We start from the raw sequence: 55436 nt of genomic DNA, 5'->3' as shown, positions 1-55436 counted from the left end.
CCCACGGTAACCGCCGCCCCCAGGATCGACGGCTCCGTACGCCCGAAGTCCGAGGCACTGTCCTGGACTTGTGGCAACAGTGAGGCGGGAATCCGGAACAATTCCAGAAGCCGCTCATCCCACTGCTGTTCATGGATGTTGAACAGGGCGGTACGCGACGCATTGGTGGCATCGGTGGCATGCACGCGACCATTGGTAAGCTTCCAGAGAATCCAGGTGTCGATGGTGCCGAATGCCAGCTCCCCGCGCTCGGCCCGTGCCCGGGCGCCATCCACGTTATCCAGGACCCAGCCCAGCTTGGTCGCCGAGAAATAGGGATCCATGAGCAGACCGGTACGCTCCACCAGCGTGGTTTCCCATCCCTCACGCTTGAGGGCCTCGCACTGGGGCGTGGTGCGACGGTCCTGCCAGACAATGGCCCGGTGAATGGGCTCGCCCGTGGTCCTGTCCCAGACGATCGTGGTTTCACGCTGGTTGGTGATGCCAATACCAGCCACTTCGCGAGCGCTGATACCTTCCTGGCGCAGCACCTCCAGACAGGCCTGACGGGTTGTATCCCAGATTTCGTCCGGATCATGCTCCACCCAGCCATCCCCCGGGTAGAACTGGCGGAACTCATGCTGGGCAACCTGACGGGGCCGGCCATCCTCACCAAACAGAATGGCCCGAGAACTGGTGGTACCCTGATCAATGGCGAGTAGGCGGGTCATGACGGCTCCTCCGTTCGCGTACCGGCGTCTCCATGTTGATCCCTCGGCTGGCGGCGGGGCCAGACGAGCGTAAAGCAGGCGCCGCCCAGCTGCTGCGAGCGCCCCACGAACGCCTGCCCGCCATGCCAGTACAGAATGCGCCGGACGATGGACAGTCCCAGGCCATAACCACCAGAGCTGCGGGTACGGCTGTCATCAAGCCGGGCGAAAGCGGTAAAGACTTTGTCCCAGTCTTCCTCCGGTATACCCTGACCATCATCCTGCACATCAATGCGAACGGTCTGGTCATCGAAGTGACATGCCACCAGCACCCTGGCACTGGCATAACGCGTGGCGTTCCCCACTAGATTCTGGATCGCGCGGTGAATGTAGCGTGGCTCCGCATCCGCCTCGGAAAAGGCACGGGCATCGTCCGGTATAGCCACCTCAATCCGCAGTTCGGGACGCATGCCCTGCTGTTCCTCAACCACTTGCTCCACCGTCTCGGCGATATCCAGCCGCTGGACCGTCATCACGGGTCCGCCCTGCTCCAGCCGGGCGTAAGTCAGAATCTCGTCAATGAGTTCGTCCAGTTCCTGAATATCACGGTCAATGGCGCCAAGCTGGGACCGCAACATATCCGGGTCTTCACAGTCCTCAATCATTTGCACCCCGAAGCGGATACGGGCCACGGGCGTACGCAACTCATGGGACACCCCGTGGATCATCTCGCTCTGGACGCTGACCAGCCGCTGGATGTGATCCGCCATGCGATTGAAGGCAGCGGCCAGACGTCCGCCCATCGAGTCGCCCCCATCACTGACCCGCGCATCCAGTTCCCCCCGGGCGATACGGGACACCGCGCCCTCGATACTGCAAAGACGCCGGTGCAGGTCGACCAGCAAGTAATACACCACGCCCCCCAGAACCGCCGCCACCAAGCCGGCAAGCACCAGTGCCAGGGGCCAGGACCAGTAACGAAAAGGGGGAGGGTGGGTCACCGAAACCAGGGTCCCATCAGACAGTGCTGCATAGGTTTCCGCAGCCTCGCGGAGCTGCGGCTGATGGTAGACAACCGCGTCATTGGCAATGCGTTCAAGAGCGGACCCTTGGGGGAGCTGCGCATTCTCGAGCGGCGTCACAGTAACGCCCAACGCCGCCCCGGCCGCCCTGGCATCCCCATTCCAGTAACGGTCAGCCACCAGCACCAGCGTCCGGGCGGTCAGCTCCGCCACATGCCGGTAGGGGTCCTCAGCACGCAGTTGCAGAACCCCCGCCTCTGGCGCCAGGCGATAGAAATAGACGGCATCGCCCCGGCGCTGAGCAAGGACCTGGCCGTACTCAAGACGTTCCTGCGCCACATCGCCCAGGGCCACGGCCTGGCGGGGCAGCAGGCGCAGCTTTGACGATGAGGTGCGGGCGTTCACAGGTGCCACCACCCGAGGATGCTCGGCCAGCCAATCCAGAAGCGGCGCCGGGTAATGCTCAAGAAACGCCTGCTCCCGCACCCCGTTGATGGTCACCACCAGCAAGGACCCCACCAGGGTGACGCCAAGCGCCACCAGGATCAGGGCGGCGTAAACGCGAAAGTAGTAACGCCTCAGCGACATCGATGCCTAGACGTCGCGAACGAAGAGGTAACCCTTGCTCCGCACCGTCTTGATACGACGTGGGTGCACCGGGTCATCCCCGATCTTCGGCCGGATCCGCGACACACGAACATCAATGGAGCGATCCTGGCCGTCATATTCGATGCCTCTCAGGGAGGTGAAGATCTCTTCCCGGCTGAGCACGCGCCCGGCGTTACTGGCAAGCAACCACAGGAGGTCAAACTCGGCGCTGGTGAGATCGATGCTCTCGTCATCAAGCCAAGCCTCACGCATGGAGTGATCAACCACCAGGTTATTGAAGACCAGCCGCTCCGGACCATCCTCCGTTCCGGTCTGTGGGGCTGCCCCGACCTGCGCCGCCGGTTCACTGATACGGCGAAGCAGGGCGCGGATCCGGGCCAACAGAACCCGGGGGCGCACCGGTTTGGACATATAGTCGTCCGCCCCCATTTCCAGCCCCAGCACCTGGTCCAGGTCATCCGTGCGAGCTGTCAGCATCAGAATGGGCCCATTGTAGAACGGGCGAACGCGGCGACAGATGGCCAGGCCATCCTCCCCGGGGAGCATCAGGTCGAGAACGACCAGGTCTGGGACTTCATCCCGTATCCGCTCCACCGCGCGAGCCCCATTGGTTTCAAGCGAAACCACCAGCCCGTTCTTTTCCAGAAAATCCCGGGTCAGCTCCGCCAGCCGCTCATCGTCCTCGACGATCAGAACACGCGAGGCTTCACTGGTCTGTTCCACGGCATCCGTCTCGTTCGTTGTTGTTTCCATTGTTAGTCCTGTCGCAGGATTGAGGCGCAGGGGCCGGGTCGTACGTCAAACATTGTGTAACACAAGTATACACACTGATGGCGAGTTTGCATGTGAGCGCCGTCCTCAGGCCAATGGTTCACCCGCCTCGACCTCCTCCGGGGTTGCATCCCTGGCTTCCAGGATCTCCAGGTCAAAATAGAGCGTGATACCGGCCAATGGGTGATTGGCGTCCACCAGCACCTGTTCATCCTCGAAGCCAACCACTTTGACCACCTGAGCATTGTCGCCCGAATCCGTCTGGAACTTCATGCCCTCCTCAAGCTTTTCAACCCCCTGGAACATGCTCCGTGGCATCCTGCGAACCAGCTCGGGCTGGTGCTCGCCATAGGCCATGGAAGGTGGAATCGTCACCTCCAGACACTCCCCCGGCTCGCGCCCTTCCACGGCCCGTTCGACGCCCTCAATCATGTGCCCGCAGCCACTGACAAAATGCAGCGGCTCCGCACCGGCGGAGCTGTCCACAACCTCGCCGTCCCGGTTCTTGAGTTGATACGCCAGTCGATAAACCCGTTGTTCCGCCATGCTGTTGTGCATCCTCCTGTATTCGGTCATTGCGTGCGGGTCACGCCGATGACCCGCAGTGCGTGTAATACCAGTCTCTGCTCCAGCCGTTCGCGCCATCCCACTGGCTCGCTCAGGCTCATGCGTTCCAGCGCACTGCGCTCCATCGGCGAAGGGGCATGCTGTCGCAGCGCTCGCCAGAGCACCGCCAGCAGCCCACGCCTTGAGCCAGTGGCATTGCGAAGCCACTGCAGAGCCTGGACCAGTCCCTGCTCCACCTCGGTGAACTCTGTACCGAAGGGGAAGGATGGAAAGAGCTGATGATGCGCCCGCAGCGGTGCAATTGCCGCTTCAAGACGCTGTGGGTAATTGTTGCGGTGCGCCTTTGGGATTTTCCAGTCCCTGGGAATCTTGCCGGCTTTTTTCGCCTCGCGCATAAGCTCGTTCTGGAAGCGCGAATCCGCGATACAGATCAACCGCTGGTACACTTGCGAGTCCGGCTTCCCGAGCACGTCCGCCACCCCGTACTCCGTCACCACAATATCGCGCAGGTGGCGAGGAATGGTGCAGTGGCCATAGTTGAAGCGGATATTGGACTCTGGACGACCGCCGCTCATGCGCGTGGCCCTCAGCGTCAGAATGGACCGTCCCTCGGGCAGTTCATGCGCCATGGCCACAAAGTTGTACTGACCGCCCACACCACTGACCACGCGGCCATCCTCAAGGCCATCGGAGACAGCGGCTCCGTTCAGAGTCTGCATCATCACCGAGTTGATGAACCGTCCCCGGCGGCGCTGCGCCGTCTTGAGCGCCTGATCCCCCAAAGGATCGTCATAGAGATGGTTCACAAAGCCCACACTCGTCATGCTGAGACGCGAACGATCCGCCTCACTCAGCTCCCGCAGGCCCTGGTAGAAACGTTCCGGTCCCAGGAAGAAGCTCCCGTGCATCACCACGCCCCCGGCCATCTCCTTATTGAGCGCGTACTGCTCAATCAGGGTCCGCGCCTGCTCGTCCCCGAGATCCGGGCGCACCGCCTCCTCTCCCAGGCTCAGGCGCCCACCCTTGAGCTCGCAGGTCTCACTGAAGAAGCCGAAACGCACCAGCCACTGCACGTCACGCGCCTTCAGGACGGTCTCGATGCAGCCCGCCTCACAGAGCCGATCCAGAGCGGTTATGTCCAGGGGTTCCCGGATGGTGCCCTCATCCAGCAGTTGTTGCAGTGTGCGGTCGGCCACCACCCGGCGCTTGAGGACGCCCGCCTGGTACAGGTGCAGGAAGCCTTCGACCATCATTTCACTGCAGCCGTAGAGCCCTTCCTCGAAGCGCCCGGTACCACCAACCGCCGCCATCTCCGGGAATCGGGAATGGGCGTCAAGACGGCGGGCCAATTCATTGAAGAGGCCATTGTCTCTGTGGCGGAACAGAATGTTGTAGACCACCGCCGACCCCAGAGCGCCGATGCCCACCTGGAGCGTGCCGCCGTCGCGCACCAGATTGGCGGCATAGAAACCGATCAGGTAATCAGCGGTTTCCACCGGCATATCCGGCACCGGGAACAGGCGCATGGAGGGATTGTTGGGCTCCAGTACCAGGTCGAAGGTGTCACGATCCACCGCCGCGTCATGACCGAACCAGGGAAGTTCCGGGTTGAGTTCACCGGCAATCACAACCGTGTCGCCTGAGTCGCGCTGCTGCTGGAGTTTCGGCAGGATCTCAAGGGTCAGGTCCGGGTTACAGCTCAGGCTGACCTGGCGCCCCTCCGCATCTGGTGCCACCATCTGCCCCACGGCGTTGACCCCCATAGCCAGCAGGTCACGCACCGCATGGGTGTAGTTGGTCATCACGACACGCTGCTGCTGGTCAGGGTTTCCCAGACGGCTGCCAGCCCTCAGAAAGAACTCCGTGACCGTTACGTTATCCGGCAGCGTCCCCCGGCTGACCGCGCTTGCGTATTCCAGCTCCGGCACCCCCTCATAGACCCGCTCCACAAAGGGCTCCATCAGCCGTTTCTGCAGGGCGCTGCCTGAACGCGGTTTTTCGAGCGACAGCGCCGTCATGATGTGAAGCTGGATGGCCGGTTCGTCACAGGCACGCCGATAGAGCGCGTTGATCAGGTGGACCGGTTTACCCAGCCCCAGCGGCAACGCAATCCGGATATCGCCATCCAGGCGGCGGATCAATTCCTCGGCACACCGCTCAGCCTGGCGAAAATGGCTGCTTGCGCCTTCTTCGCTCATGGGCAGCTCACGGACAGGGATAGGTATAAAGCTGGTGGAGGCGCTCGATCCGGTCCAGCAGTTCATCGGAGAGCTGAATGCGGGCGCTTTCGATGTTCTCGGAGAGCTGATCCATGGTCGTGGCTCCCACCAGGTTGCTCGTCACAAAGGACCGGGAGTTGACCCAGGCCAGGGCCATCTGCGCTGGCGAAAGGCCATGCTCGCCCGCAAGATTCACATAGGCCTGGGTCGCCTCCTGCGCCTGCTCCGACGTGTAGCGCGTAAAGCGCGAGAATTCGGTGAGACGCGCGCCCGCGGGCTTCCTGCCACCCAGGTACTTACCACTGAGCGCCCCAAAGGCCAGGGGTGAATAGGCCAGGAGCCCACAGTCCTCGCGCAGTGACACCTCCGCAAGGCCCACCTCATAGGAACGGTTCAGCAGACTGTAGGGGTTCTGGATGCTCACCGGCCGGCTCCAGCCCCGGCGCTCCGCCTCCTTCAGGTAGGTCATGGCGCCCCAGGCGGTCTCGTTCGACAGGCCAATGTGGCGCACCTTACCGGCCTCCACGAGTTCATTCAGCGCCTCAAGGGTCTCCTCAATGGGCACCGCATCCGAATCATCCACCGGGCTATAGCCAAGCTTGCCGAAGAAATTCGAGCGGCGCTCAGGCCAGTGCACCTGGTAAAGGTCAATGTAGTCGGTCTGCAACCGCTTGAGGCTGTCATTGACGGCCTGGTGGATCTGCTGGCGGGTCAGGCGCGGACCACCCCGGATGTAGTCCATGTCACTGCGGCCGGTCACCTTGGTGGCGATCACCAGGTCATCCCGCCTGCCCCGGCGCTGCAACCAGTTCCCAAGATAGGTTTCCGTAAGGCCCTGGGTTTCGGCACGCGGCGGCACGGGGTACATTTCAGCGGCATCAATCAGGTTGACGCCCTGATCCATCGCGTAATCCAGCTGCTCGAAGGCCTCCTGCTCGGTATTCTGTTCCCCCCAGGTCATGGTTCCCAGGCCGATCACACTTACCTCAATGCCGGTCCGGCCTAGCTGGCGTTTTTCCATTGCAGTCACCTCCCACTGAATTGTCCCCGCATGCTAAGTCCATCCCCGGGCCACCGCAATGCCAGGGCCGTCATCAAAACATCACACCGATGTCAGGAAACGGTAACCCTGACGAGCAACACTGTCATTGTCCGTTCAGCCCCGGAGGACCCACGATGCGGGCACCCAAAGTTGCCATGGTCACGGAGACCTTCCCCCCCGAAATAAACGGCGTTGCGGGGACCCTGAACAACCTCTGCCGCGAACTCGTTCTGCGCGGTCATCAGCTGACGATCATCCGGCCCCGACAGTACCACGAGGCCAACGCGGGCCATGCCCCGCTGTTCGGGGAGCACACCCTGCGTGTGCGCGGGCTGCCGCTGCCCGGCTACCCGGAACTGCGCTTCGGTCTTGGTGCCCGGGGGCGGCTCCGGCGGCTGTGGCACAAACGCCCTCCGGATGCCGTTTACGTGGCCACCCAGGGCCCTCTGGGCTGGAGCGCCGTCAGCGTCGCCCGGGAACTGGGGATTCCCTGTGTATCCGGTTTCCATACCAACTTCCACCAGTACAGCAGCTACTACGGAGCTGGGTTCCTGGCCCCCCTGATCCGGCGTTATCTGGTAGCCTTTCACAACCGCACCAGCGCCACCCTGGCGCCAACGCGCAGTCTCTGCCATCAGCTCGCGCAATGGGGGATCCGCAACAGCCGCTGCTGGAGCCGGGGCGTCGACAGCCGGCTGTTCAACCCGGGCCGGTACAGCCGGGAGCTGCGGGCGCAATGGGGCGCGGGCAACGGCCCGGTTGTGCTTTACGTTGGACGCCTGGCGGCCGAAAAAAACCTGATGCAGGCCGTCACCACCTTTGAACGCCTGCGCGAGTGCCATCCCACCGCCCGGTTTGTCCTGGTGGGCGATGGCCCCCTGCGCCCCAGCCTCGAGCAGGCCCATCCAGAGTTCCTGTTCCAGGGGGCACGCCAGGGTAAGGAACTGGCCCGTCATTACGCCTCTGCGGATATTTTCCTGTTCCCCAGCGAATCGGAAACCTTCGGGAACGTGGTCACGGAGGCACTGGCCTCGGGGCTGCCCGTCGTGGCATTTGATCAGGCGGCGGCACGGGAACACATCAGGCACGGGATCAATGGCATGAAGGCACCCCCCGGTGACGCCGAGGCTTTTACCGCCGCCGCACTGGAGCTGGCGGACCGGCACGGGCTCCGCCGCCATGCCAGCGAGTGCGCGCGGGCCCACGCCAAGACACTGGACTGGTCCGTGCTTGCAGAACAGTTCGAACGGATGCTGCTGAACCCAACCGAGGAGGACCCGGCCGATGAATCCCCAACGCCTGTCCCGGGTGTTTACCCGCATTGATAACAGCGAGCTGCGATGGTGCCTGCGCCTGAACCGCAGTCTCGCCTTTCCGGCGGTCACGCCATTCTTCCGGATCGTGAGCTGGCTTGGTGACGGCTGGCTCTGGTACGCCCTGATCCTGGCGCTGCCGGCCATTGACGGGCTGCGCGGCTGGGCTCTGGCCACCCTGATGACGCTGACCGGAGCCGGCTGCACGCTGCTTTACAAGCTCCTCAAGACACACCTGGTGCGCGAGCGCCCCTTTATCAGTTTCCCGGCCATCCATTGCGGCTCAAAACCACTGGACCGGGGCAGCTTCCCTTCCGGTCACAGCCTGCACGCGGTCTGTTTCACCCTGCTTCTGTTCCACGGGTTTCCGCTACTGGGCTGGGCGGTGCTGCCATTCACCATCCTGGTTCTGGCCTCACGCGTGATTCTGGGACTCCATTACCCCTCAGATGTCCTCGCCGGCAGCCTCATCGGGGCTGGGTGCGCTTTCATCGCCCTGCAATTCACGCCCGGGCTCATGGCCGCCCTCCCTCTGGGCGCTGGCTGATGGCTGGGGCACGGGCCGCCCCCCGGCATCGAACAACGCCAGCTGGCGGCCCCCCTGTTTGAGCTCCGGCAACCGCACGCCCAGGCCCAGCAGCCTTACCGGCCGGGGAACATCGCCATAGAGCGCATCCAACAGCGGCCGGAAATCAGCCACCCCGGGCTGGCCGGGCTGGCGCCACACAGTCTCACGGGTATGGGTTTCGAAATCCGAAAAACGCAGCTTCACGAACAGCTTTTCGAACTGGCCCGCGTCAGGAGCATCCAGCCCCTTGCGCCGCATCCGGCGCTGCAGGTCCGAGACCAGTCCATCCAGAGCACGCCGGCATTCGGCCAGAGTCGCCAGATCCTGGCGGTAGGTGTTCTCCACGCTGATCGACTTGCGGGGTCGCGTCACCTGCACCGGGCGGTCGTCCTCGCCCCGGGCGAGACCGTACAAACGTGCCCCATAGCGTCCGAAACGTTCCCGCAGCGCCAGCTCCGACCACTCCCTCAGGTCCGCGCAGGTGTTGATGCCAAGTCCATGCAGTTTTTCCGCGGTGCGGGGCCCCACGCCGAAAAGGGAGGTGACTGGCAGCCGTGGCACGAAATCCCCGACATCCTCAGGCGTGATCACACAGAGCCCATCCGGCTTGTGCCAGTCGCTGGCAATCTTGGCCAGGAATTTGTTCGGTGCCACACCTGCAGAAACCGTAATCCCCAGTTCATCCCGCACCCGCGCCCGTATGTGCTCTGCCATGCGTGTGGCGCTGCCCTGAAAGCGATCAATGCCGGTTACATCCAGGTAGGCCTCATCAAGCGACAGGGGCTCCAGGATGGACGATACCTCCCGCAGGATCCGCATGAAATCGCGGGAAACAGCCTGATAACGCGGCATGTCCGTTGGCAGCAACTCCAGATGCGGGCACAGACGCAACGCCTCGGACACTGGCATGGCCGAACGCACACCAAAGGCCCGCGCCTCGTAGCTGCAGGTTGCCACGACACCGCGGCCGGTGGCCCCGCCCACGGCAATGGGACGGCCCGCCAGCGCCGGATTGTCCCGGATTTCCACCGCGGCGTAGAAACAGTCCGCATCGCAGTGGATGATCTTGCGAGTCAAAGCATGCCTCCGGAGTTGCCGTGGATTCAGTGCAGGCTGTATCTTAGGGCGGCATGGAGCCCGTGTCAGGACAGCTTACCCCCAACAAAGGATAGCCCGATGAGCGAACCCGCCGCCACGGCAACCGAGAACCGCGCCTGTTTTGAGCTGCGCGGTGCCAGCCAGACGCTGACCGTGATGGAGCTGTACCATTTCGACCCGGATGCCCTGGAGCAGGCCCTGCGCGACAAGATCCGACAGGCCCCCAACTTCTTCCGCGACCTGCCTCTGGTCATCGGACTGGATCACTACGAGGGGAATGCAGCCGACCTGGATTTCTTCCAGCTCATTGGCATCTGCCGCACCCATTCCATCCAGGTGCTGGGTGTACGCGGCGGCAACGACGACATCCGCCGCCTGGCTCGTAACGCCGCCCTGGCCTGGCTGCCTGGTGGCCAGAGCCGCCCTGCTCAGCCGGCACCCGACCCGGAAGAACCGGCTCCGGAAGCCGAGCCGGAAAGCCCAACGGAAACCGTCAACGCCGGGTCAGGCCGATTGGTTACACAGCCGGTACGCTCCGGCCAGCAGGTCTATGCCCCGGAAGGCGATCTCATTATCATGGCGCCTGTTGGCGCCGGAGCGGAAGTGCTTGCCGCCGGCCACATCCATATCTATGGCCCGCTCCGCGGGCGGGCGCTGGCGGGTGTACACGGCGACACCAGCGCCAGCATTTTCTGCCAGTCGCTGGAAGCGGAACTTGTATCCGTCGCCGGGCATTACAAGATCTCCGAGGACCTCCAGGGTGACGACTGGCGAACACCAGCCCGCATCCGGCTTGAGGGTAACGTACTGACAGCGGACCCACTGACCCGTTAACGGAACGACAGAACAGCAAACAGGACAACAACCTTGGCACGAATCATAGTAGTGACATCCGGCAAGGGCGGGGTGGGCAAGACCACCACCAGCGCCTCCATCAGTACCGGCCTTGCACAGCGCGGCTACAAGACGGCCGTGATTGACTTCGATGTAGGCCTGCGCAACCTGGACCTCATCATGAACTGCGAGCGCCGCGTCGTTTACGACTTCGTCAATGTCATTCAGGGCGAGGCCACCCTTAACCAGGCGCTTATCCGGGACAAACGGGTTGATAACCTCTACATCCTTCCCGCCTCCCAGACCCGGGACAAGGAAGCGCTCACCGCCGAAGGGGTACAGACGGTGCTGGACGGCATGCACGAGGGCTTCGACTATCTGGTCTGCGACTCCCCGGCGGGCATTGAACATGGGGCCCTGATGGCGCTCTACCACGCGGATGAAGCCATCGTGGTGACCAACCCGGAGGTATCCTCGGTCCGGGACTCGGATCGCATTCTCGGGATTCTCCAGAGCAAGTCCCGCCGCGCGGAACAGGGACTGGATCCGGTCAAGGAACATCTGCTGCTCACGCGCTATAACAATGAACGGGTGGAGCGCGGCGAGATGCTGTCCATCGAGGACGTGAATGACATCCTCAGCATCCCGGTACTGGGCGTGATCCCGGAATCCCAGGCCGTTCTCAATGCTTCCAACCAGGGGACGCCGGTCATTCTGGAAGACGACAGCGAGGCCGGTGGTGCCTACGCCGACGCCGTCGCCCGGCTGCTGGGCGAGGAACGCCCACTGCGGTTTCTTGACGGGCAGAAGAAAGGCTTCCTCAAGCGCATGTTCGGAGGCTGAGATGAGCTTCTTTGACTATTTCAAGAGCAAGAAAAAGTCCTCGGCATCCATCGCCAAGGAACGGCTCCAGATCATTGTCGCGCATGAACGTAACACCCGCGAGCAACCCGACTACCTGCCCGAGCTCGAACAGGAGCTGCTGGAAGTGATCCGGCGCTATGTTGCCATCCGCGATGACCAGGTACAGGTTCAGCTCGACCGCAATGACAGCTGTTCGGTACTGGAGCTCAACGTCACGCTTCCCGAGGAGGTCACCGATTCCCAGTAGCGCGAAGGGGTGCTCGGTCGCTCGTGCTGAGGAAGAATCGGCAGAACCCGCCGTGCCCCCCTGTTACCGTCGCGATGTACGCTTTAATGCCGGGATGCGCCCATGCGAAACGCACTGACTACCCTGCTCTCCCTCGTTCTCATTCTGGCCGGTGCCAGCAGCCATGCGGACGTTCCCACCAACGACCAGCACTGGGACAAGGCCATGGAGGCGGATGGTATCCAGATCCATACCCGCAACATTGAAGGCTCCCATATCGACGCCTTCCGGGCGGAAACCGTACTGGACGCCCCGCTGGAAGCGGTGATGGCGGTGATGGCCAACCCCAGATCCTGCATGGAGTGGGTGCACCAATGCGCACACGCGGAAAGACTGGAAACCGGCGGTTTCCGGGATCGCTACGCCTACTCCGTTAACGACATGCCCTGGCCCGTCAGCGATCGGGACTACGTACTCCACATCCAGACCCGTACGGGCGAAAGCCGGGATCACATCATCATCGAAATGGAATCCGTGGAAGGGAGGGTCGAGCCCAAGGACGATTACGTCCGCATGCCCGAATCCTCCACCGTCTATGAATTCTTCCGGGAAGGCGACAGCCGCACCCGGATGATCTGGTACCAGCATGCTGTCCCTGGCGGCTCGCTCCCCGATTGGCTGGTTAACCGCCTGGCCACCGACATCCCCTACGAATCCCTGCGCACGCTTAACGAGGTGGTGAACCAGGATCGCTACCAGGGGCATGAACTGATCTATGACGAACAGGGTCGGATCACTGGTGTCACCCCGGGCGTCAACGCTGGACAGGGAGGCTGAGGATGGCGGTCACGGCACGGGACATCATGACGCCCAGCGTGAAGGCGGTTCCCCAGGACTGGACCATGCAACAGCTGGCGGAATTCCTCACGGAGAACGAGATCACCGGCTCACCGGTGTGTGACGACAACGACCGGATCACCGGCATCGTCACGCTCAAGGACATTGCCGAGTTCCGCTGGAACCGGGTCAGCGGGGAACCGGAACAGGAAATGACCGAGGAGGAGAAGCAGGAGGCCCGCCAGCTCCGACAGATGATGCTCGAAGGGATGACTCGCACTCCCGTGGAAGTTCGTGACATCATGACCCCCAGCGTTATGTCGGTGGAAGCCGACACCGGCGTGCGCACCATTGCCGATATCATGATGGCGGAGCACCTGCACCGCATCTTCGTGACCGACAAGGAGGCAATCACCGGCATCATTACCACCTACGACATGCTCAAGCTGGTGGCGGAACCGGAACTGACCCGACGCTGTCTTGATGCCGACGGCTCCGGCACCCCCACCTGATGCCCAACAACCGGCCCTGAGGTAACCAAGCCCATGCCGCGGGAAAACCAGTCCCAGATCAAGACCTACGTTGTTGACACCAATGTTCTGATCCACGATCCCACCGCTATCCTCAACTTTGAAGAGCACCATGTCGTCATACCCATGACCGTGCTCGAGGAACTGGACCAGCTGAAAAACGGCAAACAGGCGGTGGCCGCCGACTGCCGCCAGGCCATCCGGACCATTGACCGGCTGGTTGGCGATGCGGACCCCCATGACATCGACAACGGCGTACCCATCCACCGTGGCGACAAATCGGAACCGCTTGGCAGCCTCTCCATCGCCATGGGCAGCCAGGACGATACCGAGCACGGGCTCCCCGACCACCTCAACGACAACCGCATCATCAACCTCCTCGGCCAGCTTCAGCGCCAGCATCCCAACAAACCGATCATCCTGGTCAGCAAGGACATCAACATGCGCCTGAAGGCGCGGGGTTGTGGCCTGGAGGCAGAGGACTACCAGACCGACCAGCTGGTGGACGACGTCCGCTACCTGCCAACCGGTTACCATGAATTCGACGGCTCGTTCTGGGACGGTATCGAAAAGGTGGAGACGGTCCAGCGCGAGGGCATCACGGAACATCTGATCCCGCGCACCGAGGATCTTGCGCAATACCAGATCAACCAGTTCATTCTGGACCAGCAAGGATTCATCGGCCGCATAACAGATACCGAGCCGGAACGGCTGGTGGTGGAGGACCTGTTCCGGGATGACCTCATGCATCAGCAGGTCTGGGGTCTGTCGCCGCGCGACATCTACCAGGCTCTGGCACTGGAGCTGCTGATGGATCCGGACGTGCACCTGGTGAACCTCACCGGCTCCGCCGGCTCCGGCAAGACCATCCTGGCCCTGGCCGCCGCTATTGAACTGACCGTGGCAAGCAAGACCTACAAACGCATCATCACCACCCGCAGCACCCAGGGACTGGATGAGGACATTGGCTTTCTGCCGGGGACCGAATCCGAAAAGATGGAACCCTGGCTGGGGGCCATCGTGGACAATCTCGAGGCCCTGCACGAGGATGACGAGAACATGACCAGCAGTGTCGACTACATCCTCAGCAAGGTCCCCATGCAATTCAAGTCACTGAACTACATACGGGGTCGGAGTTTCCAGCACAGCCTCATCATCATCGATGAAAGCCAGAACCTGACACCGCACCAGCTCAAGACGATCATCACGCGGGCAGGCACGGGCAGCAAGGTGGTGTGCCTGGGCAACCTGTCCCAGATCGATACCGCCTACCTGAATCCTCTGAGCTCCGGTCTCACCTACATGACCGAGCGTTTCAAGGGCTTCAAGCACGGCGGCCACATCCACCTGCAGGGCGTCCCCCGCTCACCGCTGGCGGAGTACGCCGAAGAACACCTCTGACGGCAGCTGGGTCAGGAATCGCTGTTGTTGCTTTCCTGGCCCAGGTCATTGTCCCAGGGGTGGTCCGCCATGGGCTCCTCTCCCTGGAGGGGCTTATAGCGGTCCCTGAAAGCATCCATGGTCTTCATGGCCTCATCAAGCTCATCAAACACCGCCACGTGGTAAAGGGCCTCGCCCTCGTTAACCATGGGCAGGTTATTCATACCGATGATGATGCCATTGACACTGCTGGTCACGGAGGACTCCAGTCGCCCGAAGGGATCCGCCACAACAGCCAGGCGCTGCCCTTCGGTCACCCGGTGCCCGATACCGGCGATAGGGCGCATGATGCCGTCGGTCTCCGCGCGCATCCAGGTGGAATTCGAGGCCACCTCGGAACGCTTCGCGGGCCTGTGCCGCCCGCGTCGCCGGTTGGGCAGCATCTCCAGCATGCGCATCACCCTCAGGATGCCCCTGACGCCGGTGTTGATGGCCACCTCGTCAAAGCGCAATGCCTCACCCGCCTCATAGGTGATCACCGGGATGTCGGCCTCATCCGCGCACGCGCGAAGACTGCCCTCCCGGAGTGAGGCATTGATCACAATGGGGGCGGCAAAGGTCTCAGCCATATCCGCCGTCACCGGGTTGCGCAGCTCCGCCCGGATCTGGGGCAGATTGAAGCGATGGCTGGCACCGGTGTGGAGATCAATAACATGGGTAGCCAGATCCAGTACCTGGGTCCGGAACAGATAGGCAATGCGCCCGGCCAGCGAGCCCTTCTCGGACCCGGGGAAACAGCGGTTGAGGTCGCGCCGGTCCGGCATGTAGCGCGACTGATGAAGGAAGCCGAAGACATTGACGATGGGCACCACCAGCAGCGTGCCGCGCAGGCGTTTAAGGCTGGTCGTGCGAAGCAGCCGGCGGGCGATCTCCACACCGTTGATCTCGTCACCGTGTATGGCGCCGCAGACCAACAGCGTGGGCCCGGGGCGCCGCCCATGGATGACTTCGACCGGAATATGCAGCGGCGTCTGGGTGTAGAGGCGCCCAATGGGCACCTCAACCTGGAGTCGTTCTCCTGCCGGAATCCGTTCACCGCCCAGACGGAAAGGCGCGCGCTTTGCCATGCTCAGCCCCTGGCCCCTTTGGTGGCGGTACGCCAGGGCCGGGCCCGCTTCTCGATGAAGTCGATGATCATGCCCGCCACGTTCTTGTTGGTGGCCGACTCAATGCCCTGCAGCCCCGGCGAGGAGTTAACCTCCATGATCAGCGGTCCCCGGCTGGAGCGCAGCAGGTCCACACCCGCCACGTTGAGCCCCATGGCCTTGGCCGCCATGACCGCCGTCTTGCGCTCTGTGGGCGTAATCCGCACCAGTGATGCCTGGCCGCCCCGGTGCAGGTTGGAGCGGAACTCGCCTTCATTAGCCTGGCGCTTCATGGCCGCGATCACCTTGTCGCCAATAACAAAACAACGGATGTCCGCGCCGGCCGCCTCCTTGATGTACTCCTGCACCAGAATGTCCGCCTTCAAGCCCATGAAGGCCTCAATGACACTCTCCGCCGCCTTGCGCGTCTCGGCCAGCACCACACCAATGCCCTGGGTGCCTTCCAGAAGCTTGATCACCACCGGCGTCCCGCCAACCATGCGGATCAGGTCCGGCACGTCGTCCGGTTTACTCGCAAAGCCGGTAATCGGCATGCCCAAGCCCTTACGCCCGAGCAATTGCAGCGAGCGCAGCTTGTCCCGCGAGCGGGTAATGGCCACGGATTCGTTCGCCGGAAACACGCCCATCATCTCAAACTGGCGCAGCACAGCGGCCCCGTAAAAGGTTACCGAAGCGCCAATGCGGGGCACCACGACATCAAAGTCCGGTAATTTCTCACCCCGGTAATGCATCGTGGGACTGGCCGGCGTGATGTTCATATAACAGTGCAGGAAGTCCAGAACCTGCACCTCGTGATCGCGTTTCTTGGCTTCCTCCACCAGGCGGCGGGTGGAATAGAGGCGCTTGTTGCGCGACATGATGGCAATTCTCATTGATTACTCCTCACGCGGTTTGCCGGCCAGAAACGAAGCTGATGGGTCCACACACAGGCGCTCCTTCATAGCGGTACGACCAATCAGCATCCGAAAACGCATTGTATCGCGATTGGTGAGCGTCATCTCGACGGGCCAGCACCAGGGTCCCATGCGCATGGGCGTCAGGATGACATAGCGCATTTCCCTGTGTCCCCCGGAATCCGCCACGATGCGTTCATCCAGCAGGGGGGTGTCGCAATGGATCACCCGATTCAGGTTACGCCGGCTCGGGTGCACGCAGAACCGGACACGGCGCTCGCCGCCGTTCTCATAGGCCTCCAGGTTGAAGGTGTGGAGGCAGGAAGTCCTAGCCCCCGTATCGACCTTGGCCCGCAGGCGCGGTATGCCGAGATCCGGCAACTCAACCCACTCGCGCCAGCCTACCCAGTGTAGGCCCTGAGTCTCTTCCCTTTCCGTCATGGTTTACCCTGATAGTGATGAATGGCGACTTGGATCGGTGCCGAATGGTGCCCGGCATGAAGCCTGGAAAACAGATTGTGGGGTACTATAATCCAAAGTCCCGGGTTCAGCGAACAAACCCTTAGACATGGACAATAATCAGGGATACCCGTGACTGAACTCATATGGTTCCGCAACGACCTCCGCCTTGGGGACAACCCCGCGGTCACTGCCGCCTGCGCCGTTAACACCCCGGTCGAGGCCTGTTTCCTGGCCGCTCCCGGCCAATGGGCCAGTCACGACTGGTCTCCCAACCGCACCGACCTGATGCTGCGCAGCCTGGAGCAGCTCGGGCAGGCGCTTGCGCGGCTCGGGATCCCCCTGCACGTCCGGACCATCAACCGTTTTGACGACACGGACGAGGCTCTCCTGGCCCTTTGCCGTGAACGTGGCATCAATAGGATCCACGCCAATGAGGAATACGCCGTTAACGAGCGCACCCGGGATCACCGGCTGACCCACGCCCTTGACGGGCAGGGCATTGCCCTCAACATTTACCGGGACCAGACCGTGGTCCCGGTGGACCGACTCAAAACCGGCAACAACACGCCCTACACGGTCTTCACCCCTTATTCTCGGCAGTGGTGGCAATGGGTTGAAAGCCATCCACCCCGGCCCACCCCTGCGCCAGCCGCCCAAGGCAAACCGGTGGCTGCACCATTAATTCCTGAACTGCCTGAATGGCGTTCACACCAGGTGGATTGGCTGGACGGAGGCGAAGACGCCGCTCATCAGGCACTGGAGCGATTCATCGACCAGCGTCTGGGCGCCTACGCGGCGCAACGCGACTTCCCCGCCACCCAGGCCACCAGCATGATCTCACCCTATCTGGCACTGGGCGTGCTTTCCCCCCGCCAGTGCCTGGTCGCCGTGCAACAGCGCACGGGCATGGACTCCCCGGCTAGCGCGGCCCGCACCTGGCTCAACGAAATCGCATGGCGGGATTTCTACATCCAGCTGCTTTACCAGTTTCCCCGCCTGTCCCGTCACCAGGCTTTCAAGACGGAAACCGACGCCCTGCCCTGGGCCCCCGCGGACAGCAACCTGGAAGCATGGAAGGCCGGCCAGACCGGTATACCGCTGGTGGACGCGGCCATGCGCCAACTCAATAACACTGGCTGGATGCACAACCGCCTGCGTATGGTGACCGCTATGTTCCTGACCAAGAACCTGTTCGTGGACTGGCGACTGGGGGAGCAGTACTTCATGCAGCAACTGGTGGATGGCTACCTGCCCTCCAACAACGGCGGCTGGCAATGGAGCGCCTCGACCGGGACCGACGCCGCGCCCTATTTCCGCATCTTCAACCCGGTAACCCAGAGTGAGCGTTTTGATCCGCAGGGGCGCTTTATCCGGCACTGGGTCCCCGAAATCGCACACCTGGAAGGCAAGAAGCTCTTCAATCCCAACGGCACGGTAGCGGGTTACCCGGCCCCCATCGTGGACCTGAAGACAAGCCGACAACGGGCGATCGAGCGGTTCAAGGGGCTGGGCAAAGGCTGAGGGGCCTGGGGTCACCCACCGCAAACAGCACAGGCTGGATCCCTGGGCACACGCATCTCGCGCCACTGCATGCGCCAGGCGTCCAACAGCAGAAGGCGACCAGTGAGGGATTCGCCCACCCCTGACAAAAGCTTGATCGCCTCCATGGCCTGGGTGGCGCCGATCATCCCCACCAGGGGGCCGATAACGCCCGCTTCGGAACAGCTCAGCGTGGCCGCGCCCACATCCGCGTACAGGCACTGGTAACAGGGCCCATCCGCCGCACTCGTATCGAAAACCGCCACCTGCCCCTCGGCGCGGATGGCAGCGCCGGAGACAAGGGGGACGGCCGCATCCACACAAGCCTGATTCACGGCAAACCGGGTCTGGAAGTTATCCGTGGCATCCAGGACCAGGTGATGGCGGGCGGCCGCCCCGGCGAGCCACTGCTGGTCCACACGAGCGTGGACAGGTTCAATGGACACCCCCGGGTTCAACGCGTGAGCGCGCTCGGCCAATGCGTGAGCTTTGGAGCTGCCAATATCCGACTCGGTGAACGCAATCTGTCGCTGCAGGTTCGCAAGCTCAACACGGTCGTCGTCCACCACCTCGATATGGCCAACACCCGCAGCCGCCAGGTAGAGGACCACCGGGCAACCCAGCCCGCCGGCCCCCACAACCAGAATACGACTGTCCGCCAGGGCCTGCTGCCCTGCCACATCAAACTCGGGCATCAGGATCTGGCGGCTGTAGCGTTGCAGCTGGTTGTCATCCAGTGGGTTCATGCGCTCAGACCTCCCGACGGCCGCCACTGACCCGGGGATTGCCAGCCAGGTCACGCTGCATGAAGCAGGCCCCAAAACCCGCTCCGGCCAGCAGCTCGGCCACCTCATCCGCCTGGTCGTAGCCGTGCTCCAGAAGCAACCAGCCCCCCGGTTTAAGACACTGCAGCGCCCCTGCCACCAGGGGCCGGATCACAGCCAGCCCATCCGCCCCGGCCGCCAGAGCCCCCTGGGGCTCATAGCGCAAGTCCCCCTGGGCAAGATGCGGATCACCGTCACGGATATAGGGCGGATTGGAAACAATCAGGTCCCAGTCCGCTCCCTCAAAAGGCGCCAGTGTCTCCCCTTTCACAAAAGCAACCTTCAACCCGAGCGCCGAGGCATTGCTCTCCGCCACGGCCAGGGCCTCTGAAGAAGCCTCACTGGCGGTCACGCGCCACCGGGGGCGCTCCTGCGCCAGTGCCAGCGCAACCGCACCACTGCCAGTGCCAACATCCAGCACACTTGCTTCGCTGGGTAGAGAACAGGCCAATGCCGCTTCCACCAAGGTTTCCGTATCAGGCCTCGGAATCAGCGTAGCCGGGGTAACCTTCAGGGGCAGCGACCAGAATTCGCGCTCGCCGGTGATGTAGGCAAGGGGCCGCCCACCGGCCCGGGCGGCAACCAGGCTGCGAAAGGTTTCAGCGTCGTCATCGCCCACCATGGCTTCAGGCCAGATGCGGAAACGACTCGGGCTGCAGCCGAGTTGATGAGCCAGAAGCATACGGGCTTCCCCAACCGCATTCAGCACGCCGGCGGCTTCAAGCCGACACGCAGCGTCGTCCAGCAGTGTGTCCACTCGTTCCGGCCCCGTCATGCTGACTCGGCTCCCAGCGCCGCCAGCTGGTCCGCCTGGTGCTCCTGTTGAAGCGCCCCAATGATCTCGTTCAGGTTACCCTGGATCACGTCGTCCAGACGGTACAGGGTCAGGTTGATACGATGGTCGGTAACCCGGCCCTGGGGAAAGTTATAGGTGCGGATGCGCTCAGAGCGATCCCCGCTGCCCACCAAGCTCCGCCGGGTATCCGCTTCCTCAGCGGCCCGACGGTCCCGTTCCATCTGTTGCAGGCGGGACTGAAGGAAGCTCATGGCCCGCTCGCGGTTCCTGTGCTGGGAGCGCTCCTCCTGACACTCCACCACCAGCCCCGTAGGCAGGTGGGTAATGCGAATGGCAGAGTCGGTGGTGTTCACATGCTGGCCACCAGCGCCAGAGCTCCGGAAAGTGTCCACCCGCAGCTCATTCTTGTCGAGGGTTACGTCATCCGGCTCATCCACCTCCGGCATCACCGCCACTGTGCAGGCGGAGGTATGGATGCGTCCCTGGGACTCGGTCTCGGGCACGCGTTGGACGCGGTGGCCGCCTGACTCAAACCGAAGCTGCCCGTAGACCCCCTCGCCTTCCACCAGCGCGATCAGCTCCTTATAGCCGCCGTGTTCACCTTCGCTCTGGCTCAGGACACTCACCCGCCAGCCCTGGGTCTCGGCGTAGCGCGAATACATACGGAACAGGTCCCCGGCGAACAGCGCGGCCTCGTCACCGCCGGCGCCAGCACGGATCTCCAGGTAGGCGTTACTGCCCTCATGGGGATCACGGGGCAGCATCAGCGTCTGCAGCGACGCCTCCAGCTCTGCCAGGCGTTCACGCCCGCGGGCCAGCTCCTCTTCAGCCATCTCGCGCATTTCCGGATCACCATCACGCTGCAGTGACTCAGCCTCGGCCATGTTCTCCCTGACCTTACGGTATTGCTGGTAGGCCTCAACCACGGGCTCAATCTCCGCGTATTCACGGGAGAGGTCCCGGAACTGTTTCTGGTCACTGATAGTGGCCGGATCAGACAGCAGGGCACTGATTTCCTCGTGACGCTCCACCAGTTGGTCGAGTCGCCGGGCGATGGATTCTTTCATGATGGATTCCGGGTACTGGACTCGGTCGGGGTGGTGGGGGTGCCTTGTGGTGAGCCGCCCCCGGTGCCCGTGCTTTCGGTCTCGCCGGACAGCGGCTCCATGCCATGAAGCTCTCGGAGCCAATCAGTCACCTCAACACGCCCCTCGGCTGTGGCTTTACGGACCTGAACGGTGGGATGATGCAGGAACTTGTTCGTCAGGCTGCGAGCCATGCTGCGCAGCAGGGTTTCCGGGTCGCCACCCGAGGCCAGCGAGCGCAGCGCTTTGTCCAGCTCCGCATCACGCACCGCCTCAACTTCCCCGCGGAACTGTTTGAGCGTGGCGACGGCGTCCAGTGCCCGCAGCTGGTACATAAACTCCGAAGCGCCCTCCTGCACCAGATGCTCCGCCTCCTCGGCCGCGCCTTCACGGGACTGGCGGTTTTCCTCAATCACGCTGTGAAGATCGTCCACCGTGTACAGGAAGACATCACTCAGGCGTCCCACCTCCGGTTCAATATCCCGGGGAACAGCCAGGTCCACCATGAAGATGGGCTTATGCTTGCGTCGGCGGAGGGCCTCTTCCACGGCCCCCTTGCCCAGTATGGGCAACTGACTCCCCGTGGAAGCGATCACGATGTCGACTGCAGGCAGCTCATCCGGCACCGAGGACAGCGTCACCGCCCTGCCCTCAAAACGCGTCGCCAGCTGCTCGGCCCGCTCGATGGAGCGGTTGGCCACGGTCATGCTGGAAACGCCCGCCTGGGTCAGGTGCTGGGCAACCAGTTCAACCGTTTCACCCGCCCCAATCAACAAGGCTGACTTGCGGCGCATGTTGGAGAAAATGTGACGGGACATGGAAACCGCCGCATAGGCCACGGAAACCGGATTCTCACCAATAGCGGTGTCCGTGCGCACCCGCTTGGCAACGGAAAACGCATGCTCAAACAGGCGGGAGAGAATGGTGCCCGTGGTGCCGGCCGCATAGGCCTGGTTGTAGGCCTCCTTCACCTGGCCGAGCACCTGGGGCTCACCCAGAACCATGGAATCAAGGCCGCAACACACGCGCATCACATGCCGGGCGGCATGCTGCTCCTCATGCACGTAAAGGCATTCCTCGAAACTGTCCGGTTCCACGTCGAGCCATGCTGCCCACCATTCCACCAGGGCCTCGCGGTTCGCCTGATCCTCGCCCACCACATAAAACTCGGTGCGGTTGCAGGTAGACATGATCGCCAGTTCACGCACACCAGGCAGCTGATGCGCATTCTGTAACGCTGGCGCCATTTCACTCGCTGGGAACGAGACGCGCTCACGCTTTTCCACACTCGCCGTGCGGTGGTTGATGCCCAGGACCCACAACGCCATAGACTGGTATTCAGCCCCCTGTAAATGTACGCTGCCCAGTGTAACGATCGACAGGCCTCAGTGCTACTGATACGCCTGTACCCACTTGGGCGTAATGGCCGGGCCGTGCCATGATTGAAAGCCTTTTACCGCAGTGGATTCGAGATGCAGACACACGCCTGGTTCCATGTTCCCGCTCTGGCCCTGACCCTGATTCTGGGAGGCTGCTCCGGCCTCACCACGACCACTGCCCCCGGCGGCAGTGAGGCCTCGAACCAGCCAGAGCCCACCGACTCCTCTTCCTCCGAGGATGACTCTGACGCCGCCACTGAAAAATCCGTGGCATCCGCAGTCATGGATTCCGAAGAGATCGAATACCGGGATTTCCCGCCAGACGTGCTCTTTGCCCTGCTCAGCGCGGAGCTGGCAGCCCAGCGGGGGCGTTACGACGTCACCCTGATGAACTACGCCCAGTCCGCCGCCGACACCCGCGATCCGGGCGTAATCCGGCGCGCCATGCAGATCGCCCAGGCGCTCGACGCCACCAACGCCCAGCGCCAGATCGCCCAGGTCTGGCTCAAGGTCGAACCGGATAACCCTCAGGCACTGCGCATCGCGGCACTGGCGGAACTGCGCGAATCCAACCTGGATCAGGCGCTGACCTATATGGAGAGACTCCATGATCAGGGCGGCAAAGCCCAGTTCGACACCTTTGCCAACCAGGCTCGCGCCTTGCCCGAGGAACAGCAACAACAGATGCTGGAACTCTACAGGCGCCTGCAAGAGCGCCATCCGGAGGCCACTTCCATCGCGCACAGTTTGGCGCTGCTCAATGACAACCTCGGCAACACTGATCGCGCCCTGGCGCTGACCGAGTCCGTGCTGGCAAAGGAAAGCAACTTCCAGCCCGCCGTCACCCTGAAAGGCAAACTGCTCTATGAGCTCGACAAGGGGGGTCAAGCCATTGACTACCTCCGCAAACAGGCCCGACGTTTCCCGGACAACCGGCGCCTGGGCACCCTCTATGCCCGTGTTCTGGTCAATGAAGGCAAGCTCCAGGCCGCCGAAGATGAGTTCAAGACGCTGATGAAGCGCTTTCCCCAGGCCACCGGGCTCAAGCTGTCCCGGGCACTGGTAGCGCTGGAAAACGACCACCTGGATACGGCCCGGAAGCTGCTCAACAAGCTCCTGGCCGAGGGCGTCCACACCAACCAGGCCCACTTCTACCTGGGCCGGCTGGCCGACAAACGCGACAACCCCAACGAAGCCCTGCACCACTACACCCAGGTGCAGAGCGGCAACCACTTCTTCCAGGCACTATCGCGGGCCAGCTACATCCGCGCGGAGCAGGGGGAACTGGAGGCCGTGCGCAACAACCTTGAGAACCTGCGGTCACGACTGCCGGACCAGAGCGCACGACTCTGGCAGATGGAAATGAACCTGCTGCTGGACCTGGGCCACACGGACAAAGCCCTGACTGTTGCCAATGCGGCCGTTGAGCACCACCCCGACAATACGGACATCCGCTACACCCGTGCCATGCTCCGTGAGCAGGCCGGCAACATTGAAGGCATGGAGTCGGACCTGCGCCAGGTTCTTGAGGCGGAGCCGGAAAACGCCATGGCATTGAACGCGCTCGGCTATACCCTATCGGTGCACACCAACCGTTACGCCGAAGCCCAGAAACTCATCATGCAAGCGCTGGAACTGGACCCGGAAAACCCAGCCATTCTGGATAGCGCTGGCTGGGTCCACTATCAACAGGGCCAGCATGAACAGGCACTGAAGTATCTGGGGCGCGCCTATGAACGCCTTCAGGACCCGGAAATCGCCGCCCATCTGGGCCGCGCTTTATGGGCCGCTGGTCGCAGGAACGAAGCCCGAACACTCTGGCGCCGAACACTGAAAGAAACGGATAACGCCCAGGCTCTCGAGCCTCTCCGGGAGATTCTGAAGGAGCTGGACCTTCAACCGGAGGCGCTTTGATGACGCGCCCGGCACGAACGATTGGCGCGGCGGTTTTCGTTCTCCTGCTCCAGGGCTGCATGACGGCCCCCCCGGCCCCGCCGCCCGATGACAGCCTGACCCGCGAGCAGCCAGCGGACTGGCAAGAGCGCGCCGCCAAACTGCGCCAGGTGCGCCAGTGGCAACTACAGGGCAAGATGGCCATACGCCACGAACAGGGCAATGACTCGGCCGTTATCCGGCAATGGAACCAGGAGGGTGACCAGTTCCTGATCGAACTGTCCTCGGCGTTCATGGGCATGGGCAGCGTTCGCCTCGAGGGTTCCCCGGCCTTCCTGACAATCACGGCCTCCGATGGGGAACAGTACCGATCCGATGACCCGGATGCCCTGATCCGCAAGACCCTGGGATGGTCGCTACCGGTGGAAGCCCTCTACGTCTGGGTGCGCGGACTCCCTCTGCAGGACAGCCCCGCCGAGCTCTTTTTCGACCAACAGGGCCGTATCAGTCACTTGCGCCAACAGGGCTGGGAAGTTCACTACGAGCGCTACGCCAGCTTAGCGGGCGTGGCAGAGGTGCCGCACGCTCTCACCGCAACGCGCGATGACCTGCGCCTGAAACTGGTCATCACCCAATGGAGGCCGAATGCCCCATGACCACACTGGACCTGCCAGCACCCGCCAAGCTCAATCTCTTCCTGCACATTACCGGCCGGCGGGACGACCGCTATCACACACTCCAGACCCTGTTCCAGTTCCTGGATCGCAGTGACCGGCTCCGGATCACACCCCGCCACGATGGCCGGCTCGTGGTGCATGGCCCCGACTGGCTGCCGGCAACGGACAACCTGATCACGCATGCCGCAGAGCGCCTCAGACACCACACCGGCACCGGGCAAGGCGCCGACATTGAGCTGACCAAACAGCTCCCCGCCGGGGGCGGGCTGGGCGGCGGCAGTTCCGACGCGGCCACCGCGCTGGTCGGTCTCAATCACCTCTGGGAGACCGGGCTCAGCCGCTCCCAGCTGGCCTCTCTGGGACTGGCACTGGGAGCCGACCTGCCCGTGTTCATCCATGGCGTAGCGGCCTGGGGCGAGGGCGTTGGCGAACAGCTGACGCCGGCACTGCCTCCCGAACAATGGTACCTGGTGCTGGTGCCAGAGACCGAGCTCAGTACCCGGAAAATCTTTAGCCATCCCGACTTGACACGCAACAGCCCAAAACGCAAAATGCGCACCGCTTTTGAGGGAAGCGACAGGCCCAGAAACGACTGTGAGCCTGTCGTGCGGCGATTGTACCCGGCCGTGGATCAAGCCCTTGAGTGGCTTGAACAATACGGCGAAGCCCGATTAACGGGCACCGGGGGTTGCATTTTTTGTCCCTTTGAGACAGAATTCGCAGCCATCGACGCACACGCGGAGAAACCCTCAGGCATCAACGGTTTCATCGCCCAGGGCAGAAACCGGTCGCCACTGTACACGCAACTGGGTGAACTGGATTGATGCCGGAAAAACGATCAGATGGGGTGTCGCCAAGTGGTAAGGCAGCGGGTTTTGATCCCGTCATTCGCAGGTTCGAATCCTGCCACCCCAGCCATCTTCCCCCTTCCGAACCGCACGAACGCTCAGACGAACCGCAGAGGGATTCAATCGTGTCCAACCTGATGGTGTTCGCGGGGAATGCTAATCCCCGACTGGCCCGTAATGTTTCTAAACGCCTGAATATCCCGCTCGGTGACGCCACCGTTGCAAAATTCAGTGATGGCGAAACCACGGTCGAACTCAACGAAAACGTGCGTGGCCGGGACGTCTTCATCCTGCAATCGACCTGCGCGCCCACTAACGACAACCTGATGGAGCTGCTGGTCATGGTGGACGCCCTGCGTCGCGCCTCGGCCGCCCGGATCACCGCCGTGGTCCCCTACTTCGGGTACGCGCGCCAGGATCGCCGGCCACGCTCAAGCCGCGTCTCCATCACCGCCAAGCTTGTTGCGGATATGGTGACCAGTGCCGGCATTGACCGTGTTCTGACGGTGGACCTGCATGCCGACCAGATCCAGGGTTTCTTCGACATCCCGGTGGATAACATCTACGGGACACCGGTCCTGCTTGACGACATCGAACGCCAGCATATCAACGAGGACTACGTGATCGTCTCCCCGGATGTGGGCGGCGTGGTCCGGGCCCGCGCCATTGCCAAGCTGCTGGACGCGGACCTGGCAATCATCGACAAGCGCCGGCCGCGCGCCAATGACTCCCAGGTCATGCACATCATTGGCGATGTCAGGGACAAAACCTGCATTCTGGTCGACGACATCGTGGATACCGCCGGTACGCTGTGCAAGGCTGCCAATGCCCTCAAGGAACACGGTGCCAATGCCGTGCGCTCCTACATCGTACACCCGGTTCTTTCAGGCCCGGCCGTAGACAACATCCAGTCCTCGCAGCTGGACGAACTGGTCGTTACGGATACGATTCCGCTGAGTGACAAAGCCGCTCAATGTGATAAAATCCGCGCCCTCGATATGTCGGGCCTTCTGGCGGAGTCCATTCGCCGGGTCTGCAACGAGGAATCCATCAGCGCCATGTTCAACTACAACATCGAGTGACTCGATGCCGTAGTTGTTGTGCGGCGTTATTGACTGTTAACCGGCCCGAAAGGCCGATTCGAACCGTCCACGGACCAAGCCTGGTCGCGGGCCCCGTGGATGCCCAGGAGGAAGCATGGCACAATCATTTGAACTTGAAGCATTCAAGCGCGACGTCAAAGGGAAAGGTGCGAGCCGCCGCCTGCGTCGCGTTGAGCGCAAGATCCCGGCCATCGTCTATGGCGGCGAAGGCAAGGATCCGATGCCGATCACGCTCTGGCACAATGACCTGAAAAAGGCGATCGAAAACGAAGCCTTCTTCACCCACATCATTTCGTTGAGCATCGATGGCCAGAAAGAAGACGTGATCATCAAGGATCTGCAGCGTCATCCCTTTAAGCCGATCCTGACGCACGCGGACTTCCAGCGCGTCGAGAAAGGCCACAAGATCAACGTCACGGTCCCGATCCACTTCCTCAACGAGGAAAGCGCTCCGGCCATCAAGCTTCAGGGCGGCATTGTGTCCCACGATGCCATGGAAGTTGAGATCACCTGCCTGCCGGACGATCTGCCCGAGTATCTGGAAGTGGATCTCAACGAGGTGGAACTCGAACAGATCGTGCATCTGTCGGACCTCAAGCTGCCCGAAGGGGTCGAAATCGTTGCCCTGCAGCAGGGCGAAGACCATGACCAACCGGTGGTTTCCGTGCACAAGCCCAAGGGCCAGAAGGCCAAGGAAGCCAGCGGTGGCGGCGAAGGAGGCGGCGGCGAGTAATCAGCCGCCCCTTCAGGCCCCGCTATGGCATCCGAAGCGGTCAGGCTCATTGCCGGGCTCGGCAACCCCGGGTCCAAATACGCCGGAACCCGCCACAATGCCGGGGCCTGGCTGGTGGAGATGCTCGCCCGGGAGACCGGGCAGCCCCTGCGCCAAGAACGCAAATTCCTTGGCTACCACAGCAAGGTAAACTGGCAGGGGCAGGATCTCCACCTGCTCTTTCCCTCGACTTACATGAACCACAGCGGCCGGTCCCTGAAGGCCCTGAGCGACTTCTTCCGTATTCCGCCCGAATCCATCCTGGTGGCCCATGACGAAATGGACCTCCCCTCCGGCACGGCACGGTTCAAGAAAGGGGGCGGCCACGGCGGTCACAATGGCCTGCGGGATACCATCAAGCATCTGGGAAGTCAGGAATTCCACCGGCTGCGCGTGGGCGTGGGTCACCCCGGCGACAGCAAGCAGGTCGTGAACTACGTGCTGAGCAACGCTGGCAAGCAGGAAATGAGCGCCATCGAAGCGGCGCTGGACGAGAGCCTGCGCGCCCTGCCGGACGCCCTCCGCGGGGACTGGAACGCGGCCATGAACCGTCTGCACGCGTTCCGTTACGAGTAACCATTATTCATCACGCACTCCGTTAAGGATCACAGGTTATGGGATTCAAATGCGGCATCGTTGGGCTGCCCAACGTCGGCAAGTCCACGCTTTTCAACGCACTGACCAGCGCGGGCATCGACGCGGAAAACTTCCCGTTCTGCACCATCGAGCCCAATGCGGGCGTTGTCTCCGTTCCCGATCCACGGCTTTACCGCATCGCGGAGATTGTGAAGCCGGAGAAGACGATTCCCACCACCATGGAATTCGTCGATATTGCCGGCCTGGTCTCCGGTGCCTCCAAGGGTGAAGGCCTGGGCAACCAGTTCCTTGCCAATATCCGCGAGACGGAAGCCATTGCCCATGTGGTGAGGTGCTTTGAGGACGAAGACATTATGCATGTCTCCAACAGCATCGACCCGGCCTCGGATATTGAGGTGATCAACACCGAGCTGGCACTGGCGGACCTGGCCACCATCGAGAACACCACCAAGAAGACCGAGCGGGCGGCCAAGGGTGGCGACAAGAGCGCCAAGGCCCAACTCGAACTGTTCGAGCGCATCAAGCCGGTGCTCAACGAAGGTGATCCTGTTCGCTCCATGGACCTCTCGGAAGACGAGCAGGCCCTGATCCGCGAACTGCACCTGCTCACCGCCAAGCCCACCGTCTACATTGCGAACGTGAATGAGGACGGCTTCCAGAACAACCCGCACCTGGACGCGGTGAAAGCCCTGGCCGAACGCGAGGGCGCCGGTGTGGTCGCAATCTGCAACAAGATTGAATCCGAGATCGCCGAGCTTGAGGACGACGAGAAGAGTGAGTTCCTGGCCGAGATGGGTATGGAAGAACCGGGTCTGGATCGCGTGATCCGCGCCGGCTACAACCTGCTGGGCCTTGAGACCTACTTCACCGCCGGCCCCAAGGAAGTCCGGGCCTGGACCTTCCCGGCAGGATCAACAGCGCCCCAGGCGGCCGGCGTGATCCACTCGGACTTTGAGCGCGGCTTCATTCGCGCGGAAGTGGTCAGCTACGAGGACTTCATCGCCTACAACGGCGAACAGGGCGCCAAGGAAGCCGGCAAATGGCGGCTGGAAGGCAAAGAGTACACCGTCCAGGACGGCGACGTGATCCACTTCCGCTTCAACGTCTAGGACGCGCTACAGGACCGGCGCCTCCGCGCTTGCCGGAAGTCACCGCGGGTTCCGCGGACTGGCCCGGTCAGCGCGGCGCTCATCCGTTACAGGTGCGCCGACGCATCCTGCGTGACGGTGCGCAACGTCACATTCGACTGCACGTGCGATACGCCCGGCATGCACGCAAGATACCGCCTGTGGACCCGGGAAAAGTCGTCCAGATCCCTGACTGCCACCTTGACCAGGTAATCCGCCGGCCCCGCCATGAGGTGGCACTCCAACACCGCCGGGCAGTCAGCAACCGCCTCCTCGAACGCCTTCATGTCCTGTTCGGTCTGCCCGCTCAGGGTGATCTGCACGAACACAATGGTGCCCTGCCCCAGAACCTCTGGATCGACGATGGCAGTGTAGCCACTGATCACCCCCGCCTGCTCCAGCCGCGCGATACGCCGCGAGCACGCCGATGCCGACAGATGAACCCTTTCCGCCAGCTGCTGGTTCGTGATTCGACCGTCCTGCCTCAGTACCTCCAGGATTCGGTGGTCCTGTGAATCCAGCTCCGCCTCTTCAATCATGCGTTCCATCTCCCACTCAATGTGCATGAATCATGCACCGTTCGGCCCGCTACAGCTTGATTTTGCAAAGACATGGCTTACTCAGTCGCATTAGCATGAATACTCCACATCCAAAGTAGCTGAGGAAAGATGTTATGTATATCGGAATCCCCCAGGAGACCAAGAGTCAGGAATACCGGGTTGGACTGACCCCGGAAGCCGTCGCTGAACTGACCGGGCGCGGCCATGCGGTGTTCGTGGAAACCGGCGCCGGGCAAGGCATTGGCGCCAGTGATGAACACTACCAGCAAGCAGGGGCCCAGATCCTGCCCAACGCCGAATCGGTGTTCGAAACCGCGGAGATGATCGTCAAGGTCAAGGAACCCCAGCCGGACGAATGCAAGCTGCTGACCTCCCAGCATGTACTGTTCACCTACCTCCACCTCGCTCCGGATGAGACGCTCACCCAGTCGCTGATGCAATCCGGTGCCACCTGCATCGCCTATGAGACGGTGACGGACGACGAAGGCAGCCTGCCGCTTCTGCGCCCCATGTCACAGGTGGCAGGCCGGCTCTCCGTCCAGGCAGGCGCCCAGGCGCTGGAAAGCCTGCATGGCGGTCGTGGCCTGCTTACCGGCGGGGTGCCCGGCGTACCACCTGCTCGTGTAACGGTTGTTGGCGGCGGCGTAGTCGGCGAGAATGCCATCCAGATCGCGTTGGGTATGGGTGCCGATGTGACCGTGCTGGATCGCAGCTCCGCCGTTCTGGAGCGTTTGTCGCACCGCTTCGGTCCTGCCCTGAAAACACTCTACGCCACGGGCAGCAGCCTAGAACGCACTGTTCTGGAAAGCGACATGGTCGTCGGGGCAGTACTGGTCAGCGGCGCAGGCGCCCCCAAGCTGGTTACAAGGGATATGATCGCACGCATGAACAATGGCGCAGTACTCGTGGACGTGGCCATCGACCAGGGGGGCTGTTTCGAGACCAGCAAGCCCACCACCCATGCCGACCCCACCTATGTGGTGGACGGCGTTGTCCATTACTGTGTGGCCAACATGCCGGGCGCCGTGCCGCGCACCTCTGCATTCGCGCTGACCAATGCTACATTGCCCCACGTCATCCGCATTGCTGACCAGGGGTGGCGCGAGGCACTGCGGAGTGACCCGCACCTGCGTAATGGTTTGAACATCGCACAGGGCGCGCTGACGTGCGCACCAGTAGCGGAAAGCCAGGGGCTGGATTTCACCTCCCCCGAAACCATTCTTAACTGAGCTGCACAGCGCGGAGCGTACCTACAAAACGTGTTCTAAACGACAACACCAAAAACCGGAGGAACAACATGGAAATAATAACGAGTACTCTTGAGCGCATCAGCGGCGTGGTCTGGGGACCAGTCATGCTGGCTCTACTGCTGGGAACCGGGCTATACCTGACCCTGGGGCTGCGCGGCATGCCCATCCGCCGGATCGGTTACGGTTTCCGGCAGGTTTTTACGGGCCGGCGCTCCGACGCGGGCGACGAAGGGGAAATCACTCCTTTCCAGGCTCTCTCAACCACCCTCTCCGCGACCATTGGCACCGGTAACATCGGTGGCGTGGCCACCGCCATTGCCCTGGGGGGCCCGGGGGCTGTCTTCTGGATGTGGATAACCGCCCTGGTGGGGATGGCCACCAAATACGCGGAGGCGCTGCTCGCCGTCAAATACCGCGAGGTCGACGAGGAGGGGCGCTACGTCGGTGGCCCCATGTATTACATCAAGAATGGGCTCGGAAGCCGATGGAAATGGCTGGGCACGCTCTTTGCGCTGTTTGCCATGGTGGCGGCGTTTGGTATCGGCAACACCGTCCAGGCCAACGCCGTTGCGGATGTGATGGAGACCAACCTGGCGGTGCCCGCCTGGGCCACTGGCGTAGTGCTTGCCGTTCTGGTGTTCCTGGTGATCATTGGCGGCATCCGCCGGATTGCCCAGGTCACTGAAAAGCTGGTGCCACTGATGGCGCTGCTCTACATCCTGGGTGCTCTTGTGGTCATTGCCTTGAACCTTCCGTCAGTCCCTGGGGCACTGGCCCAGATCGTCACCGAAGCGTTCAGTGGCACGGCCGCCACAGGCGGGTTCGCCGGTGCGGCTGTTTGGGCGGCTCTGCGTTTTGGCGTGGCACGAGGCATCTTTTCCAATGAAGCTGGCCTGGGGTCAGCGCCCATTGCGCACGCCGCCGCACAGACCAACAGCGCCGTACGCCAGGGAACCGTTGGCATGATGGGCACCTTCATCGACACCATCATTGTGTGCACCATGACGGCGCTGGTGATTGTGCTGACCGGAGCCTGGGAAACCGGCGAGACCGGCGCGGGGCTGACCTCCATGGCCTTCGAGCAAGGAATCCCCGGCGGCAACTGGATCGTCACCTTTGGCATGCTCTTCTTCGCCTTCACCACCATCGTCGCCTGGAGCTATTACGGTGAGCGGTGCGCAGAATTCCTCTTTGGTGTCGGGGTCATCATGCCCTATCGCTATCTGTGGGTTGTACTGCTGGTGGTCGGCGCGGTTGCCAACCTTGAGCTGATCTGGCTGATCGCGGACGTCCTTAACGCCCTGATGGCCATCCCCAACCTGATCGCGCTTCTCGCGCTGTCTGGCACGGTGTTCGCCGTCACCCGCGATTACTTCGCGGACACGGGCGCCCAGGGGCGTTCCTCCTAAGAGGCCCCGCTCCCTGGAAGGCCATACGCCTTTCAGGGAGTCCGCCAACATCAAGCTACCGGGGTGTCTTGACACCCCGGCAAAAAATCCAGAGAATACGCGCCTCAGCGCTAAGGCAACGGCGCATTACAAGTTGCGGCAAGGTAGCTCAGATGGTTAGAGCACGGCACTCATAATGCCGGGGTCGGCGGTTCGAATCCGCCCCTTGCTACCAGATCCGTAAAAGCCGTGGTTCTTCGCTACGGCTTTTTTTATGGGCAATCAGAGCGTTACGCCATGGAAATCTGGCAGATCATCGCGCTGGCCATTATCCAGGGCCTGACGGAATTCCTCCCGATCAGCAGCTCCGCTCATCTCATCCTTCCCTCCGCTCTGCTCGGCTGGCAGGACCAGGGTCTGGCCTTCGACGTAGCGGTACACGTAGGCTCACTCTGTGCAGTGCTCACCTACTTCCGGCAGGATGTCTTCCGCATGGGCAGTGCCTGGATCCGCGATACCGCCGGTCGCACCGTCACCGAGGACAGCCGCCTCGCGTGGGCCGTTATTCTGGGAACCATTCCAGCCGGCCTCGCCGGGGTTCTGGTCAACAGTGTGGTCGCCGAACACCTGCGCTCCGGATGGGTCATTGCCAGCACGACCATTGGCTTCGGCCTGCTTCTCTGGTGGTCAGATGCCAGCGGCACGAGACGGCGCTCACTGGCCAGCGTCACCCTGAAGGATGCCCTCGTCGTCGGTTTTGCCCAGGCCCTGGCGCTGATCCCGGGCACATCGCGCTCCGGCATCACCATCACGGCTGCCCTGTTCCTGGGCCTTCGCCGGGAGGATGCCGCGCGGTTTTCATTCTGGCTTTCCATCCCCCTGATCACCGCGGCCGGAGCCCTCAAGGCCCTTGAACTGATCAACCAGGGCGGCGCCACGGACTGGCACGCCATCGCCTGGGGCACCCTGCTTTCGTTCATCAGTGCGCTTCTGTGCATCCACCTGTTCCTGCGCTTCCTTGAGCGGATCGGCCTCATGCCTTACGTCATCTACCGCCTGGCGCTGGGCGCCCTGCTGATTCTCGTCCTCTGGTGAACAACGCCAATTAAGATCCCGAAAGGGGGTGAATCCACAGCGTTTTGTATTAGGCTTGTCAGGTGCAATCCAACAACAAGCAGATAGAGGCGCCTCATGGCACAACCCAAGACCCTGCCCGCCGCCGACAACGCCCACAACTACCCGCTGCTGATCAAGCAACTCCTGCTCTCCGGCCCCCGGTACAACCCGGACCAGGAAATAATCTACGCCAACCGCAGCCGCTATACCTATACCGATCTCGTTGAACGCATCCACCGTCTTGCCCACGTGCTCACCAACGCGGGCGTTAAAGCAGGTGATACCGTTGCCGTTCTGGACTGGGACACACCGCGCTATCTGGAGTGCTTTTTTGCCATCCCCATGATCGGCGCCGTGCTGCACACCGTGAACGTGCGCCTGGCCCCCGACCAGATCCTCTACACCATGAACCATGCCGAAGACGACCTGGTTCTGATCCACGACGATTTCCTGCCGCTGGTCGAGGAAGTCCGCGACCAACTGGATACCGTCAAAGGCAGCATTCAGCTCACCGACAACGACACGCCCAGGGCCACCCAACTGGCCACCCACGGCGAGTACGAAGCACTCTTGAGCAAGGCCAGCCCCTGCTTCGATTTCCCGGATTTCGACGAGAACGCCATCGCCACCACCTTCTATACCACCGGGACAACCGGCAATCCCAAGGGCGTTTTCTTCACGCACCGCCAGCTGGTCCTGCACACCCTGGTCGCCACGGGCACGTTGGCGCACTTCGACGAACAGCCGCTGTTGCGCTCCAGCGATGTCTACATGCCCATCACGCCCATGTTCCACGTCCACGCCTGGGGTGTGCCGTACGCCGCCACCATGATGGGCGTCAAGCAGGTCTATCCCGGTCGCTATGAGCCCGAGCTCCTGGTGGAGCTGCTCAAAACCCACAACGTCACCTTCTCCCACTGCGTGCCCACCATCATGCAGATGCTGATGGCCACCGACGGGATCAAGACGGCGGATCTGAGCAACTGGCATGTACTGATCGGCGGCAGTGCCCTGCCCCAGGGCCTGTGCGACTCAGCAGCTCAAATGGGCATCAGCATGTACACCGGCTACGGTATGTCCGAAACCGGTCCGCTACTGACCGCCACCCACCTCAAGCCCGAAGACCTCGAGCTTTCCACGGAACAGCAGACGGCCAAGCGCATCAAGACGGGAGTGCCGGTACCTCTGGTCGACATAGAGATCCACGACCAGGACGGCAACCCACTGCCCAACGACGGGGAAGCACAGGGCGAGGTGGTCGCCCGTGCCCCATGGCTCACGGCGAGCTACCTCAAAAACCCTGAAAAAGGCGAGGAACTGTGGGCTGGTGGCTGGCTGCACACCGGCGATGTGGCCAGCATCGAGCCGGACAATACGCTGGTGATCAAGGACCGCATCAAGGACGTGATCAAGACCGGTGGAGAATGGCTCTCCTCACTGGACCTTGAAGGCCTAATCAGTCAGCATCCGGCCGTGGCCGCTGCTGCCGTGGTGGGTTTACCTGATGACAAGTGGGGCGAGCGCCCGCACGCACTGGTTGTACCCGCTCCCGACCAGAACCCGGATGCTGATACCATCAAGGCCCATCTACAACGCTTTGTGGACAACGGCACGATCAACAAATGGGCGATTCCGGAGGCGATTGACCTAGTCGACGAAATCCCCAAGACCAGCGTTGGCAAGGTCAACAAGAAACAGATCCGGGATCAGTACTCCTAAACAGGAACCACAATCCATCCAGGAGACACGCATGAACCGCTATCTCCGAAACACCCTGCTCGGCGCTGCGGCGCTGAGCCTGAGCACGGTCGTAACCGCTGAAGTACAAACCCGAACCATGACCTATTCGGTCCAGGGCCAGGAGCACACAGGCTACATGGCCTGGGACGACAGCATCACCGGTCAGCGCCCCGGCATTCTGGTGGTGCATGAATGGTGGGGCCATGACGAATTCAGCCGTAACCAGGCGGAAAATCTGGCGGAAGAAGGCTACACCGCCCTGGCACTCGACATGTATGGCGAAGGCAAGCACGCGGACCATCCCGACAAGGCCCAGGCGTTCATGGAGCAGGCCAACAGCAACATGGAGCTGATGCAGGCCCGCTTCCGCACCGCCATGAAACGCCTCCAGGATCATGACACGGTGAACCCCTCGCACATCGCCGCCCAGGGGTACTGCTTTGGGGGCGGGGTGGTCCTGAACATGGCCCGCCTGGGCATGGACCTGGACGGCGTGGTGAGCTTCCACGGCACGCTGGAAAGCCCCATTGAGGCCGAAGCCGGGAACGTTGAAGCAGCCGTCAGGGTCTACACCGGCGGTGGTGACCAGTTCGTACCTTCTGACCAGGTCGCCAGTTTCGTGCAGGAAATGCACAACGCCGATGTGGACTACGCGGTGCGGAGCTTCCCGGGCGTTCCACACTCGTTCATGAACCCAGAGGCGGACGCCTACGCGGCGAACTTCGACCTGCCAGTGGGCTACGACGAACACGCCGCAAACAAGGCCTGGCAAGGTGCCCTGCGCTTCTATGACGGCCTCTTTGACTGATCCAAACCGGCACCCAAACGCCCATGCCCGACGCTGAACAGGGTCAACTCCATCCCGCGGAGGACGGGCAAACCCTAAGGGTCACCGGCGACTGGACGCTGTCCCATTACAGCGCCCTGCGCCGGCTTACCAGGGCAAGCAACAACACCGCCCATAGCCTCGCGCTCGACGGCATCCAGCGCCTGGATACCGCCGGCGCCACCCTTCTGGCCGAACTCGTGGGTGGCGAGCGCTTGCGTTACATCGCCGAAAACAGCCCAGCCATCAGCGACTCACGCCGAGCCCTTCTGCTCACCGTCGCTGACGCCATGGCGGGCTGCGGTGCCCTCCCCCCAGAACCCAGACGTGGGCCACTGGCGCTTCTGGCACGCATGGGCCAGGCACTCACCGATGCCGGCGCCAAGGCACGGATGCTGATCGGGTTCATCGGGGCCGTACTCGGCTGCGCCGGCCAGTGTCTGCTCTCTCCCCGGCGCTGGCGTGTCACCGCCCTCACTCACCACATGGAGACCACCGGCCTCAACGCGGTCCCCATCGTCGCGCTCCTCACCTTTGCCGTGGGTGCTGTCATCGCCTACCTGGGTGCCACCGTACTGAGTGGGTTCGGCGCAAGCGTCTATACCGTCAACCTGGTGGCATACGCCTTCATGCGTGAGTTCGGGGTCCTGATCACCGCTATTGTGTTGGCCGGGCGCACCGCCAGTGCCTTTACCGCGCATATTGGCGCCATGAACGCCAACGAGGAACTGGATGCACTCCGTGCCCAGGGGCTCGATCCAGTGGAGCTGGAGGTGCTGCCTCGGGTACTCGCCGTGGTGCTGATGCTGCCCCTGCTGAGTTTCATTGCCGTATTATCCGGACTGGCCGGCGGGGGGCTCATTGCCCTGACGGTGGTCGACATTCCGTTATCGCGTTTTATCACCGTTATCAGCGAAGTCCCGCTCAACCATTTCCTGGCCGGGCTGGTCAAAGCACCTTTCTTCGCCTTCCTGATTGCAATTATCGGCTGCCTGGAAGGCTTCAAGGCCGGCGGCAGTGCCCGCTCGGTTGGCGCTCACACCACCTCCAGCGTGGTACAGTCGATCTTTGTGGTGATCCTTCTGGACGCCCTGGCAGCCATGTACTTCATGGAGGTTGGGTGGTGACGGACCAGACTCACAATGCGCTCATCGAGGTGAGCGGACTGAGCAACCGTTTTGGGAATCATCGGGTTCATGAAGGGCTGAACCTGCGGCTGAACGCCGGTGAAATCCTGGGCGTGGTCGGTGGCTCCGGCTCCGGCAAGTCTGTGTTGCTGCGCAGCATCCTCGGACTGCACGAGCCCAACGGCGGGCGCATCAGCCTGGAAGGGGCACCACTGAACCACCGTGGTGCCCCGGATGCCCGCCTGACGCGGCGCACGGGGGTGCTTTTCCAGCGCGGCGCGCTGTATTCCTCGCTGACCCTGTGCGACAACATTGTTCTGCCGCTGCGGGAACGGGCCGGACTGCGAAAAACGGATGCCGAAGCGCTGGCGCTGACCCGGCTCCGGCTCACCGGCCTGGAGGCCCAGACCGCGCGCCTCTACCCGGAAGCGCTCTCGGGGGGCATGATCAAGCGCGCCGCCCTGGCCCGGGCGCTGGCTCTCGACCCGGACCTGCTCTTTCTCGACGAACCCACTGCAGGGCTGGACCCCATCAGTGCCACCGCTTTCGACGAACTGATCCTGACCCTGCGTAATGCCCTGGGCCTCACGGTCTTCCTGGTGACCCACGACCTGGATACGCTCCACCGTGTCTGTGACCGCGTTGCCGTGCTGGGAGACGGCCACGTGAAGACGATCGGTCCCCTGGAGGCGGTCGCCAACACCAACGACGACTGGATCCGTGCCTATTTCCACGGCACACGTGGCCGCGCGGCCCTCCGTCATTCATCTACGAACCGGGAGAACGCCTGAATGGAAACCCGCGCCCATCACGTCCTGATCGGGCTCTTCGCCGTACTGGTACTGGCCGGAGCGCTGCTTTTTGGATGGTGGCTGAAGGAAGGCGGCCTCCAACGCCAGCAGGAAATATACCGGATTACCTTCAATGAGGCTGTGTCTGGGCTGACCGTTGGCAGCAACGTTAAATACAACGGCATCACGGTGGGTGAAGTCACCCAGCTGGCGCTCGACCCGGATGACCCGCGCCGGGTACTGGCGCGCATCGCGGTGACCCCCACCACTCCGGTCAAGCAGGACACCCATGCCCAGATCAAGCCCACGGGCCTGCTCTCCGGAACGGCTCACATCCGGCTCGGGGGAGGCACACCGGAGAGTCTTCCCCTGCGCGTGGATGCCAGCGACAGGCCCCCGGAAATCCCGGCCCACCCCTCTCCCCTTGCCCAGTTACGTGAGGAAAGCGGCGACACCCTGGCCAACATCAACCGCCTGGTACGGCGTATGGAATCCCTTCTCTCCGAGCGCAACCTCAATCATATTGAACAGACTCTGGACAATACCGCCCAGCTCACACGCACCCTGAACGCCCAGCAGGAGCAGATTGCGGATACCGTAAAGCGCTGGGACAGGACCGGCAAACAGGCCCGCACCACCTTACGCGAGGCCCGGGCACTGATCACGGATACCCGGCGGGTTCTGAAAGAGGATGCGCCGCGGGCCCTGGCTGATACAGCCGAAGCCGCTCGTGCCACCCGCAGCACCGTGGCCGATATAGAGGCCCTGATCGCCAACAACGAACAGGCTCTGAAGAAAACCCTCAAGGGCTCCGCCCAACTGGGGCCAACTCTGAACGAGGCGCGCCGCACCCTGCGCACACTGCGTAAGCTCAGCCAAAAGCTGCAATCCGATGCCGGCAGCACGCTGTTCAACCGGCAGGAACTGAAGGAATACCAACCATGAAACAGGCGTCAGCACTGACGGTTCCGCTACGGCTTGTCACACTGGTCGCCATCACCTTCGTGGGCGCCTGTAGCGTGCTCCCGCAACCCAATCGCTACGAGCTCTACCAGCTGGCACCGTCCAGCCTGAACACTCAGGGCTCGACGCTTGAAGCCGACTCGCTACAAATCCGGGCCCCCCGCACGGACGATCTTACCCGCACCAACCGGGTAGTGGTGCGCCAGCAGGGACAGCGCCTCAGCGCCTGGTCCGGCATCCGCTGGGTGTCCCCGGCCCCGGAGCTCTGGCGGGATCAGCTCCTGGACGCACTCCACAATACCGGCGCCTTCCACACGCTGGGGACACCCGGCGCCAACCTGAACACAGACCTGGAGCTGACCGGCCACCTTCGAGCCTTCCACCTGGACCAGACCCAGGACTCTCCCCAGGCCGTCATCCGGTTTGATGCCCAGCTCACCGGCCAGCACCAGGGCGGGATCCAGGCCACACGGCGATTCGAGGTCACCGAAACACTGACGGCCAACACGCCAGCGTCCGCCGCCACTGCCATGAGCGCCGCCACCGATCGCATGGCCGAACAGCTGCTGGACTGGATGGAGTCGATCGACTAGCGGTCGAACCCGAAAGCTTGCCCAAAGCTGGAACAGCTCTTGAACCAGGCTGTTTCCCCGCCTGCAAGCTCCAGCGCCACCCGGTGATGGGTCCCCGTCTGGGGACCAAATCGGACCTCACCGTCACGCTTGCCACTGAGTGCCACAACGCCACTGGCGGAGCAGGGTGCCTGCTGCTCCACCAAGCCGGTAGCGGTGCTAATATCGACCCACCCCCCGAGTTCGGAACTGACCAGACGCCCCCCAAGGGTGGTGACAAATCGGGTATCGAAGGAGGCGAAATCACTGTCGCCGGCGTCCTCCTCGGGCACAATCGCATCATGCACGTCCCTGAGAGCCGTATAAGTCCCGCCTTTCAGCATTTCCATCCGCTCGGTATCACGCACCACGCCGCCCTCAGCCGGACGCTGGATCTGTTGCTGACCGCGAAGCACGATGCGCTGGCGGCGGCTCCCCTCACCTATGAAGCCATGCACATCAAAGGTCTCGATCACCTGCTCCCGCGAGACCCTGGGCTGGAAATCACGCCGGTAATGGCCATTGAGAACCAGCAGTGGGCCGTTCCCGAAATGACCACGGCAGGCCTCAAACTGATAGAGCAGTTCACGGGCCCCGGAACGCGCTCCGTCCTGCCCCTGCCACTCCAGATGGAAGACACCACCATCCGGACAACGACGGGTTTCCAGGTCACCTCCAACGCCCCCAAGATTCACAGCGCCCTGAACATGGCTGACCACGGGCGCCATAAAAGCCCGCGAGCGCATGCGGTAGAACACCGCCATGGCACGGCCAAGCGCCTGCGGTTCAGCCATCCGGGCCGGGCCAGTCAACTGGTCACGCCAGTCGGTAAGCGAGGGCGTTCTGACGTCCTCCTCGTCCTGGCTCTGCTTCTCTTCGGTCTGCGCCGCATTACGTGTTCCGCCCTTGGACGCCGGCGCGTCCTGCCCTTGTTCTACCGCCGGATCAACCCGGACCAACGCCGGCTCAACATCCGGGGAACGTACACTGCACCCCGTCAGCCCCACCAACACCAGCATGACCAGCACCAGCGTCCGGCTTTCGTTTGCTGTTAACAAAGATTCAACCTCATTCGGCACCAGAGTCGCGGAACCAGTCCGCATAGCACACTGGTGAGCTGGGTTCATTACCCTCCTGGACCTCAGCCCACTCCTGTGCCAGAACCTCCGCCAGCACCACCGCCTGGTTGTGCTCACGATCGCGGGCGGAATACAGGAGGGTTACGCGGTTCGTTTGCATACGCTGAACAAGCCGGGAAAGCGCTTCAGGGCAGCGGGCCAGTTCATCCCGGTAGGCATCCCGGAAGCGCTGCCAGCGTTCCGGATCATGCCCAAACCACTGACGCAACTCCGCCGAAGGCGCCAACTCGCGGCACCACTCGTCCAACGCCGCTGCCTGCTTACTCATGCCCCGGGGCCAGACCCGATCCACCAGCACACGATAACCATCGTCATCGGAGACGGAGTCATAGATGCGCTTGACGGCGATCCGATCCGTCATTGCGGTTCTTTCCGCGTGGTAGCCGAGGCCCGGATAACCCCATTTGATTCACGATCAAGAAGCACAAGGGTTCCATCCCCGGCCATGCGTAGTCCTTCAACCCGGCTCAATGCCGCCAGAAAACGCTCTTCAAAAGCCATGGGGCCCGACGGACAGGCCATCCGGGTACTGGCCGCCCGCTCAATGACCAACCGGTCCCCCACCAGCTCCCAGCCCGCCATGAAGCGGTTACACCCGGAGCGGCCCGAGACTCGCCCTTCCGACGTGAAGTTCAGGGTAACCGGCTGCGCCGCCTCCGGAACCGGGCTCGCCTCCACAGAGCGCACCCGCCACTGAGGGGCTTCCAGACTTGCCCGGTCCTTGTGGTGGCATTCCGGAAGGCGCTCTCCTTCCACTGTCACCGTGACCCGGTTCCCTTTGCTCCAGAACGCCGTATCACCGGCCTCATTCCGGTAAAGAGCCCCGGACGCGCTCTCCTCGGGCGCCAAGGCCTGCTCCCCATCCGGGAGATGCAGCAAGACCTGGTCCCCGGCAAGACTGTAACCAATGGTGCGATCACCACAGCGCAATTCATGGTCCGCCGGCTCCGTGGCCTCCGGCATCAACTGGCATGCCGGCAGCACCAGGACCGAGAAAAGCACAGATAGGATGGCAACGCGCATTCGCATAAACAGGAACTCCGGTCAGCCACACATCGGAATGTGAAAACAGTATAAAGGCTTGGTCACCGGTTGTGGGATTACCTGTTATGCAATGGAGGACGCATCCAACGCCCCTGGAACCAGAAAGTCAGTGGCCATGATGAGGGCAAGAAGGATGAGAAACCCGATCACCACCTGGATCAGCGCCACCAGGAGACCGCTACCAAACCCGATCCTGCCCCGCGGACCCACCAGCATCCGCCCGTAAACGCCGGCCTGGACGAGAATGCCGAGCCCTCCCGAGACAAGCCCAAGCATGGGGTCAAGACGTGAAGCCAGACCAGCCAGTCCCGCCATGAATCCCACCACCAGCCCCAGGACCAGCGCGGCAAGATACCCCAGGAAAGCCGCCTTGTAGGCCTGCCCATAACCCGGCTTGAAATCTCCAACCCAGCGGCACCCGATCTGAACCAGCAACGCGCCCAACAGGGCACCCAGCGCGGCCCCGATCAGCTGGGAAACAATTTGGATGGCTAACATGCCCATGCCCGACTCTCCCTATCGCAAAATAATGCAAAACCCTATGCCATCCTGGCTTCAGGATCAAATCCCCCCCTTGTGCCCCTACCCCTCCAACGGGATCGGCTCGCCATCATCTCCCTGAACCTTGGGGAAGCGCCCTTCCCGCCAGTCCCGCTTCGAGCACTCAATCCGCTCCCGGCTACTGGCCACAAAGTTCCATTCCACATAGCGCTGCTCAAAGGGATCACCACCGATAATGGCAATGATGGTCTCTTCCACGGCTTCCACTTCCACGCCGCCCTGTTCCGCCAGGATCGCCATGGCGTGCTCAGGAATCGCCGTCTCCATCGCTTTCAGGTGGCCCTGCACCACGTAAATGGCCCGCTCACTTGCCTCAGGCAAAACCAATCGCTGGCCTGCCTCCAGCCGGGCTTCGACATAGAGTGTTTCCGACAGTGTCTGCACCGGCGAGGCCACTCCGTAGGCGCTACCTATGATCACCCGCACGGCCACCCCGTCCACCGTGGTTTCTGGAATCTCCGAGGCCGGATAATGCTGGAATTCCGGCGCCATCTCCTCATGCTCACGCGGCAGCGCCAGCCAGAGCTGGAGGCCATGCAGGCGATGTTCAGCGGCAACAGTCTCGTTATCCTGGCGTTCCGAATGAGTCACCCCCCGGCCAGCGACCATCACGTTGATGTCACCCGGGCGGATCACCTGATGGCTGCCGATGGAATCCCGGTGCGTGATCTCGCCATCAAAAAGGTAGGTCACGGTGGCCAGCCCGCTGTGGGGATGAGGGCGCACGTTCAACCCCTCACCCGGTGCATAGTGGACCGGGCCCATGTGATCGAAAAAGATCCAGGGCCCCACCATCTTGAGCCGCGCCGTTGGCAGTGAACGCCGCACGAAGAAGCCCCCCAGGTCGGCCTCCCGGGGGCGCAGGATCCGCTCTATCGCGGCACAGGGGGACTCGGCCTCGTCACAGGCCAATTCGGTGTCGGACGTAGGGTTACTCATGGCCGCCTCCGTTCCAGTTGTTTCTTCATCATCACGCAGTCACGAAGCGATTGCCAGCACCCCGCCGGTTCGCCGACGGGGTGCCCTAATGACCAGGATCAGGACGTCTGGGCCATGTAGCTCTGCATCAGGTTGGCGTACTGGGGCAGATGATTGCCCAGCATACCGCCAAAGCCTTCAATGTCATTGCGCCAGTCGCGGTGCAGCTCACAGCCCGCAGCGAACCAGGTCATCAGCTGGGCCCCCGCCTGGGACATCCGATCCCAGGCGGCATCCCGGGTGATCGGATTGAAGGTCCCGGAAGCATCCGTGACCACAAAGACCTCGTAGCCTTCCTCAAGTGCGGAGAGTACCGGGAAGCTCACACAGACCTCAGTGACAACACCGGCGACCAGCAGCTGCTTCTTGCCGGTTGCCCTAACCGCCGCCAGGAAATCCTCGTTGTCCCAGGCGTTGATCTGGCCGGGGCGAGCGATGTAGGGCGCTTTCGGAAACGCCTCCTTGAGCTCGGGCACCAGCGGCCCATTGGGCCCATCCTCGAAGCTCGTGGTCAGAATGGTCGGAATATCGAAAAACTTGGCGATATCGGCCAGGGCAAGCACATTATTCTTGAATTCCTCCGGCGAGAAATCGCGCACGAGAGACAGCAGACCAGCCTGGTGATCCACCATCAGCAGGGCCGCATTGTCCTTGTCGAGACGGTTATACTGGAAAGACATGGTAGGTTACCTCCTATCGGTGGGGTTCTGACGGGCCTCGCCCGTCGCTCTCTGGACGCTGTCCATTAAGTCCAGAATACGCTCCATCAGGTGGCGCCACTAGATACCGGAAGCCGGACGCAGCGTTGCATTAACAGGACGATGGATCATGCAGGACCTCAACGATCTCTATTATTTCGTCAAGGTGGTGGAACACGGCGGGTTTGCCCAGGCGGGCCGCGCGCTTGGCATCCAGAAATCCCGCCTGAGCCGACGCATTGCGGCACTCGAGGAGCGCCTGGATACGCGCCTGATCAACCGCTCAACGCGCGGCTTCGCCATCACCGAACTGGGTCGCGATTACTACCGTCACTGCCAGGCGATGCTGATCGAGGCCGAAACCGCGCAGGACGTCATTGATCAGCATCGCGCCAAACCCAGGGGCCATATCCGGCTGAGCTGTCCACCTGGAATGATCTACTTCCTGATTGGGCCGCTTCTTGTACGCTTTATGGACCAGTACCCGGATGTCCAGGTGGACATGGAAGCCACCAGCCGGCGCGTTGACGTCATCAAAGAGGGATTCGATATGGCGCTGAGGGTCCGCTATCCCCCTCTGGAGGACAGCGAGCTCAACATGCGGGTACTGTCCAAGAGCCCGCAACGCCTCATGGTCAAGCATGACTTCTGGGCTCATTACCCCAGGCCGTCGCACCCGGACGAGCTCTCGGCCCTTCCCAGCCTCGACTTCGAACAACCCGATCGCCAGCACCAGTGGTGCCTGGACGGGCCCAGCCAGGAGTCAGTCCAGGTCCGGCATACGCCGCGACTGGTCACCGATGACGTGTTCACCCTGCGCCAGGGCGCGCTCGAAGGGCTTGGCGTAGTCAGGATGCCATTGATCGTTGCAGGCCGGGACCTGGTCGAGGGGCGCCTGATTGACGCCATGCCCGACTGGCAGCCACGCGGCGGGCTCTTTCACGCCGTTTTCCCCTCCCGCAGGGGACAGCTTCCCGCGATCCGCGCGCTGCTGGACTACCTGGCTGAGTCACTGGATGACGTGGACTTCCGCCTGGACTGACCACCCTACAAACCGAAAACCCGCGCCGCATTGCCGCCCAGGAACAGCTCCCGAGCCTCATCGTCCAGCCCGAGCTCATCCAGTCCCGCCAGGCACTTCTCGGGGGAGAGGTAACCAACCTCAGGCTCTGGAGAGGGTATCGTTCCATGCGCCCTCGGGAAGGCCGACGGGGCCTCCCGGTTGAGCAAGCCTTCGACCATGGCTAAGCTGTCAAACCAGTTTTACTTCCTAAGTTTCAATATGACCGACGAGCCAGCCTACACACGCAAGATCGACACCCCCGTGCTTGCCGTGGAGCACGATGCCGGGCTGTTGAGCACCCCGAAGAACCATCGCTTCGTGTTCTGGAATGACAACGAGCGCTGCGCAAGGCTCTACCCCGGAAAGCCACGCACAGCCGACCGCAAGACCCTTGCCCTGTTGGATCTGGGGCAGTGCCGTTTCAACCTTACAATGCCAACCGACCGCACTTTGGGCGAGGTCTTCGCTGAATGGTGGAACCCCCATCGGCGCCGCCGCGTCTGGCGAGCTGGCGAGCTGGCGAGCTGGCGAGCTGGTGCGACAGTAGCGAGTGAGATCCACGATGTCTCCACACAACCTCGAGACATGGTGGGCACCTTCAAATACGAGGGCACCATTTACCGTGTTCAACGCGACATCGTCTGGTGGCCACTCGGCACCCCCGACAGCGCGCGCATCAGTGCCGATAACCGCCAGGTCGCCACGATCGAGGGCAGCATGGAATCCCGTCACCAGCTTCTGATCCAACCCTCGACGTCACTGCGCCTCGACGCAATGCTGATTGCCTTCCATATGTATAACTGGCTGTTCGTAGGTGGCGGTGGTGCAGGAGGCGGTGGTGGTGGCGACGGCGGTGGCGGCTGCTAGAGCGTATCCACGACGTCGAAACGCCACTGAGTCGGAGGCTTCACGGGGAAAACGCAGGCCCTACACCATCGGCGTCGAGGCGCCCAACGTACTAGCCGCAAGGGCCTGGGCAACAGCCTCCGCCTCCTCAGCAGGCAGGTTGCCAACGCTGAGGCGAACCCCAGGCGCAGCCCTTAGGCGGAAGGGCTGCCCCGCCTGGACGGTGTAGCCACGCGAGGTCATACGCTCCACCATCGCCGCTTCGTTCTTCACCGGTACCCATAGGTTGATACCGGAACCGGTAGTGCCAGGAAAGCCCTGTTTCTGGAGAGCCTCAACCAGAACCGTGCGCCGCTGGGTATAGGTGAACCGGGCCGCTTGCAGCTGCGTCTCGGTGTGCGCGTCCCGCAACAACGCCACGGCAACGCGCTGCACCATGCGGCTTACCCAGCGAGGCCCCAGGCTGAATTGCCGCGCCATCCGGTGGACCGTGTCCGCATCACCGGCGGCAACGGCCAAACGCAGATCCGGACCGAGGAACTTGGAGACCGAACGCACCAGCAACCACGCGGGCAAACCGGATCCGATAACCGGTGGCGGCGCCTCCGACAAGGGCCCCCAGTGGTCGTCCAGGATCAGGAGCGTCCTCGGGTGGTCCCGCAAAACGCCCTGAATCCGTTCCAGCCGTTCAGCGGGCAAGTCGATACCCGTCGGGTTCTGGGCGCGCGGCGTCAGGACAACGGCGGCCACGTCGCCCCCGATCCGATCCGCCAGCTGCGCCGGCATGGCCCCCTGATCATCAAGTGGCACCGGCTCCACCACCAGCCCCAGAGACCGCAGCAAAGCCAGCAAGGGCGGCCAGGCGGGATCCTCCACCAGTACCCGGTCCCCAGCCTGAGCACGCGCCCGCAGCCCCCGTTCGATCAGATCCAGGGCACTGTGCCCCAGCATCATCGCATCCGTGGGTATGCCTTCACGCGCCAGCGTATCCCGGAACAGGCCCAAAAGCTCAGGATCCTCTCCGGCCCGATCATACCCCGTCTGCTGCCAATCAACCGAAGCCACGGCCCGGTTCAGCGGAGGCAGCAAGGCGGGATCGATATTGCCTGACGCCAGATCAACAGTGCCAGGAAACACCGAGGCCCCACCCAGCGCGTCGCCCTCCTCTTGCAATGGCATGACCCGGGTACCGCCCCGACCGCGCCCATAGACCCAGCCGCGCTCACGAAGGCGGGCATAGGCCTGGGTGACCGTGTTGCGGTTAACCCCCAACAACACGGCCGCCTCGCGAACGGAAGGCAGCGCATCGCCGCCACTGAGATGCCCGGACTGAATCGCACGCTCAATACTTGCGGCAATATTGACAGCCGTTTTTCCAGCCAGATACTCTTTACCCATGACATTAAATTATATTGACATAGGCCATTTAGTCAACCATGAAAACAGCTCACGCCATCCGCCATGTTCATTTCGAAGATCTCGGGCTACTGGAACCCATCCTGGCCGAACACGGCTATGAATGCCGCTACTGGGACGTTGGTATTGATGACCTGGCGCCGCTGGAACAGATGACGCCGGACCTGCTGGTCATTCTCGGGGGGCCGATTTCCGCGAATGACATCGACACCTACCCCTTCCTCAACAACGAACACCGGCTGGTGCACAACCAGATCGCAAATGATCGGCCTCTTCTCGGCATTTGCCTGGGGGCTCAGGTCATTGCCCGGGCACTGGGGGCCCTTATTGAACCCATGGCCTCCAAGGAAATCGGCTTTGCGCCCCTGGCGCTGACCGAAGCCGGCAAAGACTCCGTCCTCGCTCCACTGAGCCGGGCCGAGTCCGTCCTCCACTGGCACGGCGAGGGGATCCGGTTCAACGACCAGAGCGGGGCACTGGCCTACACCCCCGCCTGTGGCAACCAGGCGTTCATGTACGGCCCCCGTACCCTCGGGTTGCAATTCCACCTGGAGGTCCCCCTGGGCAGTTTTGAGCACTGGCTCATCGGTCACTGCCACGAACTCGGCTCCATCCGTGCGGATGTAACCGCCATGCGGGCAACAGCAAAGACCGCCCTACCCAACCTGGAGCCGATTGCCAGGGAAATCTTTCATGAGTGGCTAACGCAATGTGGCTGAAACACCACGTGAACCACCTGCTGCATAGGCTTTGTTGAGTAGCTAAGGTGTTCAAGCCCTGAGAGCGGGCCGGTTGTTACTGCCTCACGGTGTGTATGGTAATCTCATGCAATCGTTGCCGCTGCTCGTAAGCCGGGAACAACTCCGCCACGCCATCGGTATATGCAAGGAGGTCTGCAACCGGTTCTACTGTGGCGCGCCTCAAAAGCTCATTCCAAACTCACAATCAAGGAGAACAACGACGATGGAACATGTCCTCTCAGCGCACGCAAGCAAGGTAACAACGGCAGCTACAGCAATTGCCTTGTTCATGAGCGCGTGGACCATCCCCGCTAACGCACAGGATCAATACCATACCGGTTTTGGCGCCACGCTCGGCCACCAAGGCTGCAGCGAGGTGCCCCGCTTAGTCTCCACATTCCACAGCACAGCTGAAAACCTGAGCAAAGCAAACGAGAAGATAACCAGTTCAGAGCAGAGCGATAGGGTGCTTCAAGACTACCTGAACGCAAACTTAAAGCTGGATGAGCTTCCGCGTGACAGTGCGGAATACAAGGTATTCAGCCGGATGAGCGAGCTCATCATGGATGGGGAAGACTTGAGCACAGTCCAGAAGCAAACACGCGAAGTGTGTGAGCGTGAATTTGGCTCGCCATAATAGGCCACACTGAGCTAATGCTTATGGGCGACCCGGGGATTCCCCGGGTCACCGTAAAGGCTGGTCCTCCTGCAAACGCGCCCTAGAGCTGTTGCGTTGCCAGGGCGCGTGTGCCGTGCCACTCCAGCCAAGCGAAAACACCCACCAGAATGGCGATGTCCAGCAGCACCAGATGCCCCCAAAGATTGAGCCATGGGCCGGCCACCAGCATCACGATGGGGGTGGCAATAAGCCAGGCAACATCAGCGGCGAAAAAGCAACGCCCGGCGACGGCCGAAGGCGAACGGCTCACCCAGGCTGCAGCGGCACCAAACGGCACCAGACCCACGGCAAGCAGATGGAAGATCCAGGGCGGAAAGCTGCCCATGAAGGCGGCAATTGTCTCCGCAAACAGTCCCAGCACACCAGCACTGAGGAAGGAGAAGGTTGCATTACCCTTTAATGTGGTGGAAAGGCTTGGAATTTTCATCGCACAGTTCCTTTTATGTCGGTGAGATGCCTTATGGCATGACCAGACTCCCAGCCACCGCTTGAGCCGGCAATTACCTACCAGGTAATCAAACCATTTAATGTGTCACGCTGGTTACCCGGCCCTCATCATCCCGCACAAAGGCCGCATTGGCGTACTGCTCGTCTGTCACCATGCGCCTGAGGTGCTTCAGGGAATAATAGGGCGTATCCGTTACGAGTGAATTCACCATCCAGGAAGGGAGATCACCATTGGGGTCAACGTGCTGCGCCATCACGATCTCGGTCTTCTTTGGCGCTAGCTGGTTGACCTCGTAATAGCCGCTGGGCATTTCCGCCCTGACCAGCCCGGGTTTCTCCGGAACCTGCCCGGACCGGTCATGCATCTTCAGAAAGAACGCATTCTCACCCGTCTGCTCGATCTCCAAGCCGATAACGAAATCGCGATCCGTGGCAGGCCAAGGAAAGTCATAGATCTGATAGGCGGTTTGCGAATGGAACCCGGACTGCTCGATGGTTCGCGCTTTCCGGCACCCCTCAAGCCACCGGCTATTCGCTCCCTGGTCCGTGAATATCGCCATTACGCTGGCGGCGGACGCCGGGACCGTCGCTATCCCCTTGTACTCCTCGTAGGCTGAGCCGGGAACCTCCCGTGTCAGAACCTTGATCCCGTCCTAGTTCAGGGCAACCTCCCATCCAGCGGAAGGCGCCGCATACCCGGTGGAGGCCATTACAAAGGCAAAGGCCCAAACAAGCAGTGTCACGGCATCGCCCGCGCTTTTGGAAGCAACTCGGCTATACATCCTGGTCGATCTCCCTGTGATCCTGGATTCAAGAAACGGCTTCCAGCGGAACGCCGTTGCCGCAATGAGCGTCCCATCCACCCATCGACCCGGCAATTACCCATCAGGTAATCTCAGTGTTTTCAGCAACATCACGGGATACAGGGATGACGGCTATTGGCCCCATGCTCGCGCAATACCGTCGGATGCGCCGTTTATCGCAGATGGAGCTCGGACTGGAAGCGGATGTCTCGGCGCGCCACATCAGCTTTATCGAAAATGGGCGGACCGAGCCCAGCCGGGACATGCTCATGCGGCTGGCGGGTGTACTCGAGCTGCCGCAACGCGAATGCAACCTGCTTCTGAGCGCAGGCGGGCATCCCCCCCGCGTACTCCCGTCTGTCACTGGAGGACGAACGGCTGAAACCGGTCAGCCAGGCCCTGGACGTTATGCTCAGCAACCACGCCCCCTACCCGGCCCTGGTGATGGACAGCCAGTGGAACGTGCTGCGCATGAACCAGCCCCAGGAAGCCATCATGGGCATGCTCTTGCCCACTTCCTACCGGAAGCAGTCCAGGCTCAACGTGCTGGAGCTCATCTTTGACCCCAACGGCCTGAGGCCCTGCATCCAGAACTGGAACGAACTGGCCGGGCTGTTCCTGCGCCGTCTGCACGGCGAGGTGATGGCGTTCCCAACGGACGAATCACGCGCCCTGTTCGAGCGCCTGCTCGCATGGGATCCCCCGGAAAACTGGCAACAGCTTCCCTCGGAAACCATTGAGGCGCCGATGATCACGGCGGACCTGCTCATCCAGGGCCAACCATTACGCATCTTCTCCACTCTGAGCCGCTTTGGCACCGCGCTGGACGTGAACATGGCGGATCTGGTGATCGAGTACTACTTCCCGGCGGACGAGCCCACACGCGGCTTCCTTGAGCAATTGACACCCCCGGAGCGGATAGCGCACACAGACTGAGCCAACTGCTCGCCGCAGCACGCCAAACCCGGCGCCAATCAGGGCCAGACGCGGCGCCCTAGAACAGGCGCTGCTGCGTCAAACCATCAAACAGATCCTCATAGGTGCCATCAATGATCAGCTCCGAGATGGCGATGTTGAACCGCGCCATCAGACGCGCCCCTTCCTTGGTGCGATGAAACCGGTAAGCCAGGTGGGTTGCGCCAAACGGTTTGCCGTACTGGAGCTCGTCCGCCAGCTCCTTGCGTTCCAGCAACCTCACCGTGTCGTGCTCGTACTCAAGGGTGGCGTCAATACGCTCATACGCCAGCTTGTCCAGGTTCTGGGTAAAAGACTCAACACGCTCCAGCGTAACCCCAGCCAGGTTCTCCAGCTTAGCCGGGTAATAGCGCCCCCGGATAATCCCCACCTTCTTACCGGACAGCCCCTCCAGGCTATTCACCTTTTTGGATTCCCCACGGGTGATCACCACAAAGCCTTCCGTCATGGCCACCGGCATCCCCGTCATCCCCGGCTGGGACTGGTCTTCCACAATATCCGGGAACAGAACCTCCACCTCCTTCTCAGCAAACAGCTTATTGGCGCGTGCCCAGGAGCGGATGAATGTCAGCTCACAGGAGACGCCCATGGTCTCAAGCCGCTCTATAACGCGCCGCGTCCATTCCTGGTAGGCCTCCGTCAGCTCCGGCTCACTGGTGGGGCCAACCGCAATGTCACAGTCATTGACTAACGGCTCCGCCTGCACCGCAAAAGCCGCCCCGCCCACCGCAAGCGCGCAGACCAAGCCACGGATGAAGGTTTGAATACGCCTTGTCATGGTCACTTTTAAACCAGGTGTGTTTTAGCGGAAGACTAACAGTTGCGAGCGTTGAAAAGCACCCGTGGCAACGCTTTGAGGTGTTGAGGCAAGCGCTTCCCCATTGCGCCTTGGGATCCAGCTCAACAGCATTGAGAATCAGCAACGACAGCTCTGCTGCAGTGGTGGCAGACTGAGCGTTGCGATCAAAAAGCGTTGACGCCAATCACCGAGTAAGATGGAGACCCTATGAGTCACACCCCGCACGAACTGGCGGAAGAATTCCCGGAACACACCGATCGCATCTCTGAGCTCAAACAGTCGGACGCACACTTCGCCGAGCTGGTGGATGAGTACCACGAAATAAACCGGACCATTCACCGGATGGAAACCGAAATTGAGCCGGTAGCCACGCCCACTGAGGAAGACGCCCGCAAAAAGCGCCTGGCGCTTAAAGACGAGATTGCGGCGTACCTCAACAAAGAGACCAGCGCCAGCTGAGCCGCGACCGAGCTCGCGCTGACCGAAAGTGCCGCCGGTTTGACCCGGCGGTCTTATCACGAGGCCTTTGGCACGCCGCATCTGGGTGCGTGCCATGAAACACAACTACGGCGCCAGCGACCGCTCCCAGAAGCTCAAGTACGAGATCCGCACCCCCCTGCCCATCATCGGCGTGAACACCTACCTCCCCAAGGAAGGCCAGGAAACCGGCGGGGAACTGGAACAGATGCGCTCCAACGACGACGAGAAACACCAACAGATCGGCCGGCTCCGCGCTTTCCAGGGCATCCACGAAAGCAAGCGGGACTACTGGCTGGACCAGCTACAACAGGTGGCCGCCAACCGGGGGAACACCTTTGAGGTGTTGATGGAGGCGGTTAAGCATTGTTCTTTGGGGGAGGTTTCGGAGGTGTTTTATCGGACGGGTGGGGCTTGAGCACAGTCGCCGGTTTTCCGTGACCCGGATGGCGGCTGTGCTCGGGGTTTCGCGAAGTGGGTATTACACATGGCAGAAGACGCGCTTTCAGCCCAGCCAGCTGGAGCAGGCGCGGGAAAGACTTGATCGCCGCGTGAAAGAGGCGTTCGGTCAGAGCAAGCAGCGCGAGGGGGCCCGACGCATCCAGGCTACACTGGCGGCTGATGGTCACCCTTATGATGTCAAAACGATTGGCGCCAGTATGCGGCGCCAGGCGTTGGTTCCCAAGGCCGCCCGTAAGTTCGTGGTCACCACAGACAGCAACCATAACTTGCCTGTGGCGCCCAACTTACTGGAGCAGAACTTTGAAGCGACAGCCCCGAACCAGAAGTGGGCTGGCGACATCACGTACCTGATGAGCTCCGAAGGCTGGCTGTATCTGGCCGTCATCATTGATCTGTATTCGCGCTCTGTTATCGGCTGGTCCATGAATACCCGGATGACCGCCGATCTGGTCTGCGATGCGCTGGAGATGGCGCTGTGGCGGCGCAATTTCCCCAAAGGGGTGATCTGTCACAGTGACCAGGGAAGCCAGTACTGTTCCCGCGCCTACCGGGATCGGCTGCGAACGCATCAACTGCGTCAAAGCATGAGCCGTAAAGGTAACTGCTGGGACAATGCTTGCGTGGAAAGCTTCTTCCATTCAATGAAAGTCGAAGCGATTCACTACGAGCCAATAATGAACCGGGAGCCGCTTCGCCAGCACGTGTTCGAATACATTGAAGTTGATTACAACCGCCGGCGACGGCACAGTGCTTTGGGCTACGTCAGTCCAATGGACTATGAGCTCAAAACCAGTGCTTAACCGAGTGTCCGTTTTCAGCGGGGCAGATCAGATCACGCCTCACGCAACCTCTCGACCTCCCTTCTATTCATTTCAAGCACCAGGATCCGCCCTTGTCTGGAAGCTTTAGCCAATTCTAAGGACTAGACCACAGGAACCTCTGTGGAGACGGATATAAGGGAGGCATATGAGCGCAAGTAATCCAAGACTCAAATTCGACGGCCAAAGATTAACCTGGCGCGGGCAGGATAAAGGTCGCTTCAAGGCCACCACAGGGATGCGAGGCTACCAGTTTCCGAAATACCAGTGTGTGAAAAATAATGGCCCGGTACCTGAGGGGGTCTACTATATTTCTCTGATAATGGGATCAGCGGCGGAACCAGATGGAAGCGGACAATGCAGCCTGAAGCCCTCATGGCGCATAGAAGAGATTCCTCGTGGCGAGGAAGCCGGAAGATGTGAGCGGTACTGGGCTAACTGGGGACATAACAGAGTTCGCTTTGAGCCAGCGAACGCACAAACAAAAAACGCATGTTCCCCGAAACGCGGCGGATTCTATCTGCATGATTCAACAAAGGGATACAGCCATGGATGCATCGAGATTGAATGCGCATTTTTTGAAACATTGAGAAAATACGCTGAGGATCATCCCGGGCAAAAACTATACATGGAGGTGGACTACAAGGATGGGAGAAAGACTAATGGCGGCACCAAAAATCCTTAAGGCAACCATCGCTTTTTGTGGGCTAACTCTGGCGACGGCGTGTTCCGCCGCTGTAGGCGCTGAATCCGTGGCAGTAGAAAACTCGATAGACAGTTGCCTGGGAGTCTCCATTCAGGAGTTGCGTGACGTCGGAACTGTCACCCTGGCAGACGCCAATCTGGAGAGCCTTCAATCAACGGCGGCCTGTGGCTGTAAATCGAAACTGGTCCACTACACGGTCGACGGTATTGGCGATGGGTTCGAGCACGAATCAATCGCTCAGGGTCAGCTGTCCGATGGCGAGAGCCGATCGTTCACCTTTGTGATCAATCCGGACAACACCATTGATAGTTATACCCAGTATCAGCTCCACACCGGATGCATGCCGCCTCGCTCACCAGGACCTGGAGGCACAGCATCGAAGAACTGCCCGGACAAACGCCCAAGGGCTTTATGGTTAGTCCTAACAGATGAGCCCCCTATGCACGGATGCTTTTCGCAGGGATGCCGACGGGGGTGCGCCACCTGCCTTAGTGGTGGTACGGCCAGGAGGGACTGGCGCCTTTTAGTAATGGTGTCCCGCGCCATCCGACACAGCACCAGTCGCAGCTTGTTCGGACGCGAGACCTCCTGCAGAAGTGAGCGCCATCAATGGCCGGCGCTGTTTTGACATTTGTCATACACTCCGTATCCTTGCGTGCACCATTCTGATGCAGACGAGACGC

60 protein-coding genes, 2 tRNA genes and 2 pseudogenes (1 of these 64 running past the window's edge) are annotated in these 55436 nt (G+C 61.9%); 38 read left to right on the top strand and 26 right to left on the bottom strand.

The features are described from left to right. From glpK to AC1RQI_RS11285, 6 genes are all read right to left on the bottom strand, one after another. Positions 1-710: the start of a glycerol kinase GlpK gene (gene glpK / locus AC1RQI_RS11310; RefSeq protein WP_481904862.1), read on the bottom strand. It extends 772 nt beyond the left edge of the window; only the first 710 of its 1482 coding nucleotides appear in the window; the start codon lies at positions 708-710; the stop codon falls past the left edge of the window. Next, a complete protein-coding gene (locus AC1RQI_RS11305; protein ID WP_481904861.1) occupies positions 707-2299 on the bottom strand; it encodes an ATP-binding protein in 1593 nt (530 codons plus the stop codon). The genes glpK and AC1RQI_RS11305 overlap by 4 nt, the downstream gene beginning before the upstream one ends. 6 nt (positions 2300-2305) lie before the next feature. Beyond that, on the bottom strand, positions 2306-3073 hold the full coding sequence (locus AC1RQI_RS11300; RefSeq protein WP_416634016.1) for a response regulator: 768 nt from the start codon (positions 3071-3073) through the stop codon (positions 2306-2308). Between the two features lie 105 nt (positions 3074-3178). After that, positions 3179-3637, bottom strand: a complete 459-nt coding sequence (locus AC1RQI_RS11295) for an FKBP-type peptidyl-prolyl cis-trans isomerase (protein WP_481904860.1) — start codon at positions 3635-3637, stop codon at positions 3179-3181. 26 nt (positions 3638-3663) lie between these two features. Further along, complete coding sequence (locus tag AC1RQI_RS11290) at positions 3664-5856, bottom strand: acetyl-CoA hydrolase/transferase C-terminal domain-containing protein (RefSeq protein WP_481904859.1); 2193 nt, start codon at positions 5854-5856, stop codon at positions 3664-3666. Between the two features lie 7 nt (positions 5857-5863). After that, the gene (locus AC1RQI_RS11285; RefSeq protein ID WP_481904858.1) at positions 5864-6898 is read right to left on the bottom strand and encodes an NADP(H)-dependent aldo-keto reductase; all 1035 of its coding nucleotides are present in this window, start codon (positions 6896-6898) and stop codon (positions 5864-5866) included. A 155-nt stretch (positions 6899-7053) separates the two neighbouring features. Between AC1RQI_RS11285 and AC1RQI_RS11280 the strand changes: the two genes are divergently transcribed. Both AC1RQI_RS11280 and AC1RQI_RS11275 read left to right on the top strand, forming a co-directional pair. Continuing rightward, positions 7054-8244: a glycosyltransferase family 4 protein gene (locus AC1RQI_RS11280; protein WP_481904857.1), complete on the top strand. Its 1191-nt coding sequence runs from the start codon at positions 7054-7056 to the stop codon at positions 8242-8244. Continuing rightward, positions 8204-8779: a phosphatase PAP2 family protein gene (locus AC1RQI_RS11275; protein ID WP_416634010.1), complete on the top strand. Its 576-nt coding sequence runs from the start codon at positions 8204-8206 to the stop codon at positions 8777-8779. The genes AC1RQI_RS11280 and AC1RQI_RS11275 overlap by 41 nt, the downstream gene beginning before the upstream one ends. Here the strand turns inward: AC1RQI_RS11275 and dinB are convergent. Continuing rightward, positions 8678-9877, bottom strand: coding sequence for a DNA polymerase IV (gene dinB, locus AC1RQI_RS11270; protein ID WP_481904856.1), 1200 nt, complete (start codon positions 9875-9877; stop codon positions 8678-8680). The genes AC1RQI_RS11275 and dinB overlap by 102 nt on opposite strands. A gap of 99 nt (positions 9878-9976) precedes the next feature. Between dinB and minC the strand changes: the two genes are divergently transcribed. The 6 genes from minC (at position 9977) to AC1RQI_RS11240 (ending at position 14590) form a co-directional block, all read left to right on the top strand. Beyond that, entirely contained in the window at positions 9977-10732 is a 756-nt protein-coding gene (gene minC, locus AC1RQI_RS11265; protein WP_416634008.1) for a septum site-determining protein MinC, read from the top strand. A gap of 33 nt (positions 10733-10765) precedes the next feature. Next, a complete protein-coding gene (minD, locus tag AC1RQI_RS11260) occupies positions 10766-11575 on the top strand; it encodes a septum site-determining protein MinD (protein WP_416634007.1) in 810 nt (269 codons plus the stop codon). Position 11576: 1 nt separating this feature from the next. Then, on the top strand, positions 11577-11843 hold the full coding sequence (minE, locus tag AC1RQI_RS11255; RefSeq protein ID WP_416634006.1) for a cell division topological specificity factor MinE: 267 nt from the start codon (positions 11577-11579) through the stop codon (positions 11841-11843). Between the two features lie 102 nt (positions 11844-11945). After that, on the top strand, positions 11946-12659 hold the full coding sequence (locus AC1RQI_RS11250) for an START domain-containing protein (protein WP_481904855.1): 714 nt from the start codon (positions 11946-11948) through the stop codon (positions 12657-12659). Between the two features lie 2 nt (positions 12660-12661). Next, complete coding sequence (locus AC1RQI_RS11245; RefSeq protein WP_416634004.1) at positions 12662-13171, top strand: CBS domain-containing protein; 510 nt, start codon at positions 12662-12664, stop codon at positions 13169-13171. Between the two features lie 33 nt (positions 13172-13204). Next, entirely contained in the window at positions 13205-14590 is a 1386-nt protein-coding gene (locus tag AC1RQI_RS11240; RefSeq protein ID WP_416634003.1) for a PhoH family protein, read from the top strand. Positions 14591-14601: 11 nt separating this feature from the next. Here the strand turns inward: AC1RQI_RS11240 and AC1RQI_RS11235 are convergent, their stop codons facing one another. The 3 genes from AC1RQI_RS11235 to AC1RQI_RS11225 are packed head-to-tail and all read right to left on the bottom strand — an operon-like array spanning position 14602 to position 17069. Next, complete coding sequence (locus tag AC1RQI_RS11235; protein ID WP_416634002.1) at positions 14602-15696, bottom strand: succinylglutamate desuccinylase/aspartoacylase family protein; 1095 nt, start codon at positions 15694-15696, stop codon at positions 14602-14604. A 2-nt stretch (positions 15697-15698) separates the two neighbouring features. Further along, positions 15699-16607 carry a 30S ribosomal protein S6--L-glutamate ligase gene (gene rimK, locus AC1RQI_RS11230; RefSeq protein WP_416634001.1) on the bottom strand — a complete coding sequence of 303 codons (909 nt, stop codon included), beginning with the start codon at positions 16605-16607 and terminating at the stop codon, positions 15699-15701. 3 nt (positions 16608-16610) lie between these two features. Further along, positions 16611-17069 carry an ATP-dependent zinc protease family protein gene (locus AC1RQI_RS11225; protein WP_416634000.1) on the bottom strand — a complete coding sequence of 153 codons (459 nt, stop codon included), beginning with the start codon at positions 17067-17069 and terminating at the stop codon, positions 16611-16613. Between the two features lie 150 nt (positions 17070-17219). Between AC1RQI_RS11225 and phrB the strand changes: the two genes are divergently transcribed. Further along, positions 17220-18611, top strand: a complete 1392-nt coding sequence (phrB, locus tag AC1RQI_RS11220; RefSeq protein ID WP_481904854.1) for a deoxyribodipyrimidine photo-lyase — start codon at positions 17220-17222, stop codon at positions 18609-18611. A gap of 11 nt (positions 18612-18622) precedes the next feature. Here phrB and AC1RQI_RS11215 read toward each other — a convergent pair whose 3' ends face one another. From AC1RQI_RS11215 to hemA, 4 genes are read right to left on the bottom strand one after another with little or no spacing between them, the layout of a single operon-like run. Beyond that, positions 18623-19375, bottom strand: coding sequence for a HesA/MoeB/ThiF family protein (locus AC1RQI_RS11215; protein WP_481904853.1), 753 nt, complete (start codon positions 19373-19375; stop codon positions 18623-18625). A gap of 4 nt (positions 19376-19379) precedes the next feature. Beyond that, entirely contained in the window at positions 19380-20228 is an 849-nt protein-coding gene (gene prmC, locus AC1RQI_RS11210) for a peptide chain release factor N(5)-glutamine methyltransferase (protein WP_481904852.1), read from the bottom strand. Continuing rightward, positions 20225-21316, bottom strand: coding sequence for a peptide chain release factor 1 (gene prfA / locus AC1RQI_RS11205; RefSeq protein ID WP_481904851.1), 1092 nt, complete (start codon positions 21314-21316; stop codon positions 20225-20227). The genes prmC and prfA overlap by 4 nt, the downstream gene beginning before the upstream one ends. Then, positions 21313-22662 (bottom strand): glutamyl-tRNA reductase, encoded by a 1350-nt coding sequence (hemA, locus tag AC1RQI_RS11200; protein WP_481904850.1) that lies wholly within the window; start codon positions 22660-22662, stop codon positions 21313-21315. Before hemA ends, prfA begins: the two co-directional genes overlap by 4 nt. 144 nt (positions 22663-22806) lie before the next feature. On the opposite strand from hemA, the gene AC1RQI_RS11195 reads away from it, so the two are divergent. From AC1RQI_RS11195 to ychF, 8 genes are all read left to right on the top strand, one after another. Beyond that, a complete protein-coding gene (locus AC1RQI_RS11195; protein WP_481904849.1) occupies positions 22807-24627 on the top strand; it encodes a tetratricopeptide repeat protein in 1821 nt (606 codons plus the stop codon). Further along, a complete protein-coding gene (lolB, locus tag AC1RQI_RS11190) occupies positions 24627-25262 on the top strand; it encodes a lipoprotein insertase outer membrane protein LolB (RefSeq protein ID WP_481904848.1) in 636 nt (211 codons plus the stop codon). The genes AC1RQI_RS11195 and lolB overlap by 1 nt, the downstream gene beginning before the upstream one ends. Continuing rightward, complete coding sequence (gene ispE / locus AC1RQI_RS11185; protein WP_481904847.1) at positions 25259-26107, top strand: 4-(cytidine 5'-diphospho)-2-C-methyl-D-erythritol kinase; 849 nt, start codon at positions 25259-25261, stop codon at positions 26105-26107. Before lolB ends, ispE begins: the two co-directional genes overlap by 4 nt. Positions 26108-26126: 19 nt before the next feature. Next, a tRNA-Gln gene (locus AC1RQI_RS11180) sits at positions 26127-26201 on the top strand. A 55-nt stretch (positions 26202-26256) separates the two neighbouring features. Beyond that, the gene (locus tag AC1RQI_RS11175; RefSeq protein WP_416633991.1) at positions 26257-27213 is read left to right on the top strand and encodes a ribose-phosphate pyrophosphokinase; all 957 of its coding nucleotides are present in this window, start codon (positions 26257-26259) and stop codon (positions 27211-27213) included. A 115-nt stretch (positions 27214-27328) separates the two neighbouring features. Further along, positions 27329-27967, top strand: coding sequence for a 50S ribosomal protein L25/general stress protein Ctc (locus AC1RQI_RS11170; RefSeq protein ID WP_481904846.1), 639 nt, complete (start codon positions 27329-27331; stop codon positions 27965-27967). Between the two features lie 24 nt (positions 27968-27991). Next, positions 27992-28582, top strand: a complete 591-nt coding sequence (gene pth / locus AC1RQI_RS11165) for an aminoacyl-tRNA hydrolase (protein ID WP_416633989.1) — start codon at positions 27992-27994, stop codon at positions 28580-28582. A 38-nt stretch (positions 28583-28620) separates the two neighbouring features. Continuing rightward, positions 28621-29712 (top strand): redox-regulated ATPase YchF, encoded by a 1092-nt coding sequence (gene ychF / locus AC1RQI_RS11160; RefSeq protein ID WP_416633988.1) that lies wholly within the window; start codon positions 28621-28623, stop codon positions 29710-29712. A gap of 86 nt (positions 29713-29798) precedes the next feature. Here the strand turns inward: ychF and AC1RQI_RS11155 are convergent, their stop codons facing one another. After that, positions 29799-30296 carry an Lrp/AsnC family transcriptional regulator gene (locus AC1RQI_RS11155; protein ID WP_416633987.1) on the bottom strand — a complete coding sequence of 166 codons (498 nt, stop codon included), beginning with the start codon at positions 30294-30296 and terminating at the stop codon, positions 29799-29801. Between the two features lie 107 nt (positions 30297-30403). Between AC1RQI_RS11155 and ald the strand changes: the two genes are divergently transcribed. The 10 genes from ald (at position 30404) to AC1RQI_RS11105 (ending at position 40084) form a co-directional block, all read left to right on the top strand. After that, positions 30404-31519, top strand: a complete 1116-nt coding sequence (gene ald, locus AC1RQI_RS11150) for an alanine dehydrogenase (RefSeq protein WP_416633985.1) — start codon at positions 30404-30406, stop codon at positions 31517-31519. A gap of 68 nt (positions 31520-31587) precedes the next feature. Beyond that, on the top strand, positions 31588-32949 hold the full coding sequence (locus tag AC1RQI_RS11145; RefSeq protein ID WP_481904845.1) for an alanine/glycine:cation symporter family protein: 1362 nt from the start codon (positions 31588-31590) through the stop codon (positions 32947-32949). 137 nt (positions 32950-33086) lie between these two features. Then, positions 33087-33163, top strand: a tRNA-Met gene (locus AC1RQI_RS11140). A 62-nt stretch (positions 33164-33225) separates the two neighbouring features. Continuing rightward, positions 33226-34023, top strand: a complete 798-nt coding sequence (locus tag AC1RQI_RS11135; RefSeq protein ID WP_481904844.1) for an undecaprenyl-diphosphate phosphatase — start codon at positions 33226-33228, stop codon at positions 34021-34023. A 96-nt stretch (positions 34024-34119) separates the two neighbouring features. Then, positions 34120-35763, top strand: coding sequence for a fatty acid--CoA ligase (locus AC1RQI_RS11130; RefSeq protein WP_481904843.1), 1644 nt, complete (start codon positions 34120-34122; stop codon positions 35761-35763). Positions 35764-35794: 31 nt separating this feature from the next. Next, the gene (locus tag AC1RQI_RS11125) at positions 35795-36592 is read left to right on the top strand and encodes a dienelactone hydrolase family protein (RefSeq protein ID WP_416633981.1); all 798 of its coding nucleotides are present in this window, start codon (positions 35795-35797) and stop codon (positions 36590-36592) included. A gap of 23 nt (positions 36593-36615) precedes the next feature. After that, positions 36616-37737, top strand: coding sequence for an ABC transporter permease (locus AC1RQI_RS11120; RefSeq protein ID WP_481904842.1), 1122 nt, complete (start codon positions 36616-36618; stop codon positions 37735-37737). Beyond that, positions 37734-38528, top strand: coding sequence for an ABC transporter ATP-binding protein (locus AC1RQI_RS11115; protein WP_481904841.1), 795 nt, complete (start codon positions 37734-37736; stop codon positions 38526-38528). The genes AC1RQI_RS11120 and AC1RQI_RS11115 overlap by 4 nt, the downstream gene beginning before the upstream one ends. Beyond that, positions 38529-39473, top strand: a complete 945-nt coding sequence (locus AC1RQI_RS11110) for an MlaD family protein (RefSeq protein WP_481904840.1) — start codon at positions 38529-38531, stop codon at positions 39471-39473. Next, the gene (locus AC1RQI_RS11105) at positions 39470-40084 is read left to right on the top strand and encodes an ABC-type transport auxiliary lipoprotein family protein (RefSeq protein WP_481904839.1); all 615 of its coding nucleotides are present in this window, start codon (positions 39470-39472) and stop codon (positions 40082-40084) included. The genes AC1RQI_RS11110 and AC1RQI_RS11105 overlap by 4 nt, the downstream gene beginning before the upstream one ends. On the opposite strand, the gene AC1RQI_RS11100 is transcribed toward AC1RQI_RS11105, so the two are convergent. The 6 genes from AC1RQI_RS11100 to ycaC form a co-directional block, all read right to left on the bottom strand. Beyond that, positions 40081-41160, bottom strand: a complete 1080-nt coding sequence (locus tag AC1RQI_RS11100) for a hypothetical protein (protein ID WP_481904838.1) — start codon at positions 41158-41160, stop codon at positions 40081-40083. The two genes, AC1RQI_RS11105 and AC1RQI_RS11100, sit on opposite strands and share 4 nt — an antisense overlap. A 10-nt stretch (positions 41161-41170) precedes the next feature. Further along, positions 41171-41602 carry a DUF488 domain-containing protein gene (locus tag AC1RQI_RS11095; RefSeq protein WP_481904837.1) on the bottom strand — a complete coding sequence of 144 codons (432 nt, stop codon included), beginning with the start codon at positions 41600-41602 and terminating at the stop codon, positions 41171-41173. Continuing rightward, positions 41599-42270, bottom strand: coding sequence for an META domain-containing protein (locus AC1RQI_RS11090; protein ID WP_481904836.1), 672 nt, complete (start codon positions 42268-42270; stop codon positions 41599-41601). The genes AC1RQI_RS11095 and AC1RQI_RS11090 overlap by 4 nt, the downstream gene beginning before the upstream one ends. A 78-nt stretch (positions 42271-42348) precedes the next feature. Beyond that, entirely contained in the window at positions 42349-42783 is a 435-nt protein-coding gene (locus AC1RQI_RS11085) for a hypothetical protein (protein ID WP_481904835.1), read from the bottom strand. Between the two features lie 84 nt (positions 42784-42867). Then, positions 42868-43785 carry a pirin family protein gene (locus AC1RQI_RS11080; protein WP_481904834.1) on the bottom strand — a complete coding sequence of 306 codons (918 nt, stop codon included), beginning with the start codon at positions 43783-43785 and terminating at the stop codon, positions 42868-42870. 98 nt (positions 43786-43883) lie between these two features. Then, positions 43884-44504 (bottom strand): isochorismate family cysteine hydrolase YcaC, encoded by a 621-nt coding sequence (gene ycaC / locus AC1RQI_RS11075; RefSeq protein WP_481904833.1) that lies wholly within the window; start codon positions 44502-44504, stop codon positions 43884-43886. 148 nt (positions 44505-44652) lie between these two features. Here ycaC and AC1RQI_RS11070 point away from each other — a divergent pair, with 148 nt between their 5' ends. Next, on the top strand, positions 44653-45564 hold the full coding sequence (locus AC1RQI_RS11070) for a LysR substrate-binding domain-containing protein (protein ID WP_481904832.1): 912 nt from the start codon (positions 44653-44655) through the stop codon (positions 45562-45564). Positions 45565-45569: 5 nt separating this feature from the next. Here AC1RQI_RS11070 and AC1RQI_RS11065 read toward each other — a convergent pair whose 3' ends face one another. After that, entirely contained in the window at positions 45570-45764 is a 195-nt protein-coding gene (locus AC1RQI_RS11065; RefSeq protein ID WP_481904831.1) for a hypothetical protein, read from the bottom strand. A gap of 40 nt (positions 45765-45804) precedes the next feature. Between AC1RQI_RS11065 and AC1RQI_RS11060 the strand changes: the two genes are divergently transcribed. Next, complete coding sequence (locus AC1RQI_RS11060; RefSeq protein WP_481904830.1) at positions 45805-46452, top strand: hypothetical protein; 648 nt, start codon at positions 45805-45807, stop codon at positions 46450-46452. A 60-nt stretch (positions 46453-46512) separates the two neighbouring features. Here the strand turns inward: AC1RQI_RS11060 and AC1RQI_RS11055 are convergent, their stop codons facing one another. Further along, positions 46513-47829: an aminotransferase class I/II-fold pyridoxal phosphate-dependent enzyme gene (locus tag AC1RQI_RS11055; protein WP_481904829.1), complete on the bottom strand. Its 1317-nt coding sequence runs from the start codon at positions 47827-47829 to the stop codon at positions 46513-46515. A 38-nt stretch (positions 47830-47867) separates the two neighbouring features. On the opposite strand from AC1RQI_RS11055, the gene AC1RQI_RS11050 reads away from it, so the two are divergent. Beyond that, positions 47868-48566 carry a glutamine amidotransferase gene (locus tag AC1RQI_RS11050; RefSeq protein ID WP_481904828.1) on the top strand — a complete coding sequence of 233 codons (699 nt, stop codon included), beginning with the start codon at positions 47868-47870 and terminating at the stop codon, positions 48564-48566. A gap of 244 nt (positions 48567-48810) precedes the next feature. Further along, on the top strand, positions 48811-49224 hold the full coding sequence (locus AC1RQI_RS11045; protein WP_481904827.1) for a hypothetical protein: 414 nt from the start codon (positions 48811-48813) through the stop codon (positions 49222-49224). 82 nt (positions 49225-49306) lie between these two features. On the opposite strand, the gene AC1RQI_RS11040 is transcribed toward AC1RQI_RS11045, so the two are convergent. After that, entirely contained in the window at positions 49307-49693 is a 387-nt protein-coding gene (locus AC1RQI_RS11040; RefSeq protein ID WP_481904826.1) for a hypothetical protein, read from the bottom strand. A 97-nt stretch (positions 49694-49790) separates the two neighbouring features. After that, positions 49791-50351, bottom strand: coding sequence for an START domain-containing protein (locus AC1RQI_RS11035; RefSeq protein ID WP_481904879.1), 561 nt, complete (start codon positions 50349-50351; stop codon positions 49791-49793). Between the two features lie 290 nt (positions 50352-50641). Here AC1RQI_RS11035 and AC1RQI_RS11030 point away from each other — a divergent pair. Both AC1RQI_RS11030 and AC1RQI_RS11025 read left to right on the top strand, forming a co-directional pair. Continuing rightward, positions 50642-50812, top strand: a pseudogene (locus AC1RQI_RS11030) (helix-turn-helix domain-containing protein); the annotation flags it as partial. Positions 50813-50852: 40 nt separating this feature from the next. After that, entirely contained in the window at positions 50853-51452 is a 600-nt protein-coding gene (locus tag AC1RQI_RS11025; RefSeq protein WP_481904878.1) for an MmyB family transcriptional regulator, read from the top strand. Between the two features lie 58 nt (positions 51453-51510). On the opposite strand, the gene AC1RQI_RS11020 is transcribed toward AC1RQI_RS11025, so the two are convergent. Next, positions 51511-52269 (bottom strand): substrate-binding periplasmic protein, encoded by a 759-nt coding sequence (locus tag AC1RQI_RS11020; protein ID WP_481904825.1) that lies wholly within the window; start codon positions 52267-52269, stop codon positions 51511-51513. Between the two features lie 228 nt (positions 52270-52497). On the opposite strand from AC1RQI_RS11020, the gene AC1RQI_RS11015 reads away from it, so the two are divergent. The 5 genes and pseudogenes from AC1RQI_RS11015 (at position 52498) to AC1RQI_RS10995 (ending at position 55381) form a co-directional block, all read left to right on the top strand. Next, a complete protein-coding gene (locus AC1RQI_RS11015) occupies positions 52498-52749 on the top strand; it encodes an HP1242/YdcH family protein (RefSeq protein ID WP_416633961.1) in 252 nt (83 codons plus the stop codon). A 94-nt stretch (positions 52750-52843) separates the two neighbouring features. Further along, positions 52844-53185 carry a hypothetical protein gene (locus AC1RQI_RS11010; protein WP_481904824.1) on the top strand — a complete coding sequence of 114 codons (342 nt, stop codon included), beginning with the start codon at positions 52844-52846 and terminating at the stop codon, positions 53183-53185. Beyond that, positions 53181-54029, top strand: a pseudogene (locus AC1RQI_RS11005) (IS3 family transposase); the annotation flags it as partial. The gene AC1RQI_RS11010 and the pseudogene AC1RQI_RS11005, both read left to right, overlap by 5 nt. A 166-nt stretch (positions 54030-54195) precedes the next feature. After that, positions 54196-54732 carry a L,D-transpeptidase gene (locus AC1RQI_RS11000; RefSeq protein WP_481904823.1) on the top strand — a complete coding sequence of 179 codons (537 nt, stop codon included), beginning with the start codon at positions 54196-54198 and terminating at the stop codon, positions 54730-54732. Further along, positions 54695-55381 (top strand): DUF2195 family protein, encoded by a 687-nt coding sequence (locus AC1RQI_RS10995; protein WP_481904822.1) that lies wholly within the window; start codon positions 54695-54697, stop codon positions 55379-55381. Before AC1RQI_RS11000 ends, AC1RQI_RS10995 begins: the two co-directional genes overlap by 38 nt. Positions 55382-55436: the final 55 nt, after the last annotated feature.

Source organism: Salicola sp. AFF1 (assembly GCF_056783195.1).
This window is presented reverse-complemented; position numbering and strand designations above follow the sequence as displayed.

Excerpts from the sequence above, each read along its gene's own strand:
- AC1RQI_RS11305 (WP_481904861.1), bottom strand. The coding sequence starts at position 2,299 with ATGTCGCTGAGGCGTTACTACTTTCGCGTTTACGCCGCCCTGATCCTG.
- AC1RQI_RS11300 (WP_416634016.1), bottom strand. The coding sequence starts at position 3,073 with ATGGAAACAACAACGAACGAGACGGATGCCGTGGAACAGACCAGTGAA.
- AC1RQI_RS11295 (WP_481904860.1), bottom strand. The coding sequence starts at position 3,637 with ATGGCGGAACAACGGGTTTATCGACTGGCGTATCAACTCAAGAACCGG.
- AC1RQI_RS11290 (WP_481904859.1), bottom strand. The coding sequence starts at position 5,856 with ATGAGCGAAGAAGGCGCAAGCAGCCATTTTCGCCAGGCTGAGCGGTGT.
- AC1RQI_RS11285 (WP_481904858.1), bottom strand. The coding sequence starts at position 6,898 with ATGGAAAAACGCCAGCTAGGCCGGACCGGCATTGAGGTAAGTGTGATC.
- AC1RQI_RS11280 (WP_481904857.1), top strand. The coding sequence starts at position 7,054 with ATGCGGGCACCCAAAGTTGCCATGGTCACGGAGACCTTCCCCCCCGAA.
- AC1RQI_RS11275 (WP_416634010.1), top strand. The coding sequence starts at position 8,204 with ATGAATCCCCAACGCCTGTCCCGGGTGTTTACCCGCATTGATAACAGC.
- minC (WP_416634008.1), top strand. The coding sequence starts at position 9,977 with ATGAGCGAACCCGCCGCCACGGCAACCGAGAACCGCGCCTGTTTTGAG.
- minE (WP_416634006.1), top strand. The coding sequence starts at position 11,577 with ATGAGCTTCTTTGACTATTTCAAGAGCAAGAAAAAGTCCTCGGCATCC.
- AC1RQI_RS11250 (WP_481904855.1), top strand. The coding sequence starts at position 11,946 with ATGCGAAACGCACTGACTACCCTGCTCTCCCTCGTTCTCATTCTGGCC.
- AC1RQI_RS11245 (WP_416634004.1), top strand. The coding sequence starts at position 12,662 with ATGGCGGTCACGGCACGGGACATCATGACGCCCAGCGTGAAGGCGGTT.
- AC1RQI_RS11240 (WP_416634003.1), top strand. The coding sequence starts at position 13,205 with ATGCCGCGGGAAAACCAGTCCCAGATCAAGACCTACGTTGTTGACACC.
- AC1RQI_RS11235 (WP_416634002.1), bottom strand. The coding sequence starts at position 15,696 with ATGGCAAAGCGCGCGCCTTTCCGTCTGGGCGGTGAACGGATTCCGGCA.
- rimK (WP_416634001.1), bottom strand. The coding sequence starts at position 16,607 with ATGAGAATTGCCATCATGTCGCGCAACAAGCGCCTCTATTCCACCCGC.
- AC1RQI_RS11225 (WP_416634000.1), bottom strand. The coding sequence starts at position 17,069 with ATGACGGAAAGGGAAGAGACTCAGGGCCTACACTGGGTAGGCTGGCGC.
- AC1RQI_RS11215 (WP_481904853.1), bottom strand. The coding sequence starts at position 19,375 with ATGAACCCACTGGATGACAACCAGCTGCAACGCTACAGCCGCCAGATC.
- prmC (WP_481904852.1), bottom strand. The coding sequence starts at position 20,228 with ATGACGGGGCCGGAACGAGTGGACACACTGCTGGACGACGCTGCGTGT.
- prfA (WP_481904851.1), bottom strand. The coding sequence starts at position 21,316 with ATGAAAGAATCCATCGCCCGGCGACTCGACCAACTGGTGGAGCGTCAC.
- hemA (WP_481904850.1), bottom strand. The coding sequence starts at position 22,662 with ATGGCGTTGTGGGTCCTGGGCATCAACCACCGCACGGCGAGTGTGGAA.
- AC1RQI_RS11195 (WP_481904849.1), top strand. The coding sequence starts at position 22,807 with ATGCAGACACACGCCTGGTTCCATGTTCCCGCTCTGGCCCTGACCCTG.
- lolB (WP_481904848.1), top strand. The coding sequence starts at position 24,627 with ATGACGCGCCCGGCACGAACGATTGGCGCGGCGGTTTTCGTTCTCCTG.
- ispE (WP_481904847.1), top strand. The coding sequence starts at position 25,259 with ATGACCACACTGGACCTGCCAGCACCCGCCAAGCTCAATCTCTTCCTG.
- AC1RQI_RS11170 (WP_481904846.1), top strand. The coding sequence starts at position 27,329 with ATGGCACAATCATTTGAACTTGAAGCATTCAAGCGCGACGTCAAAGGG.
- pth (WP_416633989.1), top strand. The coding sequence starts at position 27,992 with ATGGCATCCGAAGCGGTCAGGCTCATTGCCGGGCTCGGCAACCCCGGG.
- ychF (WP_416633988.1), top strand. The coding sequence starts at position 28,621 with ATGGGATTCAAATGCGGCATCGTTGGGCTGCCCAACGTCGGCAAGTCC.
- AC1RQI_RS11155 (WP_416633987.1), bottom strand. The coding sequence starts at position 30,296 with ATGCACATTGAGTGGGAGATGGAACGCATGATTGAAGAGGCGGAGCTG.
- ald (WP_416633985.1), top strand. The coding sequence starts at position 30,404 with ATGTATATCGGAATCCCCCAGGAGACCAAGAGTCAGGAATACCGGGTT.
- AC1RQI_RS11145 (WP_481904845.1), top strand. The coding sequence starts at position 31,588 with ATGGAAATAATAACGAGTACTCTTGAGCGCATCAGCGGCGTGGTCTGG.
- AC1RQI_RS11135 (WP_481904844.1), top strand. The coding sequence starts at position 33,226 with ATGGAAATCTGGCAGATCATCGCGCTGGCCATTATCCAGGGCCTGACG.
- AC1RQI_RS11130 (WP_481904843.1), top strand. The coding sequence starts at position 34,120 with ATGGCACAACCCAAGACCCTGCCCGCCGCCGACAACGCCCACAACTAC.
- AC1RQI_RS11125 (WP_416633981.1), top strand. The coding sequence starts at position 35,795 with ATGAACCGCTATCTCCGAAACACCCTGCTCGGCGCTGCGGCGCTGAGC.
- AC1RQI_RS11120 (WP_481904842.1), top strand. The coding sequence starts at position 36,616 with ATGCCCGACGCTGAACAGGGTCAACTCCATCCCGCGGAGGACGGGCAA.
- AC1RQI_RS11110 (WP_481904840.1), top strand. The coding sequence starts at position 38,529 with ATGGAAACCCGCGCCCATCACGTCCTGATCGGGCTCTTCGCCGTACTG.
- AC1RQI_RS11105 (WP_481904839.1), top strand. The coding sequence starts at position 39,470 with ATGAAACAGGCGTCAGCACTGACGGTTCCGCTACGGCTTGTCACACTG.
- AC1RQI_RS11095 (WP_481904837.1), bottom strand. The coding sequence starts at position 41,602 with ATGACGGATCGGATCGCCGTCAAGCGCATCTATGACTCCGTCTCCGAT.
- AC1RQI_RS11090 (WP_481904836.1), bottom strand. The coding sequence starts at position 42,270 with ATGCGAATGCGCGTTGCCATCCTATCTGTGCTTTTCTCGGTCCTGGTG.
- AC1RQI_RS11085 (WP_481904835.1), bottom strand. The coding sequence starts at position 42,783 with ATGTTAGCCATCCAAATTGTTTCCCAGCTGATCGGGGCCGCGCTGGGT.
- AC1RQI_RS11080 (WP_481904834.1), bottom strand. The coding sequence starts at position 43,785 with ATGAGTAACCCTACGTCCGACACCGAATTGGCCTGTGACGAGGCCGAG.
- ycaC (WP_481904833.1), bottom strand. The coding sequence starts at position 44,504 with ATGTCTTTCCAGTATAACCGTCTCGACAAGGACAATGCGGCCCTGCTG.
- AC1RQI_RS11070 (WP_481904832.1), top strand. The coding sequence starts at position 44,653 with ATGCAGGACCTCAACGATCTCTATTATTTCGTCAAGGTGGTGGAACAC.
- AC1RQI_RS11065 (WP_481904831.1), bottom strand. The coding sequence starts at position 45,764 with ATGGTCGAAGGCTTGCTCAACCGGGAGGCCCCGTCGGCCTTCCCGAGG.
- AC1RQI_RS11060 (WP_481904830.1), top strand. The coding sequence starts at position 45,805 with ATGACCGACGAGCCAGCCTACACACGCAAGATCGACACCCCCGTGCTT.
- AC1RQI_RS11055 (WP_481904829.1), bottom strand. The coding sequence starts at position 47,829 with ATGGGTAAAGAGTATCTGGCTGGAAAAACGGCTGTCAATATTGCCGCA.
- AC1RQI_RS11050 (WP_481904828.1), top strand. The coding sequence starts at position 47,868 with ATGAAAACAGCTCACGCCATCCGCCATGTTCATTTCGAAGATCTCGGG.
- AC1RQI_RS11045 (WP_481904827.1), top strand. The coding sequence starts at position 48,811 with ATGGAACATGTCCTCTCAGCGCACGCAAGCAAGGTAACAACGGCAGCT.
- AC1RQI_RS11040 (WP_481904826.1), bottom strand. The coding sequence starts at position 49,693 with ATGAAAATTCCAAGCCTTTCCACCACATTAAAGGGTAATGCAACCTTC.
- AC1RQI_RS11020 (WP_481904825.1), bottom strand. The coding sequence starts at position 52,269 with ATGACAAGGCGTATTCAAACCTTCATCCGTGGCTTGGTCTGCGCGCTT.
- AC1RQI_RS11015 (WP_416633961.1), top strand. The coding sequence starts at position 52,498 with ATGAGTCACACCCCGCACGAACTGGCGGAAGAATTCCCGGAACACACC.
- AC1RQI_RS11010 (WP_481904824.1), top strand. The coding sequence starts at position 52,844 with ATGAAACACAACTACGGCGCCAGCGACCGCTCCCAGAAGCTCAAGTAC.
- AC1RQI_RS11000 (WP_481904823.1), top strand. The coding sequence starts at position 54,196 with ATGAGCGCAAGTAATCCAAGACTCAAATTCGACGGCCAAAGATTAACC.
- AC1RQI_RS10995 (WP_481904822.1), top strand. The coding sequence starts at position 54,695 with ATGGGAGAAAGACTAATGGCGGCACCAAAAATCCTTAAGGCAACCATC.